The organism is Wolbachia endosymbiont (group B) of Chesias legatella (genome assembly GCF_964026945.1).
GTDB lineage: Bacteria > Pseudomonadota > Alphaproteobacteria > Rickettsiales > Anaplasmataceae > Wolbachia.
On sequence record NZ_OZ034711.1, the window covers coordinates 634,386 to 692,056 of the forward strand.

At 34.0% G+C, this 57,671-nt stretch carries 45 protein-coding genes and 3 pseudogenes (1 of these 48 only partly in view); 36 read left to right on the forward strand and 12 right to left on the reverse strand.

Annotated elements, in window-relative coordinates; genetic code table 11:
* Window positions 1-119 precede the first annotated feature (119 nt).
* Window positions 120-365, reverse strand: a pseudogene (locus AAGD65_RS02895) (PD-(D/E)XK nuclease family transposase); the annotation flags it as partial.
* A gap of 97 nt (window positions 366-462) precedes the next feature.
* On the opposite strand from AAGD65_RS02895, the gene AAGD65_RS02900 reads away from it, so the two are divergent.
* From AAGD65_RS02900 to AAGD65_RS02930, 7 genes are all read left to right on the forward strand, one after another.
* Complete coding sequence (locus AAGD65_RS02900; protein ID WP_264376257.1) at window positions 463-1,362, forward strand: helix-turn-helix domain-containing protein; 900 nt, start codon at window positions 463-465, stop codon at window positions 1,360-1,362.
* Between the two features lie 199 nt (window positions 1,363-1,561).
* A complete protein-coding gene (locus tag AAGD65_RS02905) occupies window positions 1,562-2,224 on the forward strand; it encodes a RadC family protein (RefSeq protein WP_264376256.1) in 663 nt (220 codons plus the stop codon).
* 99 nt (window positions 2,225-2,323) lie between these two features.
* Complete coding sequence (locus AAGD65_RS02910; protein ID WP_264376255.1) at window positions 2,324-3,499, forward strand: hypothetical protein; 1,176 nt, start codon at window positions 2,324-2,326, stop codon at window positions 3,497-3,499.
* A 78-nt stretch (window positions 3,500-3,577) separates the two neighbouring features.
* Window positions 3,578-4,504, forward strand: coding sequence for a helix-turn-helix domain-containing protein (locus AAGD65_RS02915; RefSeq protein WP_264376254.1), 927 nt, complete (start codon window positions 3,578-3,580; stop codon window positions 4,502-4,504).
* 49 nt (window positions 4,505-4,553) lie between these two features.
* Window positions 4,554-5,447, forward strand: a complete 894-nt coding sequence (locus tag AAGD65_RS02920) for a transcriptional regulator (protein WP_262986400.1) — start codon at window positions 4,554-4,556, stop codon at window positions 5,445-5,447.
* A gap of 456 nt (window positions 5,448-5,903) precedes the next feature.
* Window positions 5,904-6,803, forward strand: a complete 900-nt coding sequence (locus tag AAGD65_RS02925) for a DMT family transporter (RefSeq protein WP_264683253.1) — start codon at window positions 5,904-5,906, stop codon at window positions 6,801-6,803.
* A gap of 47 nt (window positions 6,804-6,850) precedes the next feature.
* Complete coding sequence (locus tag AAGD65_RS02930; protein WP_264374470.1) at window positions 6,851-8,158, forward strand: UDP-glucose dehydrogenase family protein; 1,308 nt, start codon at window positions 6,851-6,853, stop codon at window positions 8,156-8,158.
* Between the two features lie 17 nt (window positions 8,159-8,175).
* Here AAGD65_RS02930 and AAGD65_RS02935 read toward each other — a convergent pair whose 3' ends face one another.
* The 10 genes from AAGD65_RS02935 to AAGD65_RS02980 all read right to left on the reverse strand — a co-directional run bounded on the left by AAGD65_RS02935 (window position 8,176) and on the right by AAGD65_RS02980 (window position 22,729).
* A complete protein-coding gene (locus AAGD65_RS02935; RefSeq protein WP_264684991.1) occupies window positions 8,176-9,321 on the reverse strand; it encodes an MFS transporter in 1,146 nt (381 codons plus the stop codon).
* Window positions 9,322-9,461: 140 nt separating this feature from the next.
* Window positions 9,462-10,505, reverse strand: a complete 1,044-nt coding sequence (locus tag AAGD65_RS02940; protein WP_264376874.1) for a threonine aldolase family protein — start codon at window positions 10,503-10,505, stop codon at window positions 9,462-9,464.
* A complete protein-coding gene (locus AAGD65_RS02945) occupies window positions 10,502-11,551 on the reverse strand; it encodes a threonine aldolase family protein (protein ID WP_211908672.1) in 1,050 nt (349 codons plus the stop codon). The genes AAGD65_RS02940 and AAGD65_RS02945 overlap by 4 nt, the downstream gene beginning before the upstream one ends.
* 1 nt (window position 11,552) lies before the next feature.
* Window positions 11,553-13,328 (reverse strand): ABC transporter ATP-binding protein, encoded by a 1,776-nt coding sequence (locus AAGD65_RS02950; RefSeq protein WP_211908065.1) that lies wholly within the window; start codon window positions 13,326-13,328, stop codon window positions 11,553-11,555.
* Window positions 13,329-14,318 (reverse strand): phytanoyl-CoA dioxygenase family protein, encoded by a 990-nt coding sequence (locus tag AAGD65_RS02955; RefSeq protein ID WP_211908674.1) that lies wholly within the window; start codon window positions 14,316-14,318, stop codon window positions 13,329-13,331.
* Window positions 14,319-14,322: 4 nt separating this feature from the next.
* Entirely contained in the window at window positions 14,323-15,999 is a 1,677-nt protein-coding gene (locus AAGD65_RS02960; protein WP_263858704.1) for a WG repeat-containing protein, read from the reverse strand.
* Complete coding sequence (locus AAGD65_RS02965) at window positions 15,960-18,287, reverse strand: glycosyltransferase (RefSeq protein WP_264683256.1); 2,328 nt, start codon at window positions 18,285-18,287, stop codon at window positions 15,960-15,962. The genes AAGD65_RS02960 and AAGD65_RS02965 overlap by 40 nt, the downstream gene beginning before the upstream one ends.
* The gene (locus AAGD65_RS02970) at window positions 18,244-19,197 is read right to left on the reverse strand and encodes an NAD-dependent epimerase/dehydratase family protein (RefSeq protein WP_264376250.1); all 954 of its coding nucleotides are present in this window, start codon (window positions 19,195-19,197) and stop codon (window positions 18,244-18,246) included. Before AAGD65_RS02970 ends, AAGD65_RS02965 begins: the two co-directional genes overlap by 44 nt.
* A gap of 125 nt (window positions 19,198-19,322) precedes the next feature.
* On the reverse strand, window positions 19,323-20,072 hold the full coding sequence (locus AAGD65_RS02975) for an NTP transferase domain-containing protein (RefSeq protein ID WP_262986641.1): 750 nt from the start codon (window positions 20,070-20,072) through the stop codon (window positions 19,323-19,325).
* Window positions 20,073-20,614: 542 nt separating this feature from the next.
* Window positions 20,615-22,729, reverse strand: coding sequence for an AAA family ATPase (locus tag AAGD65_RS02980; RefSeq protein ID WP_264684993.1), 2,115 nt, complete (start codon window positions 22,727-22,729; stop codon window positions 20,615-20,617).
* A 2,536-nt stretch (window positions 22,730-25,265) separates the two neighbouring features.
* On the opposite strand from AAGD65_RS02980, the gene AAGD65_RS02985 reads away from it, so the two are divergent.
* The 27 genes and pseudogenes from AAGD65_RS02985 to AAGD65_RS03115 all read left to right on the forward strand — a co-directional run bounded on the left by AAGD65_RS02985 (window position 25,266) and on the right by AAGD65_RS03115 (window position 46,719).
* Window positions 25,266-25,721: a crossover junction endodeoxyribonuclease RuvC gene (locus tag AAGD65_RS02985; RefSeq protein WP_264376376.1), complete on the forward strand. Its 456-nt coding sequence runs from the start codon at window positions 25,266-25,268 to the stop codon at window positions 25,719-25,721.
* A 102-nt stretch (window positions 25,722-25,823) separates the two neighbouring features.
* Window positions 25,824-27,047 carry a DNA modification methylase gene (locus tag AAGD65_RS02990; protein ID WP_264376377.1) on the forward strand — a complete coding sequence of 408 codons (1,224 nt, stop codon included), beginning with the start codon at window positions 25,824-25,826 and terminating at the stop codon, window positions 27,045-27,047.
* Window positions 27,048-27,060: 13 nt separating this feature from the next.
* Window positions 27,061-27,546 (forward strand): hypothetical protein, encoded by a 486-nt coding sequence (locus AAGD65_RS02995; protein WP_264376378.1) that lies wholly within the window; start codon window positions 27,061-27,063, stop codon window positions 27,544-27,546.
* A gap of 14 nt (window positions 27,547-27,560) precedes the next feature.
* Complete coding sequence (locus AAGD65_RS03000; protein WP_405197572.1) at window positions 27,561-29,036, forward strand: ankyrin repeat domain-containing protein; 1,476 nt, start codon at window positions 27,561-27,563, stop codon at window positions 29,034-29,036.
* The gene (locus tag AAGD65_RS03005; protein WP_264376380.1) at window positions 29,033-30,859 is read left to right on the forward strand and encodes a phage terminase large subunit family protein; all 1,827 of its coding nucleotides are present in this window, start codon (window positions 29,033-29,035) and stop codon (window positions 30,857-30,859) included. The genes AAGD65_RS03000 and AAGD65_RS03005 overlap by 4 nt, the downstream gene beginning before the upstream one ends.
* Window positions 30,860-31,084: a gpW family head-tail joining protein gene (locus AAGD65_RS03010; RefSeq protein WP_114517459.1), complete on the forward strand. Its 225-nt coding sequence runs from the start codon at window positions 30,860-30,862 to the stop codon at window positions 31,082-31,084. It begins immediately after the preceding gene.
* Window positions 31,081-31,785, forward strand: a complete 705-nt coding sequence (locus AAGD65_RS03015; RefSeq protein ID WP_264376381.1) for a glycoside hydrolase family 25 protein — start codon at window positions 31,081-31,083, stop codon at window positions 31,783-31,785. The genes AAGD65_RS03010 and AAGD65_RS03015 overlap by 4 nt, the downstream gene beginning before the upstream one ends.
* Window positions 31,782-33,200: pseudogene (locus AAGD65_RS03020) on the forward strand (phage portal protein). The gene AAGD65_RS03015 and the pseudogene AAGD65_RS03020 overlap by 4 nt, the downstream one beginning before the upstream one ends.
* On the forward strand, window positions 33,200-34,222 hold the full coding sequence (locus AAGD65_RS03025; protein ID WP_264376382.1) for a S49 family peptidase: 1,023 nt from the start codon (window positions 33,200-33,202) through the stop codon (window positions 34,220-34,222). The pseudogene AAGD65_RS03020 and the gene AAGD65_RS03025 overlap by 1 nt, the downstream one beginning before the upstream one ends.
* A 74-nt stretch (window positions 34,223-34,296) precedes the next feature.
* Window positions 34,297-34,671, forward strand: a complete 375-nt coding sequence (locus tag AAGD65_RS03030) for a head decoration protein (protein ID WP_264375771.1) — start codon at window positions 34,297-34,299, stop codon at window positions 34,669-34,671.
* Between the two features lie 37 nt (window positions 34,672-34,708).
* Window positions 34,709-35,713, forward strand: a complete 1,005-nt coding sequence (locus AAGD65_RS03035) for a major capsid protein (protein WP_264376269.1) — start codon at window positions 34,709-34,711, stop codon at window positions 35,711-35,713.
* A gap of 93 nt (window positions 35,714-35,806) precedes the next feature.
* A pseudogene (locus AAGD65_RS03040) lies at window positions 35,807-35,992 on the forward strand (hypothetical protein); the annotation flags it as partial.
* 506 nt (window positions 35,993-36,498) lie between these two features.
* Complete coding sequence (ltrA, locus tag AAGD65_RS03045) at window positions 36,499-37,842, forward strand: group II intron reverse transcriptase/maturase (RefSeq protein WP_264374788.1); 1,344 nt, start codon at window positions 36,499-36,501, stop codon at window positions 37,840-37,842.
* Window positions 37,843-37,920: 78 nt separating this feature from the next.
* Window positions 37,921-38,097 (forward strand): hypothetical protein, encoded by a 177-nt coding sequence (locus AAGD65_RS03050; RefSeq protein ID WP_264376337.1) that lies wholly within the window; start codon window positions 37,921-37,923, stop codon window positions 38,095-38,097.
* A 1-nt stretch (window position 38,098) separates the two neighbouring features.
* The gene (locus AAGD65_RS03055) at window positions 38,099-38,605 is read left to right on the forward strand and encodes a phage tail protein (RefSeq protein ID WP_264376268.1); all 507 of its coding nucleotides are present in this window, start codon (window positions 38,099-38,101) and stop codon (window positions 38,603-38,605) included.
* Window positions 38,602-39,084 (forward strand): hypothetical protein, encoded by a 483-nt coding sequence (locus AAGD65_RS03060; protein ID WP_264376267.1) that lies wholly within the window; start codon window positions 38,602-38,604, stop codon window positions 39,082-39,084. Before AAGD65_RS03055 ends, AAGD65_RS03060 begins: the two co-directional genes overlap by 4 nt.
* A complete protein-coding gene (locus AAGD65_RS03065) occupies window positions 39,071-39,535 on the forward strand; it encodes a phage baseplate assembly protein V (RefSeq protein WP_264375274.1) in 465 nt (154 codons plus the stop codon). Before AAGD65_RS03060 ends, AAGD65_RS03065 begins: the two co-directional genes overlap by 14 nt.
* Complete coding sequence (locus AAGD65_RS03070) at window positions 39,536-39,790, forward strand: PAAR domain-containing protein (protein WP_264375275.1); 255 nt, start codon at window positions 39,536-39,538, stop codon at window positions 39,788-39,790.
* The gene (locus tag AAGD65_RS03075; RefSeq protein ID WP_264375276.1) at window positions 39,774-40,865 is read left to right on the forward strand and encodes a YhcG family protein; all 1,092 of its coding nucleotides are present in this window, start codon (window positions 39,774-39,776) and stop codon (window positions 40,863-40,865) included. The genes AAGD65_RS03070 and AAGD65_RS03075 overlap by 17 nt, the downstream gene beginning before the upstream one ends.
* A gap of 7 nt (window positions 40,866-40,872) precedes the next feature.
* Window positions 40,873-41,208: a GPW/gp25 family protein gene (locus AAGD65_RS03080; RefSeq protein ID WP_213864022.1), complete on the forward strand. Its 336-nt coding sequence runs from the start codon at window positions 40,873-40,875 to the stop codon at window positions 41,206-41,208.
* 2 nt (window positions 41,209-41,210) lie between these two features.
* Window positions 41,211-42,011 carry a baseplate J/gp47 family protein gene (locus tag AAGD65_RS03085; RefSeq protein ID WP_264376383.1) on the forward strand — a complete coding sequence of 267 codons (801 nt, stop codon included), beginning with the start codon at window positions 41,211-41,213 and terminating at the stop codon, window positions 42,009-42,011.
* Complete coding sequence (locus AAGD65_RS03090; RefSeq protein WP_230609232.1) at window positions 42,011-43,171, forward strand: phage tail protein; 1,161 nt, start codon at window positions 42,011-42,013, stop codon at window positions 43,169-43,171. The genes AAGD65_RS03085 and AAGD65_RS03090 overlap by 1 nt, the downstream gene beginning before the upstream one ends.
* A gap of 168 nt (window positions 43,172-43,339) precedes the next feature.
* Window positions 43,340-44,041: an ankyrin repeat domain-containing protein gene (locus AAGD65_RS03095; protein WP_230609234.1), complete on the forward strand. Its 702-nt coding sequence runs from the start codon at window positions 43,340-43,342 to the stop codon at window positions 44,039-44,041.
* 31 nt (window positions 44,042-44,072) lie between these two features.
* A complete protein-coding gene (locus tag AAGD65_RS03100) occupies window positions 44,073-44,537 on the forward strand; it encodes an ankyrin repeat domain-containing protein (protein ID WP_264375263.1) in 465 nt (154 codons plus the stop codon).
* Window positions 44,538-44,541: 4 nt separating this feature from the next.
* On the forward strand, window positions 44,542-44,976 hold the full coding sequence (locus AAGD65_RS03105; RefSeq protein WP_230609237.1) for a DUF2924 domain-containing protein: 435 nt from the start codon (window positions 44,542-44,544) through the stop codon (window positions 44,974-44,976).
* Window positions 44,970-46,460: a recombinase family protein gene (locus AAGD65_RS03110; RefSeq protein WP_264375408.1), complete on the forward strand. Its 1,491-nt coding sequence runs from the start codon at window positions 44,970-44,972 to the stop codon at window positions 46,458-46,460. Before AAGD65_RS03105 ends, AAGD65_RS03110 begins: the two co-directional genes overlap by 7 nt.
* A gap of 133 nt (window positions 46,461-46,593) precedes the next feature.
* On the forward strand, window positions 46,594-46,719 hold the full coding sequence (locus tag AAGD65_RS03115; RefSeq protein WP_264375407.1) for a hypothetical protein: 126 nt from the start codon (window positions 46,594-46,596) through the stop codon (window positions 46,717-46,719).
* A 162-nt stretch (window positions 46,720-46,881) separates the two neighbouring features.
* Here AAGD65_RS03115 and AAGD65_RS03120 read toward each other — a convergent pair whose 3' ends face one another.
* Window positions 46,882-48,894, reverse strand: coding sequence for an ankyrin repeat domain-containing protein (locus tag AAGD65_RS03120; RefSeq protein ID WP_264375406.1), 2,013 nt, complete (start codon window positions 48,892-48,894; stop codon window positions 46,882-46,884).
* A gap of 944 nt (window positions 48,895-49,838) precedes the next feature.
* On the opposite strand from AAGD65_RS03120, the gene AAGD65_RS03125 reads away from it, so the two are divergent.
* The gene (locus AAGD65_RS03125; protein WP_264376384.1) at window positions 49,839-51,086 is read left to right on the forward strand and encodes a hypothetical protein; all 1,248 of its coding nucleotides are present in this window, start codon (window positions 49,839-49,841) and stop codon (window positions 51,084-51,086) included.
* A gap of 204 nt (window positions 51,087-51,290) precedes the next feature.
* Window positions 51,291-57,671, forward strand: partial view of an ankyrin repeat domain-containing protein gene (locus AAGD65_RS03130; protein WP_264376385.1) — the 5' portion only. 2,130 nt of this gene lie beyond the right edge of the window; the window shows 6,381 of its 8,511 coding nt (coding positions 1-6,381); it begins with the start codon at window positions 51,291-51,293; the stop codon falls past the right edge of the window.

Below are 57,671 nucleotides of genomic sequence, written 5' to 3' on the forward strand. Positions count from 1 at the left end.
TGATGCGTAGACTCAGACGGCAAAACATCTGGTTTAATAAGTTTTAGAATCCTTTCAGTTTCTTTCTGAATGAATTCCTCTCCTTTTAAACAATATGACCGAAGACTTTCAGGTCGCACCATCTCTATAATATATCTTGAACCTTGAGAGTCTCTACAAAGAACATCGACAATACTTTGCTTTTTAGCGGCAATCTCAGGATCCAAGATGGTAGCTAAGAATTCAACATCGTGAATAGCAGCTAAGCCAGTAAAGCCTAAAATATCGTTCAAGAAATGAATGAGAATATCTTTATTCTTTTCGGTGCCAAATATTCTTTTGAAGGCATAATCGTTGCGTGCGTCAAGAAACTTCGAAAGAGCCATGAGAAAGTAAGATAAAAAGCATTCATAATTATACACAATTTTGAAGAAATGTTCAACAATCTTGATTTATGTTAACCTGTATAATATTTATTTCTGTATGGCAAAGTATACTACTGTTTCCATAAGGTACCAAATAGCACAAAAAGTAAGGAGCTGGAGGTTAAAGAGAAAATATACTCTGAAAGACTTAGTAGACAAAGCAAGCATAAACTACCACACGCTGCTAAGATATGAACAAGGAACATGTGGCATTCCAATTGAAAAGTTAAAAATATTAGCAGAGTCATTATCAATTCCTATTAGAAATCTCTTTCCTGGGCGAAGAGTACTAAAAGAAAGCAGTTGTTTTGACAAAGCTAAAACCCAGGAAATGTATAATTTCATAGAAAAAGCAGGAGGACACAAAGCAATTTATACATTAACCAAATCTGTCCAAGCTGAGGAAGAAAGTAATATAAAAGCAGCAAGAACAAGAATTGCAAGGAATCTAGTTAAGGCAGGGTTTAATACTGAGGTTATCTATCGAGCAACGGGCTTATCAATTGAAGAATATGCTGATAAAGAGAGATACGAGCCAAACGGAGGACAAGAGATAAAAAAGTGGAGAATAATCAGAGGATATACTCAAGAAGAATTGGCAAAAAAGCTTAATGTGGGACCTTCGCAAATACATCATTATGAACAAGGTAGCGTTACTCTTTTAAGTGAAAGGTTGTGGGAGATAGCAAGAGAATTATCAGTGAATGCTGAAGATCTGATAAAGGAGTACAAAGAAAATGATTGCGAAGGAGAAAGTGAATTATTAAGTTTGGCAAGAGAATATAGAAGAATTGATAATCAAGAATCACGAGATGAACTGAATATATGGGTAGAATTTTTATTGCAAAGAAAGCAAATTTACAAAGAGAAGATTGATAAAATAGAGGAAATGAAAGTTACAAATAATTTACTTCAGTTAGGTTTTTCTACTGATGTTATTTCTGAAATAATTGATTAATAACAATTTTTTTTACATGAAGAATTAATTTTCAATTAGATAAATAAGCATCTATTAATATCTTTACTTTTTGATGAAAAAATAAGTAAAAAAGATTGAAAAATTGATTTGACTTCACTCGGAAGCTATGGCTCTATGCCAATGCTGATAAAGCAGTAAATATTAAAAAAAAGTTTGTTGTTAGTGAAGGGTAAATTATATGAATAATAATAAGAATAAAGAAGAAATCGAATTCAGAATATTAGAAAGCAAAGGCAAAGCACTACTTGATCGTGAAATAATGGAAACATTTTTAAGTGCAGTACATGAAAGGCCACAAGCTCAAGAAATTGCTAAAAATCTGGTGAATACTTATGCAGGAGTAGGAAGGATTTTAGGTCGAGAAATGGATGACCTGAAAGTCATAGAAGGAGTAACTGATTCTGCAGTAGCAATGATTATGTGCGTTAAGGAAACACTAGAAAGGGTACTGAGAGAAAAGCTCAAGGGAGAACCAATCATGGACTTACAAGGGCTAGTAGAATACTTGAACGTAAGTATAGGTCATGCAGAGAGGGAATGTGTAAAAATACTGTACTTGAATAAAAGGCGCCAACTAATCGGAGAAGAATCCTATATTGGTGAAATGGAAAAAGCACCAGTATACATAAAGGAAATTATAAGAAAAGCATTAATAAAGAATGCAACATTAGTAATAATGTCACACAACCATCCTGGGGGAAGTTTAGAACCTTCAGAAGAAGATCAAGCAGTAACAAAGAGCTTAGCAGCAGCATGTAGTACTGTAAGCATAAAATTGTTTGACCATATTATCATCACAAGTGGAGGCTATTTCAGCTTTCGAGAAAACGGATTGTTATAGTAGAAAGTATTTGTAAATCTACTCACTATAATTTATAATGAGTAGTAGAGTGTATAACAACTATACACTTAAAAAGTATATTTAATAGCGGAGGCTAATATGGGTAATAAGATAATTGTACCTTTTAATGATAAAAAGGGAGGTACTTACGAATTAAACATTGATCTTGATAAATTATCAAAAGGTGAGATGTTAAATGCTATTGTAGGAATTGGTCGTACTAGCCAGCAGCCTACTTTTGTAAGCAAAATTAATAAGGCTAAAAAACCTGGAGAAGTGCCCTCCTCTAATAGAGACGTTCAAATCAACTATGGAAAAGGGCTTGATTATATATATGGTACAAAACCTTTAAACGATCAAGCAGAATATTTAAATCCATTTACTTCAGCTTTGAAAAAAATAAAGCCAAATGCAAGCGAAAGTGAAAAGTTAAGCTGGTTTAAGAGTTCTGTAGTAGAGGCAAAAAGCGTAAATGAATTGCATAAAGCCATAGACCAAGTATTAGCATCTGGAGGAAGGCTAAATGCATGTAATGATGGGGAATGGAGCTTTGCTGAGTATGTAATATTGGGCACACATTTTCATAAATTTGATAAGGCTGATCGTAAAAAGCTAATACGTAAATTAATGCTAAACGGTGCAGAGTTTCATGATACTTTATTGGAGAATAAATTGATAGGTGAAATCTATAATGAGCTACAACCAGAAGTTCAGCCACAGATAGATAGGCAGCTAGAAGAACTAGAGAAGGCTGGCGAAAGTGCTGTTCAAGAAGGAGAATTAATAGATATCGAGATAGACAATACAACATCGTATATAGAATTTTCTGATAATAGCAAGGTAGAGGTAGCAAAAATACTGAGAGAGTTAGGAAGTAATATTTTAAAAATTGGTAATAATGCAGTTGAGGTTAAAAGTGAGAAGGGAGGTATAAGAAACTATACCGATATGTCAGATGGAAGCTCTATTGTATTAGAATTTCCTACAAGCGCTGGCAAGCTAAATATCATATTGTACCAAGATGCAAATCAGGTGCAAGTGAGAATAGCAAATAAGGAAATGTGGGCTGAGTTAGAAAAAAGAGGCGAAGAAATAGGAAAAAATTGTCTTTTTGCTGGAATAACGGTTAAAGAAGCAGTAGAAAAAGGTAGTTTCACTAGATGTGGCATATGGAGTGAAAAGTATGCTATAAAAGAGATTAGCAATGATGAAGTATTGTCTTCATGGGTAAATAGGGTATGTGGAGGTAGTAAAGAAACCTTTAGGGAACTTTAATGCGTCTACAGCAAACTTTAAGGTTCCAGAGGTTTTTTCTACCGTTATATCTGAGCTATAGTAGAAAATATTATATATATGGTTTTTTGCGTGGAAAAAAGTCTAGACTGTGAGGTAGGGCAAAAAGTAAAAAATTGGAGGTTAGAGCGAGGGTACACTCAGAAAGATTTAGCAGAGAAAATTGGTGTAAAGTACTGGGTAATACTGCAATATGAAAAAGGGAACCGTAGAATTTCAATCGAAAGGCTGTACGCTATAGCAGATGCATTGTCAGTAAGTATTACCGATCTCATTCCTGCATCAAAGGAGAAAATCGGCTTTAAAAATGAGGAAGGAGAAATATTAAATCTAGTAAGAGAATATAAAAAGATTAACGATCAGGAGTTACGTAAGATGTTTTGTTTGCTAACCAAATTTGTCCAAGTTAGTGAGAAAAGTAGTAGAAAATCGGAAAAAATAAAAATTGCAAAGAGTCTGGTTAAAGCAGGAGTTTCTGTTGATATTGTTGCAAAAACAATTGGTCTGTCTGCTGATGAATGTGTTGAAGAAAAAGTTGGTTCTATCTACTACCAAATAGGCAAAAAGATAAAGGAATGGAGACTAGTGAGAGAGTATACTCAAAAGGATTTAGCGGAGAAAATGAGTACAACACGTGACGAAATAAGCAACTATGAACAAGGACGCGTAGCTACTCCACTGGGAAAATTATATGAGATAGCAGAAACATTATCGATTAGTATTACAGATCTACTAACAGAGGAAGATGAAGGTAGTAAAGTGGAAAATGAGCTACCGAATTTGATTAAAGAATACAAAGAAATTGAGAGCCAAGAACTACGTCATGCACTAATAAAATCTTTGTTTGAAGGGATACGTATTTGTGAGGAGAAAGTGAGAGAGATAGAAAGGATTAAAGTTGCAAAGGATCTAGTAAAAGGGGGAATTTCTATTGATACTATTTTGCAAGCGGTAGGTTTATCTATTGATATGGTTTTAGATGGATAGCTCGTAAAAAAATTATAGCAATAAAGTTTTTTTCTTAAATGGAGGATAAATGTTTGTTTCTGCAAGCAATGTTAGTTACGGAATAGGGCAAAGAATAGAAAATTGTAGGTTAATGCGAGGGCATACTCAAATAGGATTAGTAAGTCAAATAGGTTTAACATACCAAGAAGTAAACAGCTATGAAGATGGGTATATTCCTATTCCAATTGAAGTACTATATATAATAGCAAGAGTATTATCAGTTGACGTTGTAGATTTATTACCTGAACCAGTAATAGTAAGGGAAGACAGCTATGAAGACGAGGAAATACTCTATCTAACGAAAATATACGAGAATCAAAAGTTAGGCAAAATAGTACCTTCATTAGTCAGGTTTGTTCATATTAGCGAAAAAATTAATCAAGAAGAGGCAAGGTTGGAAATAGCAAAAAATCTAGTGAAAGAAGGGGTTTCAGTTGACATAATTTCCCAAGCAACCGGCTTATCTATTTACGAGTATGATAATACAGAGAAAGAAGTCTGCACTGATTCTATATACTACAGAATAGGGCAAAGAATAAGAGAATGGAGATTGATAAAAAGGTATACTCAGAAAGATTTAGCAAACAAAGTTGGTTTAACACTCAAGGAAATACACGAGTATGAAATAGGATACACTGCCATATCATTTGACAAATTATATCAAATAGCAGAAGGATTATCAGTGAATATTAAAGTTCTGCTGCCTAAAACAAATGAAGATAGTGAACTACTTAATTTACTAAGAAAAACTGAAGAGCAAGAATTAGTGAAGAAATTTTTATCTAGGGATATGAAGAATAGCAAAGAGAAAGTTAAAAAAACAGAAAAGATCAAGGTTGCGAAAAATCTAGTGAAGGCGGGTGTTTCTACTGATGTTATTTTGCGAGCAAGTGGCCTAACTGCCGATGAGTGTGAAAATTGAATTGTGTTTAAGATACAAGTAAAAATAGTCAATATATTAACCATTATAAATCCTTGTTTAGCTAACTCAACTGAAGCATTTTCATAAAGTTTTGCTGCTAATTCGTGTTGTTTGATAAACTTCAAATTTAATGCTTTTAAAATTGATGCTGAAAACACATATTGCTAATGCTAGCAGAGGAGCTAGTTGGTAAAATCGCCACAGCCGTCAGTACTCCCGATTACTTTTCCTGATAATGTGAGAGTATTCGCAAGTATTATCATATATTACAAAAAAATCAGTTAGCATTTCTGTTTATTAAAATTATGCAATAAAGCTGCATTTTATATAACACTTCTCAAATTATTTCTACTAAATATTTATGAATATGGTTAAACAGTAGATAAAAGAAACCTTTTCTATTATTGATCTTTTGTACAGTAAAGTTATCTCATAAAATATTAAATTTGGAGTTTTATGGATCACAGACTAAGAGCTTATTTGCTTGGAGTTACCTGGTTTATACTCAGTTTACTTAGTAGTGTAGTTAATGATACTATATCAAAGTGTCTCGGTTTACACCTTCAAAGTTTTAAGATAATCTTTTTCCGTTTTTTATTTAGCACTATTACTCTTATACCTTTTATATTTTACTATGGAATAGGAGTTTGTAAAACAAGTCGAATATCTATTCAAATAACTAGAGGTGCATTGTTGTTTTGTGGAATGACCTTATGGACCTATGGGTTGACTATTTGCCCAATAGTAACTGCAACAATTATAGGTTTCTCAATACCATTATTTGTTATGCTTCTTGCAATTCCTTTTCTGGAAGAAAATATAATTTGGCAAAGATGGGTAGTAGCTGTCATTGGTTTTATTGGTATTGCTATTACTACTAAAGCTTATAGTGAGGATTTTAATCCTAAAATTCTTATTTTTATTGTATCCGCATTAATCTTCGCTATACTAGATGTACTTAATAAGAAGCTTGTAATGAAGGAGACAATAATAAGTATATTATTTTACTCAGCTCTAACAACAACAATTTTTTCCACTCCATCTTTGTTATTTTATTGGCATATGCCTTCCTTGTTGGAGTTAGTATTACTGCTGATTTTAGGAATAAGTTCAAACCTAATTCTGTTCTTCATGTTAAAAGCTTTTGCTCTTACTGATGCTACTGCACTTGCACCGTATAGATACATAGAGCTAATAATTTCTGCAATAGTAACATACGTTATATTTAATGAATTACCTGATAAAAGTGCTTTATATGGTACTTTGATATTAATACCATCAACCTTATTTATAGCTTATTCGGAAGGTAAGGCAATTAAGAAAAATAATGTAACAACAAAAGTTTATAATTGTTAATGGTATTTATTTTAGATGCTAAGCTATATTTTTAAGGTGATAATAAAATGCACATAACTATTATAGGAGTAGGGTATGTAGGATTAGTATCTGGTACAATGTTATCTGAGCAGGGCCATAAAGTTGATTGCATTGACATAAATACTGAGAAGATTGAACTTTTGAAATCAGGGAAAATTCCTCTATATGAACCTGGATTAGCAGATTATTTAGAGAATAATATAAAGTCACAAAGGATAAGATTTTTCGATTCGTATTTTCAAATAAATCCCAATACAGAAGTAGTATTTATAACTGTAGATACTCCATCAGACTCCCTAGGAAATGCAAATTTAAAGAATGTATATAATGCAGTAAGTGAAGTTTCTGAGAGAGTTAATCAAGATTGCTTAATAGTGATAAAGTCAACTGTTCCTCCTGGTACTGCAGAAAATATACATAATTATTTATCTAATAAGGGCTATAACTTTGATTTAGGAGTTAATCCAGAGTTTCTCAAGCAAGGCTCTGCAGTATCAGATTTTTTATACCCAGATAGGATAATAATAGGAGTAAAAACTAAGCTAGCTAGGGCAAAACTAGAAGTTATATATAGATCATTTATAGATAAGAATATTCCGTTAATAGTCACTGATACAGTTACTGCTGAAATGATTAAATATGCTTCTAATGCTTTTCTAGCAACAAAGGTTGCTTTTATCAATGAGATGGCAGGTTTATGTGAGCTATTAGGAGCAGACATTGACCTTTTAGCTAACAGTATGGGAATGGACCATAGAATAGGTAAGGAATTTCTCAAAGCTGGTCCAGGATTTGGAGGATCATGTTTTCCTAAGGATTTGTCAGCTTTATTAAGGCTTGCTGAAGACCACAATGTTAAGCTACAAATTTTAAATTCAGTTAAAGAATCTAACTATAATCATATAACAAACATTGCTAAAAAGGTAGAATATGTATTAAATGGAGTCCAAAATAAAAAAATAGCAATATGGGGGCTAACTTTTAAGTCTGGTACTGATGATGTAAGAAATAGCCCAGCTATAGATATTGCACAATTGTTAGTGAATAACAAGGCTAAAATTACTGCATATGACCCAATGGGGATGGATAATGCTAGGCAAGTTCTAAAGGATATAGAATACGCGGACAATGCTATAGGGGCTGCAAGGGACGCGGAAGCCTTGTTATTGTTAACGGAGTGGAAAGAATTTAAAAATCAAGATTTTGCAAGTTTAAAGAGTATTATGGCTGCACCTAATGTTTTTGATTTCCGTAATTTATTAGATAGCGAGCTATTACTAAGATATGGTTACCATGTTTATTCCTTGGGTAAAAAATCTATCTACAAAGTTTAACTGTTGAGAAATTTTTTTTACACCGCTTTACTTAGTTTTTTTAGATCTTTGCTTGATAGTATGGAAAAGCAAACGAGTGCAACAACAGAGCAAATGGAAAAAAATGAAAACATAATACTGTTACCACAGTGCTTAACAAGTACTCCTAAGAGCACGCATGAAAATATTGAACTTGCAATATACCCAAATAATCCTGTTAAGCTTACAATTGCACATACATTATTTTGTGGAGCAATTTCTACAGCTATAACACCTGTCAGTACTTGCACTCCAAATATAAAGAATCCTGATAAGATTGCACCAAGGTTCATAAGAATTATGTTTTGACCAAAGTTCATTGCAATAAAAGTTAGTGCTATACCCAACATATAAAGTGATGCCAGCAAGCTTCTATTTTGAAAGAAGTACATATCACTAATTCTTCCTGTGATTAAAGTTCCAAGGATTCCACCTAAATCATATACGCCTGTTATTAGTGAGGATTGTACAAGAGAAATTTGTAATTTATCCATTAAAATTATAGGAAACCAAAAAAAGATTCCCATTTTTATAATATAAGCACAAAAAGTAGCACAACATAGAAACCATATGGAACTTGTTACCTTGATACCTATTTGAGATTTCTGCACCTTATAATAGGTAGTAAAGTTGGCACTTTCTTTGTAATATGCTTTTAATATTGTATAAATTCCAAAAAGTAAGCATAAGAGACCAGAGTACAAAAATGCACTTTTTGCATCATATATTTTAATTATACTTGGTAATACAATTAAAGTAATACAAGAACCAAGTTGCTGAGATGCGCTCATAACTCCCCATGATGATGCAATTGAAGAGATGCTAGAGTTTGTAACCATAAACTTGGTAATAGCTGGCCAACCTAACCCTTGTGTCCAAGCTAATAATATTAATGTTAACAGTAATAAAGTTAGATTATTATATGATGAAGTTATACCAATGGTTAATAATCCAGTTGCAATATTGCATAGCCCAAACATAAATAATGGATTATTTTTGGAGTCCATGATTATTCCATTAACAAATTTTGATACTCCATAAAAAAAAGAAAAGCAGGCAAAAAAATAGCTTAATTTTACATGGTCAGTATCTATTAACAGTGGTAGAGCAATTGGTATACTTTGTCTTGATAAATAAAGCAGCATATATCCACAGAAGAATAGTAAATATTGAAAGAAGACAAAGTTCACACCTATTCCCAAATAGCTCTATGCAGATGCTAGCATAATACTATATTGGTATAATATTGTTTGACAAGAAGTTTGCAAACAATTAGTGCAGAAAATTACTTACTTAGTATCTTTCTTATAGCAGATACAGTAGTATTAATATCTTCATAGCTTATATCTCTATGTGTTATAGCTCTGATTTTACCTTTGATGTTAGCCATTCTAATTCCATAATTTGTCATTAGTACGTTTATTAATTCTTGAGTAGATATACAATTAGTACGTAATGAAAAATACGCTATATTAGTTTTATACAGGTCGATATCAATTATAACTTGATCTATAGAGCCTAGGCCTTCTATAAGGTGCTGCATTTTTTTATGATCTTCTTCTAAAGAATTTACATTATTATGTAGAGCATATAAACATGCAGCTGAAATAATGCCAGCTTGGTGCATACCTCCGCCAATTTGAAACTTATAGTACCAAGCTTTTTCAATAAAATCTTCACTTCCAAGCAATATTGCGCCCATTGGAGCACCTAATCCTTTACTAAAATCAATAAATATCGAATCAAAATAACTTGCATACTCTTTTGGAGATATTTTAGTATGAGCACAAGCGTTGAACAGTCTTGCTCCATCTAAATGAGTGAATACGTCATTCTCTTTGCAGAGACTTGAGATCTCTTGAATATATTCTAAAGGCCACACAGCTCCACCACCAAAATTTGTCGTTTGTTCGATAGAAACAAGCCCAACTCTCGGAATATTTCTTAAACTAGGACGAGTAATAAACTCAACAATTTGTTCTCCAGTAAATATTCCTCTCGTACCTTTGATGGGCAAAGGAGTGGCATGTGCCTGGGCTGCGATCAAGCCAGATTGTACTATGAGTGGATGTGAAGTTTCATCAAGCAGCAAGTAATCACCAGGTCTTTGAATGTGTACTTTATAAGCAATTACATTGGACATCGTTCCTGAAATCAAAAAGATTCCTGCAGGTTTACCTAATATTTTACATGCGGTTGCCACTAATTCGTTTACAGTTGGATCTTCACATGCAGCTTCGTTTCCAACTTTTGCTTTAGCCATCGCTTCCCTCATTTTAGCTGAAGGGTCAGTGTTTGAATCGCTAAAGAAATCTATTTTTATTCTCATATTAAATTTAACACAACCTCCTTTATAATTTCAGCAGCTTTCATGATTTCTGTTTCCTTTGTGCCAAGATGGGTAACTGCTCTTATATGAGACTCGAGCCAAGGAAAAAGCAATAAACCATAAGCTTGGCACTTACTCAAGAAAACCTCATTAGTTACATTTAGTGCTTTTATACTGAAGCTTACTATATTAGTTTCTGGATAAGGTAGTACCAGTTTTATGTGTGGAATTTCTTTAATCTTATCTGCAAACAATTTAGCGAGCTTATTATCTTCTTTAAGCCTAGAGATATTATTCTGTAGTACGTATTTTGCTGCATTAGCACAATACCCTATCTGATGATAACCACTACCTAGCCAAACCTGTAGCTTTTTAGCCCTTTCAATTATCTCTCTTTTACCCATAAGCATTGAACCAAAAGGAGCGCCAAGTCCTTTAGTAAAAGAAAAGCTCATTGTATCCACATATTTAGCATAATCTGCTAAAGCAATATTTGTTTCGATATGAGCATTAAATATTCTTGCACCGTCTAAATGAAGATTTACATTGTGAGCTTTTAAAAAGTGATATAACTCGACTTGTTTTTCAAAAGGATAAATTTTACCATTAAACCCATTTATACTATTTTCTATAGAAACAAGACTCACCTGAGCAAAAATTTTATACCTCGGCTTAGAATTAATAGCATATTCTACTTCATCAACATCTAAGATTCCGCTATTATTTCTAATACAATTAAATACGATATTATTTACTTTTGCATTGCCTGCGCTATCGAAAAAATTAACGTGGTAATTATAATGAGTTATTAGTTCATCACCAGGACTTGTTTGACTGGCAATGGCTAATCTATTTGCAAGCATACCGCTGGTTACAAATAATGCTTCTTCTACTTTGAATAATTGTTTGCAATATTCTGATAAGTCATTACAGCTTTTGTCTTCACCATAAGCAAAATCTCCAACAGTTGCATTACTTATTGCATGTATAACGTTGGAGCCCTGCAGAGTTGTAGTGTCACTTCTCAGATCAATAATTTTTTCCATCTTATTTTTTGCCATTCAAACAACCAATTTGAGCATTCCAAAGTTCCTTGTAAAGACCTTGCTTAGAAACTAATTCAGCATGTTTACCATCTTGGACAATTTTTCCTTTGTTAAATACTAGAATTCGGTCCATGTGTAAAAGTGTAGAAATACGGTGTGCTATAGTAATCGTAGTTTTATTTTTCATCAATTTGAATAAACTCATTTGAATTGTTTTTTCTGTTATAGAATCTAACTGACTAGTTGGTTCATCGAGAAATAATATTGGAGCGTTTTTTAAAAATGCCCTGGCTATTATTATTCTTTGTCTTTCTCCTCCAGATAGCTTGATGCCTTTTTCTCCGACTGTAGTTCCATATTGATCTGGTAGAGTCATAATGAAATCGTGAATACCAGCCAGCTTTGCAGCTCTCATTATTTCTTCGATAGTAGATTGAAGTCTACCATATATGATGTTTGCTAAAATAGTATCATGAAATAACAATGGGTCTTGAGGTATTACAGATATTTGTTGCCTCAAAGAACTCTGTGTAACTTCTGATACTATTTGATTATCAATCTGTATATTACCTTTTTTAACATCAAATAGCCTTAGAATTAAGTTTATAAAAGTAGATTTACCACCTCCAGAATAACCAACTAGACCTACCTTTTCGCAAGGATTAATGGTAACTGAGAAATCTTGAAATAATGGCTCCTGACCTTCATAAGAAAAAGAAACATTGTTAAACGTTATTCTTCCACTTAATAAATTTAATTCTTTAGCATTTTCCTTATCTTGAATTTCTGGTACAGTAGTCAAGATTGGCAATGCATCTGAAACTTTGCCGAAATGAGTAGAAAATTGGGTAAGATTCCTAGTTAGATGGTTAAGAAACTCTATAATCGATATATTAATTCCAAGTACAAGAGCAATATCTCCTATTGCAATTTTGTTCAATTGATAGTCATAAATTAAAAAGTACAAGTTTACTGCTTGGAGTATATCAAATGAATAGCCATATATAAACCAAAGACAAAAGTATGCCCATTGTAATTTTCTCTCTGCAATAGTTCTTTTCTTGCATATTTGAAAAAATTTGTGTCTCTCATGTGCTTGCTGAGAAAATAGCCTTACTGATATAACATTTAAAATACTATCTGCTATACTAGCTATTACTTGTGAATTTTGTTTAGAGTAATTATCAGCTAGTTCAGTAAGTACACGAAAGCTGAAAATCGATACTAAAATAAAAATGCTTACCCAAGTGAATGTGGCGATTGCAAATTTTATGTTTACTAATGATAAGGTATAAATAGCTAAGACTAATGCTATGCTGTAACCGAAAAAACAATCTATAAGCAATCTTATTAACTCTATCACACTATCCATTAAGTTACTGGCCTTATGTACTAAACTTCCGGATAAATTGTTCTGATAATAGGAATGGTCTTGTTGGAGTAGCCTACAAAAAGACATATCAGCTATTTTTTGACGCATTAAGGTAAACATTCGAATGTCAACAAAATAGCCATAGAATCTAAAAGCAGTAGTGATAAGTAATGCCATACCAAGATAAGCGCTTACAGGTAATAAAAGATTTTCAATTACATTACCTTCCTGATATTTTACAGCTGTATCTAGAATATTTTTTACTAAATACTTTCTAAAAGACAAATCAACAGCTACCACCAGAGCAACTAAAGACATTATAAGTACATTAAGCTTGAATTTAGATACTATATTCAAGATGAACATCAATACACATTTGAAGCTATCAACTCTACTTCTGTTCATTTACAATGCTAGCTCCACTACGTTGACTTTTTTATTGAGAAATACAAGTAGTGAAAACCATAAATTTTTGTATATTTTTCCTGAGATGTCTCCAGCATCATGTAGTGCTGATGCTTGATTTAGAATAAGCAGCTTATATAAATCTCGCTTAGCCTCAGTAGTGTCGATCTCAGAAATATTTGTAGTTGTATCTGTAATAAAGGCTAACCAGCTCTTGATAAGTTCTTCCATGTTTTTTGCTTTTATACTTTCCTGGTAGCCAAACAATGACAAGCATTCTCTCAGTATAGATTCTGTTAACTCACCACAATTGAGTATACCAAAAACTGAAGGCTGAGGTTTTGGCACATAGGGAAGGTCTTGATCTTTTATAATCCACCTTGTTACATAAGCAAATCTATCTTTAGCATCTGTATTCTTATCACTACCATGCCATAACCGTGAATCAAAAACTATCGCATCTCCTGCTGAAATAGGTAGTGACTTAATTTTGTAATTTTCTCGGTTGTTTGAGTACTGATCAAAAAAATATGGGTACCAAAAATCAACTAAAGGCTGTATTTCCCATTTATGACTGTTTTCTATAATTTGTAGTGCACCTGAAGTTTCACTTACATTATTCAAAGCTAACCAAACGGAAAAGTGGTAAGGATCATTGAAACTATAGGAGATGTCTTGGTGAAAGGGAACTGCATCTATTAAATCAGCAGTTTTACATATAACATTTGATTTTTTCTGCAGTATCTGACACTGAAGTGACTTTTCAAGGTAATTTTTAATAATTTTATCTAATGCTTGAGATATAATTCTAGTTACTTGAGATAACATGCCCCATCTGCCGGTACAGTTTAAGTAGTCAGAAGTTGAAACACTTATTTCTTGGGATAGCTTTGATATCTTATTTGTTATATCACTTAAAGACTGAATTATTAGCTCTAAAGGAACCAGATTTTTGATAATAAAAAAACCATTTTTTTGTAATGTTTCCATGTGATTAACATCTGACATCAATAACTGATAAGTAATCTGTTAAAGGTAAAACAGCAAAAATTTTGAATCCTTTTACTTGTTTGAGTATTTTTTCCCAATCGTTTAATGTTCTTAGTTTACCTCCTGTTTCAACCATGACATTAATATCTACAGAGCCTCCAGTTGGAGAGCGGTAATCTAAAATAGTTTCTATCAATAAAATACGAGATATTCCTTTGACCAATTTTAAATAAGACAATACTTTATCATCATCATAGTGCTGTAGAAAGCGGCAAAAGACACCTAATTCATAATTTGTAACTGATAGTTCTTCCTGAGTTATAAGTTTGACTTTTAAATTTTCTACTAACTGTCTTGGTACTTTATGTTCGTTATATAGGCCTATAGAACCTTTATTGTGTATATCAGAATAAGCAAGAAATAAAGAGTGTACACCAAATAGCAATATATTCTTAGCATCATCTATATTAATTCTAGAATTAAACTCTTTAGTATCAAACCTAGAATATCCTAGTAATGCTTGGTAAAATGCTATTTTCTTATCTTCTGATGCTTCTCTTTCCTTAAAAGATTCAAATGAAGAGATAGACTTCTGTTTTAGTATATCGGCCATCTTTAACCAATTCTTTTCAGCGGCAACTCTTGCCCACATTGTTGCTGCTTTTGGCAAAAATGGTATTTCCTTAAAACACTTACCTTTTGATGATAGTTTCCATAAGTCCTCGTCCTTATCGTAATCAATAAACCCTATTTCCCACAACGCCCTTAACAGCCTTTCTAGATTTGGTACGATAATGTTTAACTTTTTAGATAAAAACGGCACAGTTGCAGGTAAAATATTTAACAAATCAAGTTCAATAGCAACGCTTGTTAGGTAAGTTTTCCAAAAGGCTGAAAGTTCTGCAGAAATCCTATGCACTTGAGATTCTTTACCTAAATCAAAAATACTAAACTTTACATTTCCGGTAATATCGATTTGTCCTAACACACCTTCAAAAGTTTCAACTTTTGCCATCCCATTATAAAATGCTTCTACCATTTTAAATCTCTGCTGGTAAACAGGATCACCATTAATATCTATATGAAACCAACCATGTTGATCTTCTGCAATAGAATACCCTTTATGAAAAACATTAAGTTTTTTATACCATTTATTATGTACTAACTTTCCATGATGATTAATATGTGTAGCTTTACCATCCTTATAGACTACAGCGATACCATCCTTAAAATCTCCAACATAATCATATTCCTCCTGATAAATCCTGTTGCCATTTAAATTAATATGAAAACATTTATCATGTCTTCTAACTACACAAATATCTTCCTGATAATTTCCAATCCATTGATACGACTGTTTGTATACTCTACATCCAGATGAATCAATATGGTAACACCCTGTATCATCTTCTACGGCCGCTCTATTAAAGTAGAATCCAAAAGTTTTTAGAAATCTATGATGATAAACTGCTTCTCCTCTTACATTGATATGATAAGCACCTGTCTGATCATAAACCGGTGCAAGACCGGGCTCATGAAATTTACCAACCTTTATAAACCTATCTTCATACAAAGGATTTCCTAGTAATTCGTGAAAACTCTCACACGGTGAAATTTTAATAGATTTAAGATTATCTTTGATTAATTGATCAAAGGTTTTCTCATGTTGCATGTTTTGCATAATTTGTAATTTAAATAATTCTTTTGTAAGCTTAGGTACTCACTACTCTGCCATATTTCCTCGAGTTTAACCTCATTAACATTACCAAAATTTCCTAATGTCTTACGGAGTTCATCTGGAGCACAGCAAGGACTAAACTTTCCTTCATTGTTTATCCATGCTTCTTTACCTAAAAATGGGCATTGACCACCTGGAGCCAAATCCTTAATACCTTCTTGAGAAAGAATTGTAAAATTTTCTAATTTTATCTTTTTACCATTTGGTAATAGCATATTATCTCTAAGCTCATATAACCTTCTCACCTCTGTATTCCATCTACTAATTGCTAACTCATCTCTTCTCATAGATAGATCCTTAATTTCCTCAAAATGTGCCCAAAGATGATGTCCTTTAACTCTATCTATGCCGTTTTTTATGGCCATCTTAACTATGTCATAGAGTTCATGTAAATTACTTTCCAAAAATGTTAATTGTAAAGTAACGGTACACCTTTCACCTGTATCGCTAAAGTATTTATCTCTAACTTCAAGGAAAGTTTTTAAATTTTCTGTCACTACTTCCCATTTTGAACCTTTCATGATTCTTTCATGAGTTTCTTTAGTTGCCCCATTCCAGGAAATCTTAACATCAGATAAAATTGGTACCAATAGTTCAGCCCATTTTCTAGCTCTTTTAATGGGAAAAGAACCATTGGTTGTGAGGTTAAGCTTAAGGCCGAACTCATGGCACAAATTGATTATTTCATCAAAGCTTTTATACATTAAAGGCTCACCCATAGTAGAAGGAATGATTTCCCTTAAAGGTGTGTCAGCTGCTTCCTTAATTACTTTTCTGATAGTTTCTATCGACAGTATCTTAGGTTTTATTCCTTTAGCTTTCTTTTCTTCTTTAACTTTGCTGTATGGTGAAAAACATTCGCACATTATACAAGCAAAATTACAGTAATCTGGATTAGTATCAAAAGTAATTCTCCAAGGACCGGGTTTAACAGCTACTGATTTGCCTTTCTTTTCAATAGCATTACGGTAAATCTTGTTAAGTTTCTCAATATGCTCACTCATAGAAGGTATATTTCCATTTTTAGTATAAGGATAGCCTTTTTGGGTAAGTTTATTGTATAACTCCTGATTTGTAGATAGGACTTGCATTTTTTCTGACAAACTACTTGCATCTCTGTGCTTAAATAATAGTCCATCTCTTACATATTCTGCCATACCACCATAATCGGCTGTTATAACTGGTATTCTAAGTTGCTGTGCTTCATGTATTACTAACGGTGAATTTTCACCCCAAATTGAAGGAACGACTATTGCATCAACTTTATTAAATACGTCAGTAACTATATTCTTATTATCATAACTTCCCATCCACTCTATTCTTTCTTTAACAACAGGTGAAAACTGATCGGCAATCGCTTTTAAAGCTTTAGTTTCTTCTCTTGCTGCTCCCCAAATTCTAAGTTTTGCTTTAGATGATAAGTGAGAAAAAGCTTTCAATAATAGATCAACACCTTTTTCGGGAGTATGAGTACCAATATAACCGAAAATAAACTCTTTTTCTTGTACTCTATTTCTATTCTTAAGACGATTGAGATCAAAACCATAATCAAGATAAGAAATTTTGTTTATCGGAACATAAAAATCCTGAGTAAATTTATCCATCAAGAATTTCGATGGGGAAATAAAGTAATCTATATAGTCTATTATTTTCCTTGTGTGCTTCATTCTAGTTGCAACCCATTGTTCCCAATAATTTAGGTCTGAATTCAGGAATTCTTCATCTCCTGTAAAATATCCCTTGTAACATTGGGTTGCACATTTTTGATCCTTTTGTCCATCACAAAGCTGTAATAAATCTTCAGAATTGCGTTGAATAAACCTTCCTCTTGGACACATTAACCAAAAGTCATGTAGCGTAAAAATTGTAGGTATATTTTCTTTAAAAGCAATTTCTGGTAAAGTAATTGATAGATGATTAAGATGACCAAAATGTATAAGATCTGGCTGAAAGTTATCTATTACTCTTTTAAATTTTATATCTACTTCTTCATTAATAAATTTATAACGATATTTAGCTATGGGTATATTAATTAAATGCAGTAAGATTCGAGAATCACTACGATCTAGGACTGTAGTGTAATAAAAATCAGGTAAAAAGCTATTTTCATACCTAGTAAATACTTGTACCTCATTGTTATTTGCTAGTTCATGAGCAAGAGTTTGGCTGTAAACCTCTGAACCAGCGCTATAATAAGGAGGGTAACCATGAATAACTTTTAATATTTTCATATATTACCATATCTATATTGTTAGGATACTCTTGTATATTGTTTTGTAGACTTTTTATAAAATTGCTTAATCCTACTTCTAATGAATGCTTTGGAGACCAACCAAGTAGCTCTTTAGCTCTAGTAAAATCACCATGGAACTTAGTTACGTCAAAATTTCTTGGAGGATAAAAATCAATTCTAGAATCACTTTTCGTGACTTTTAATATTGTTTTTGCTAAGTTTTCTAAAGTACATGGGCTATTAGTAGTAAGATGAATAGCAGGAAGAGAAGATTTTTCACTTTGTAAATATTTAACAGTTAAGCATATACCCTCTATAACATCATCCAAGTAGGTAAAATCAAAAACACATTCTTTACCTTCTATTTTAATTGGATCACCTCTTAATGCATTAATACAGAGTGCGGGAATTACTCTACTGTTATGATCTAGTAAACCACCGTATACATTTGAAAAGCGTAATATTGCTACATTAAAATCTTTTAAACTTGTTATTTGCTTCTCAATAAATGCTTTACCTTTGGCATAATTATTTATTGGATCGATACTAGCAGATTCTGTAACCGGCAGTTCCTTCTGCTCTCCATAGACTTCCCTACTACTTGCATATATAAACCATGGTTTATTTGGAAGTGACTTACATAACCCTAAAAACTGCATTGTACCATCAACATTAATTTTTTTACACAGTTCAGGATAAAGTTCACCATGTATAACTCGAGAAATTGCAGCCAGATGAATAATTCCTGTACACTTAGCAAGTAGTGGTACTATATCTTCTGAAAAAAAACTGAGTGGATTGTTGCGAAACCTAATATCACAGCTTATTACTTCATGGCCCTGGTTTTCTAACTTTTTCACCAAGGTTGACCCTATCAAACCTGCAGCACCTGTTATTAATATCCCCATGTATACCCTCTCACTACAAATAGGAAAATTTGTCGTACCAATTATCTTACAAGTAAGAATCAAAAGGTATTATAAAACCAGTATAAAACAAATGTCAACTTAAATTAATGAATAAAAAAATGTAGTTATGAAAGAAAAGTTGGCTGCCTTCTTTCTTGAAAATAGTGTTCGGCTTTAATCAAATCCTCTTTATTATTTACTCCCATTGCTTCTCTTTCATCAGAAACTACATAACCTACACTCAAGTTATTGTTTGCTGCAATGGGCACTATATCATTAAGACAATATTCATTGGTCGAATTATTGAATTTTATTTCTTTTACTAAGGTAAAGAGATCTTTAGCATATAAAGCCATTATTCCAGAGTTTGCAAGAAGCATTTTATCTCCATTTTTTAGGATTTTTTGAACATTTCCGTAATTATCAATTACTAATCTTCCATATTGTTCATCTTGACTATTGAATCCAAGAAGAACTAAATTATTATACTTTAAACAATCAGTCATTTTCATAACTGTATCGCTAGATATAAAAGGAGTGTCTCCATACTGTATTAAAACTATGTCTTGATCAGATAACTCCTCCAGATTTTCTAGAGCAATTTTAACTGCAGTGCCAGTGCCTGTAATATCTTCTTGAATTATTAGTTTTATATTGTATTGATCGATTATACTTTTTAGAGTATCAAAGTTTTCTAAATCTTTTAGAAGGGAGTTGTTAACAACAATTGATAAGCTTTTTAGACTCAGCGATTTTGCATTAGAAATTATATGTTCTAAAAGAGTAAGATTTCCCACTTGGTGCAACGCTTTTGGATATTCAGAATTCATTCTACTGCTCTTTCCTGCTGCTAATATTATCAAAATTTTACTCATACATAATTCAGGAATTGATTAGGTAGTAAGTTAATTTATAATTAGTAAGATGTAAAGTCCACTTTGATTTTCTAGAGGAAAATAACTACCATCGAACAGACAAAATTCGTTAAATTAGCATCTGTAGTAATTCTTAAGTAAAATTTTAGAAAGAGACGCCCCATAGTTATAATTGAGTGTGTGCTACTTTCAAGTATGGTTTTTATTGATGAAACCTCTTAGACCACTCTGTTTGAAATAAGGTAACTACTGCTTAATTCACCAAAAAGCCTGTAATTAAGTTCTAAAGCGAGTGTGTCCAACCCAATCGATTGTATCTCTTTAGCGTCTGTAATGCCCTTTAAAATTTGAATAAAATGTACTTATACTAATTCTATTAGTATAAAATAAACTTGCACATGATTTTATCGTCATTTTTATTCATTGTAAAGAAAATTTTGTATGAAGGTTTTTTAGAAAACTCACTTGCCCCTCTTAAATGCTCTCAACATCCTGAAAATTTGAATAAAAGTAATTGCTATTTTCAGAAACTTTTTGAAAAATTACCACAAAACATCTAAATCTTTAATAGGCAAGACCGCACCATTTGCTTGTAGATAGTAATGTGTTGGCTTTATTAACTTGTGCTCTACTTTATCTCCTACTGAAACTTTAAATTCCATATCCTGCACACAAAGAAATCCATATTTAGAATTGGTCCCATATCCTGCAGCATTACGAAAGAATTTAATCTGTCCAAGAGTTGCAAGATTATTTATTCTTTCTCTAATATTGCGCTCACTGCCAAGCCCCTCTTCTCCTTCAAAACGCTTTGCAAATTGTCCAGCAGTATAAATATTACCTTGATATGCGCTACTGCGAATTAAATTCAAGATAACCTCATGTTTTCTCATCCGTTCTAAATCCAACTTTTTACTATATTGATCTCTGATTATTGGTTCTGAATTTAAAACTGAATTGTCATGTACAAATGCCCCATTTTTCCAGTAAAGTGTCATTTGCCCGTTATTGCACTGCGAATAGTTAGATTTTTTGCGCGATAAAATTCTCTCATCAGGAGAAGCATTAGCTTTATCTGGTCTAGTCAAATACCAACGAGACCTTACTGTATTATTCCATGCTGTTGAACCGCCTGTGCCAGTTTTACGTATTATTCCCGCATCAGAAGGGTGGGCAAGTAATAAAACAGCTCCTTTTATTGCTTGAGCTATTCGACCACAACAACCTTGAATAAATTGTCTCACATGAGAACGGTCGTTTTCATTTCCTCCAAATAGGTCTGCTGCTGTATCTAATATCACAAGCTTCGGCTGAAACGATTCAATATCCTCAAGTAACTCTTGAAAGTACGTAGTTAATTGACCAGTATCTTTGTTATTAAAAACCATAAGTTGATTATTGTGCCCTGCTCGTGACCATAAGCCAACATTATCCTGAAAATCAGAAGATTCCATACCTGATTGATAAAATTCATTTATTGCGCATTGCCGACGCCAAAGTTCTTCTTCATCATCTTCACAGAACACACCATATGTCTTTATTTTTTCCAGATCTATTCCAAGCCAAGGTTTACCAAAAGCAGCGGCTGTCATTAATTGTTGAGCAAGGAGAGATTTTCCAACACCACCATCACCATAAAGAGCTGTAACACTTCCTACAGGGAGCCAATCCTTAATAACCCACTTTCTTTCTGGAGGGATATTGGTCCAAACTGTAGTATCAATTCTTTTTGACTTTCTTGAAGAATAAGGGCTTTTGTTGTTAAGGATAAATTCTTCAACGTTCATTCCTTCTAGCACACTATCTGCAGCATCCCAAGATTTTGGCTTATCTTGAGGAATCTTGAGAATAGAAAGTGATGCAACTCCAAAACCAGAAAGCTTTTTTGCGGCTTCTTGAGCATAATCTTTTCCAGGATCATCGTTATCTGGCCATATAATAATGTGTTTACCTTTAAGTGGAGTCCAATCAGTTTTCTCAATAGGTGCTTTTGCTCCAAACATTGCTGTTGTTGCAGTGATCCCTTGTTCTATGAGTAGCTCAGCACATTTTTCCCCTTCTACCAATATCACTCTATCAGATTTAGTGATGCCTGGAATGTTATACAGAGGCCTGATCTCAGGTGCAGTAAAGGTAGATTTTTTAGCATCAAATGGTTGATAACTTTTTCCTGAAGCAGTATCATAACGATATTTGCTGGCAATCAACTGATTATCCTGATCGAGATAGTCCCATTGAGTTATTCTCTTTTGCTCTTTAGTAGGTCGCTTGTTACATCCTATCCATTCACTTATCGAAGAAATTACTTCAACAAATTCTATTTTAGCGTTTTTCCCATGTGCAGCTGCCCAAAGATCAATAATGTCACCACCGTCCCCAGTTGCAAAATCAATCCATAATCCGACCTTGCCATACGCTAATTCAACTTTGAGGCTTTTGCCTTTATTACCTTGTACATCACCTATCTGAAATTTGTCACCATGAAAAGTTCCTCTTGGAAATAAATAAGAAAGGCATGATCTGATGTTTAATAATAGTTGTCTTTTTATTTCTTCTACATCAAATTGCTCTAATGGTTCTAAATGTGAGACAGCGTTGTTAAAATCATAATTTAAAGTATTTTTTTCTTTGACATCAGTTAAAAAATCTTGTACCATAGGTTGAAGCTCCTTTTAAAGTTAAGTGTTTGAAAGGTTTTTGAGCAAGGCTGTATTGGTTGCGGTCTTGTTCTCTTATCATGAAGTAAAAAATGCAGTAGGTGGTTCTCTTGGCAAAGCTTGAAAAATATATTAATAAGTGAAGGAAGTTAGTTCAGGTTTATAGTAAAGGTAAGATTGAAGGCTCTTAGGGTTTTCTTTCTTTTAAGACAAAATACTCTAATATAATTCTACAATATTTTCCTCACTATGTCAACTTCCTATTAAATAATCATAATGCTTCTATTTTGTCACATTGATATATTACATATTTATAGTATGTAATATATATTATATATAAGGAAATTTGCCATTTAACATTTTGGTTAAACCTCCACATATACGCAGCTTTGGAGCCGATTGGCAATTTTGCCAAATGAAATTTTATTTGCCATTTGAAATTCTCTTAAGGTATTGATTTTCTTGTATTTCTCTTTGTAAGTTCATCTGGTTATTTGGTAGGTTTGCCAAATGATTTGCATTTTGAAGCTTACTTTAATAAGTAAATATACCTATATGCTAGAAAATTTATAACAGTTGCTTACTGCATAAACTAAGTTCACTTATTAACATAACTCAAGAGATGCTTATATTTCTGTACCATTGACTATAGTATACCGGATCCCTTATCGATCTTTCCGGAAGTGAGGGAAATTTTTCCAAAACACTTTTACTCCTTATTATAAAAACATCTAACTTTAAACTTACACTGTTCCCTTACTATATATGTTCACCAAAATTATAAAAACTGTTCACTTTTTTAAAAAATTTTGCACAATTCCGCTTTCTATTAGCTTTCATACCCCACTAAATGACCTCTTTTCTAAACAATATATACTAGAAATGCAGTCCGAAATATGAATTGCTCTAAAATTTTTTTTATTACGATTTTTCTATTAAACTTTAATAGAGCTTAACGTGTTTACAATATACCCAGGGGAGAGATTTTCCGTCTATAAGAAGTAGCCACAAAATGCATATTAGTAAAGTTATTCATAATAATTATTTGTGAATTAAGCACTTTAGATTCGAGATTACATAGATTTTTGGCAGTTTTAGCCATTTTAGATTGGAAAATGAAATCTCCTAAAAGGAAAAAATCCGGCTATATTAAAGGGTTAAGAGTAATTTAAGTTTGAAATTCAAAAAAACTTCTTAATTGCTTTAAAAGCTAGGATTATAGAGGGTTTTTGAGTGTAGCCCAGTTTTTGGTAAAACCTTATATATTATATATATAATAAATAATAATATATAATAATAGAACATATAGGATATGTACCTTTCATAATACCTACCTAAATATTATTAACGTGCTTAAATGTTTACTTTTTTAACTTTCAAATAACAAGTTAAGCAAAAAAACATGAACTGTAATAAGTTTTAACCTGGTGCTCAACTGAAATGGTTTTCAAAAAGGCTAATATACCGTCCATTTTAATTTTTAACCGAAATATAAAAGTCGTTTTAACCGCGTTTTTAAAGCTACTCATGACTTAGATGAAGGAGAAATTACCCCTTAGTCAAAGAACGCTTGTAACATAGCTTAAAATTGAAATAAATGGCATTACTAAGTATCTCCTACCACAATAAATCTCTTCTTAGCAAAAATACACGTTTAACTCTATCATATCTTTTATTTATTGCAAAGATTTTTTTCACGTGGTAGGAGTGCTGTTGGTGTTCATAGAAATTAAGAGCTACTTAAAAAGATACAAAAAAAGGGAGGGGACAAAAAAGCACTACCCTTAAAATGAGTTTAAATGCTATCTATAGAGTTGTTTGTAGTTAAAGCAATAGGAGGCTACCTGTCCTTGTAAAGATATTCTAGCAGGTTTCTTCTCCTTCCTTTCTCAATTCTTTTGCTTATCTCTATTTAAAGTTAAAATATAAAGAACTCTTATTATTATAACAACTATTTTAATGAATTTAATTAACTAATTTTGACAATTTTGAAATTTATTTAAACTTTTTTGAAAAATTTCCGGAAAAAGTAGTAAGAAATCCGGTATATATAATAGAAGGGCATTGTTTCAACGAGGTAGATGCGCTTTAAGTACGAGAGCTTCAAGAAAATGTCAATCCTACCACTAACAAACATTTAGTAGAAAGGAAATTTGGTAAGCTTGAGAATTTATATTTTTTTAGATGAGATAAAAACTTCGTTTTAAAGCTAGATGTGATTTTATAGATTAACAATAGAAATTCACCAAAGAACGCACGTGGTACCCTTTAAAACTTAATTAAATGGCATTATCAGTAACCTTACTACTATAGAACAAACCTGTATATAAGTCTAATACGATTTTTGTACTTTGCAAATAAAAAAAATTGAACAGTTTTCGTAATTTTGGTGAATATATATAATAAGAAAACAACTTTCTGCAGTAGCACATAATTCTCGTTGTTGGCCTACAAAAACCTATGAATTTCTAGTGTGTTTTGTAGAAACCAGACGATATTTTGGAGTAAGTGCTACTTGTAATTTTAATAATAGCAAATGTCAACCCTAACACTAGATCTAGGCAAACAAACGGGCTGGGCAATTCTTACAGATGGAGTAATTGAAAGTGGAAGCAAAAGCTTTCATGGTAGCCGGTTTAGTGGAGGTGGAATGTGTTTCTTAAACTTTCGTAATTGGCTTAATTCTTTGAAAGACATTTCTGCAGTGTATTTTGAGGAAGTAAGAAGACACTTAGGAACTGATGCAGCGCATTGCTACGGCGGTTTTCTTGCCGTTCTCTCTGCCTGGTGTGAGGAGAACAGTATTCCCTACCAAGGTGTTAATGTTAAAACTATAAAACGCTTTATAGCAGGCAAAGGTAATGCAAGTAAGAGTGAAGTTATTGAAGCGATACGTGAAAAAAGTTTTTCACCTAGAGATGATAATGAGGCCGATGCTTTGGCATTAATGTTCTATGTTAGTAAAGATTTTAACATATTAAAAATACCATAAAAGTGGGTCCTTTCGGCCATACTGGCTGGTTTGGTGGGTTGGACCTCAGGCCTTTTCTAGTGTTAGACATATTTTGAATATTAACTTTTTAATTATTAAGATATGAATTTAGCAATCCACTACTATCCTGTTGAAAACCTCGTCGAATATAAGCGTAATCCTCGTAAAAATGATGACGTAGTAAACAGAATGTGTGCTTCAATCAGGGAATTTGGCTTTCGTATTCCAATAGTTGCAAAAAGCGATGGTACTGTGGTTGATGGTCATTTAAGACTCAAAGCAGCAAGAAAACTTGGTATGGAGAGTATTCCAGTAGTCCTCAGTGATAATTTAAATGAATCACAAACCAAAGCTTTTCGGTTACTGGCCAATCAATCAGCTAATTGGGCAAAGTGGGACGATGATCTTTTGAGAGTGGAAATTCAAGAATTAGAAGATTTGCAGTTTGACCTTAAAATGACTGGATTTGAATTGGAAAAAGTTCAACATTTCCTTGATGATTTAGATAGTGAAAAAGAAGATTTTTCTGACTTGGTTGGTGATGAAAAAAGGGTAGAAATAACAAAACCAGGTGATCTTTGGATTTTAGGTGATCATCGAATCTATTGTGGTGATAGCTCTGTAGTTGAATCATATAAAGCGCTGTTAGATGATAAAATGGCAGACATTACTGTTTGTGATCCTCCATATAACGTTGATTATGGTAGCAGTCAAGAAAGAGAGGATAAAAAGATACTAAACGATAATCAAGGTGAAAAGTATGAGCTTTTTCTCTATGATATTTGTACTCATATTTTAGCATACACTAAAGGTGCAATTTACATCTGTGCATCATCATCAGAGTTTTCAACGTTGCAAAAAGCATTTGAGGAAGCGGGAGGAAAATGGTCAACTTTTATCATTTGGGCGAAGAATCACTTTACGCTAGGAAGATCAGATTATCAAAGACAATACGAAGCAATGCTCTATGGATGGAAAAGCGGCAATAAACGTGAGTGGCATGGAGGTAGAAATCAAAGTGATCTGTGGTTTTATGATAAGCCAACGCACAATACACTACATCCAACGATGAAGCCAGTAGAGCTAATGGAGAGAGCAATAGTAAACAGCAGCAGACCAGGAGACATAGTACTTGATCCATTTAGTGGTTCTGGTAGCACACTAATTGCATGTGAAAGAACAGGAAGAATTTGCAGAACAATAGAGCTAGATTCAAAATTTGTAGATGTAACCATAAAACGTTGGCAAATATACACAGGTAGGAAGGCAATTCTTTCTGGTACTGACAAAACTTTTGCACAAATTCAAGAAGAAAAACAGCAATAAAGGGGCAAAAAAAGTGGAAAAGATTACACAAACGGAATGGGCAAAAGAACTAGGAGTTTCAAAGCAATATGTCTGTTATTTAGTAAAAAAAGGAATAGTTGAGTTGGAGGATGGTTTGATCAATAGAGAACAAGCAAATGAAGCAGTAGCGGCAATAAGAGATCCAAGTCAGCCACTGAGGAGGAAAAATCCAGAAAACGAAAATACAAGTAACCTTTCCACGATGTTGCTAAAAACTAGAATAAAAAATGAAATGGAACGAGGTAAACTTCTTGAGGCAAAAGCTAAGGCTGAGATAGGAGAACTTGTCTCAGTAGAAGAAGTAGAAACTGAAGCATTTAATGTAGCAAGAGTTGTCCGTAATAATTTGCTTAATATTCCAAATAGGGTTTCAGCGCTACTTGCATCACTGAGTGATACTGAAAAGATTCATATGGCGCTAACTGAAGAGATTACAAACTCATTACAAGAATTATCTAATACTAAATTTCAAATATAAAAAAGATTTTGAATATAAAATGGCTAAGTTTAGAGTTAATAAAGTGTCTAATCAATCAACCAGGATTAGATGTTAATGTTAGAGGATTAAATGGAAAAACCCCACTACATTGCGCTATAGAATTTGACGAATTAAGTATGGTAGATCTGTTACTCACGAAAAAGAACATTAATCCTTTTATAGAAGATAATGATGGTAAAACATCTCTTGATTACGCCAAAGAAGGGAAAAAAGCAGAAATATTACAAGCGCTAATCAACAATAAATACGGATCAGAGCAAGATAGTTTACTTCATTTAGCTGCAATGATAGGTGAAGTTAATGCAGTTAGATATTTGATAGGAAAAGGTGTTGACGTTAATGTACGAAATGCTCTGCATCATACGCCATTACATCTAGCAGCAGGCATAGGACATGCAGAAGTTGTAAAGATTTTGATAAGAGAAGGAAATGCTGAAATTGATGTCTTTGATGCACGGAATCAGACACCAATGCACTATGCAGTTAATAACAAAAAATTGGAGATAGTAAAGTTACTGCTAAAGCTTGGAGCAGATGTAAATAGCACGCGCATGGGACAAAACTCAATGAAATTGTTACCTATTCATATAGCTGTAAGTAATACTAATTACGATGAAAGAGATCTGTGTTTGGATATCCTCAAATGCTTAATAAGGGAGCCTAATGCTCAAGTCAATTTGCAAGACTACGAAAATAAAACACCACTACATTACGCTGAAAGACTTAAAACAATAGAGGTCTTACTAACGCGAGAAGATATAGATCCATTGGTAAAAGACGATAGTGGCAAAACACCATTTGATTACGCTAAACCTGAGATAAAGAAGGCTTTGGTGAGTAATAAATACGGTTCTGAGAAGAATAGTCTACTCCATTTAGCTGCACAAATGGGAGAAGTTGAGCTTGTAGAGTCTATTTTAAAAGAAGAAATTGATATTGATATTTCAAATAATAAAGGTCTATCACCGATTTATCTTGCTGCGGAAAAAGGGCATTTACATGTAGTAAAGTTATTGCTGAAAAAAGGAGCAAATTATACACCTGTTCTGCACTTAGCAATCAAGTCAAATAATTTAGAATTGCTAAAAACTTTATTTAAAGAAAAGAGCATCAAATTACCAGATGAGATAGGCAAGTCTGTACCAGTTTATTATAGGTGTATAGAACATAGAGATGCAAAAGTAAGAAAATACAACAATGTGATCTGTGTTTTTACATCAGTAAGTGCAGTAGCAATAGCGGTATGTATAGGGTTAACAGCAACAACAATAAGCAGTGCAATCATTTTTGCAACAGTAACAGGAGTATTTGCGCTTGTTATAGCAATAATGATAAGTGAGATGAGTAAAAGATATATAGAAAACGAATTTCAGAAAAAGATGTTTATGGAATTGGAGGAGTGTGGAGGAATAAACTCTACTGTTAACAATATTGAGATAGAACCAATTATGAGTAGATGCAGACAATGATATACGCTAGAGCTTTTTCTGAAGGTTTAAGACCAGATCCCCAGCTTAAAGTATCAGAGTGGGCGAATGAGTATCGAGTTTTAGCAGCAACTGCAGCATCAGAGCCAGGTAAATGGAGAACAGAGAGAACTCCTTATTTAAAAGAAATCATGGATTCACTATCTCCGTCCTCACCAGCAGAAAAAGTAGTATTCATGAAAGGAGCACAGATTGGAGGAACAGAAGCAGGAAATAATTGGATTGGCTATATCATCGATCAAACGCCAGGGCCAATGCTAGTAGTACAGCCGACAGTTGAAATGGGAAAGCGTTGGTCAAAAGGAAGATTTGCACCACTGATTGAAAGTACACCATGTTTAAAAAGTAAAGTAAAAGACCCAAGGTCAAGAGACTCAGGCAATACTGTACAAAGTAAGGAATTTCCAGGTGGAATAGTAGTAATAACCGGAGCAAATAGCAGTGTAGCACTGAGATCTATGCCAGTAAAATATCTCTTTCTTGATGAAATAGATGCCTATCCAGGAGATTCAGGAGGAGAAGGAGATCCAGTACTGCTTAGTATTGCTCGAACTAATACATTTGCACGGAGAAAGATTTTTTTAGTATCAACACCAACGATTCATGGAATAAGCAGAATTGAGAAAGAATTTGAAGCAACAGATAAGAGATATTTTTTTGTACCATGTCCACATTGTAATTACTATCAAGTTCTGAAATGGTCACAAATTAAATGGGAAAACAACGACTCAAGAACAGCACATTATGTCTGCACTGAATGTAGCAGTAAAATAGAAAATCATCAAAAGACAGAGATGCTTGAGCGTGGAGAATGGAGGCCTACTAATAGAGTAAAAGGTGAGAAAAAAGGATTTCATCTTTCAAGTCTTTATAGTCCAGTTGGCTGGTATAGTTGGCAACAAGCAGTAGAGGACTTTCTCCATGCAAAGGAAAGCGAACAATTACTGAAAGTTTGGATAAATACAACGCTTGGAGAAACTTGGGTAGATAAAGGAGAAGTACCAGACTGGAAGCAATTATTTAATAGAAGAGAATTTTTTCCCGTAGGCACAGTACCTAGGAGAGAAGTGGTACTTACTGCAGGAGTAGATGTACAAAAAGATCGTCTAGAGGTGGAAGTTGTAGCATGGGGAAAAAGTCGTGAAAATTGGTCAATAGACTATCGAGTATTTGAAGGAGATACAGGAGGTGGAGAAGTATGGAAAAAACTTTCGGAGTTACTCAATCATCATTTTATTGGTGAAAATGGGTTTGAATATATGATAAGTATGATGGCAGTGGATGCAGGGTATGCAACGCAAGAAGTATACAACTGGGTAAGAGGTCATCAAGGATCTGGAAGAGTAATGGCAGTCAAAGGTGTAAATAAAGCCCTAGTGCCACTTAGCAGCCCAAGTAGAGTTGATATAACAGTTGGTGGTCAAAAGCTAAAAAGGGGAATAAAGCTCTGGCCAGTAGGAGTATCGATATTAAAGTCAGAGCTTTTTCAGCTACTTAATATTTTAAAAGAAGAAGAGAAAGTGCCAGCAGGATATTGTCATTTTCCTGAGTATGCACCTGAATATTTTAAGCAGTTAACGGCAGAGCAATTAGTCAGTAAGGTAGTAAAAGGATACACCAAACAGGAGTGGCAAAAGGTAAGAGAAAGAAATGAAGTACTAGATTGCCGAATTTATGCAAGAGCTGCATCGATAGCACTGGGAATAGACAGATGGCCAGAGAGTAAATGGAATAGTTTAAGTGAAAAACCGGAAAATAAAAAATCAAAGAAAATAGTCAAAAGCAAATGGATCAGCAAGCAATAAATGTATAACGAAGATTATTTAATTCAAGTTGAACAAGCAATAAAGAAGCTTCAGAGTGGCGAAAGAGTGGTATCAATTGCATATGGTGACCATGTTGTGAGATATGCTGAAGTTCAGATAAATGATTTGCTCAGCCTCAGACAACGCATCAAAGGTGAACTAAAGATTGCTGGAATGAAGCCTAAACGAAAGATTATTTTTGCAACAAATAAAGGAGTTATATGAGGGAAAATTTTCTGAGAAAAGTTGTAAAAGAGGAATATTCTGAATTTTTAGAGCAATTAAAAACTTTCATAAAACTATGGGAGAATAGAGAGAGTTCAGTAAATGGAATAATAGATTTGTCACATTGGCAAGAAAATGTGGATTTTGAGTTAGCTAAAGAGAGTGGTATAGTTGGAGTAATTCATAAGGCAACGCAAGGAACAGAGTACATAGATTCAAAATACAAAGAAAGAAGAAAAGAAGCTGAAGACTTGGGTCTATTATGGGGTTCATATCATTTCGGTGTAGGGGAAGATGGAAAGGATCAAGCAAATCACTTTTTGAATACAGTGGGTGAAACTAAAAATACAATTGTTGTGCTTGATATTGAAGAGAACGAAAGTGGAAAAAATATAGAACCAAAACAAGCAGAAGATTTTGTTAAAAAAATTCAAGAAGAAACAGGGCGTTTACCTTTAGTGTATGGAGGTGCTAATTTTTTGAAAGATTTTGCCACACCAATTTTGACAAAATGTCCATTATGGATAGCAAGCTGGAGAAAAGAACTCACATTACCAAAAGGCTGGAATGATTGGATTTTATGGCAATATACTGACGGTAAAATAGGTCCAGAGCCAGATGAAGTAAGTGGAATTGGAAAATGTGACAGAAATAAATTTAACGGAACTTTGAAAGAATTAAGAGAATTTTGGTTAGTATGATGCTGAAAAAATTCAAACAACTATTTAGCAAGCCAAAAATCAAAAGTTCAGCCTGGGATGCAGCAGGGTCAGGAAGAAGGGTAATGTATTGGCAAGGAGAAGCAGGAAGCATAAATAATTTACTCTCTCAAAGCCTTGAGCACCTGCGTAGTCGCTCTCGAGATATGGTAAGGAAAAATCCATATGCGGCAAATATCATTGATACAATAGTAAGTAACTCTATTGGAACAGGAATAAAACCGCAATCAAAAGCAAGAGATGGAGAATTTCGAAAGAAGGTGCAAGAATTATGGCTAAGATGGACAGATGAAGCAGACAGTAGCGGGGTAAGTGATTTTTATGGATTACAAGCTCTAGTATGCAGAAGTATGATAGAGGGAGGAGAATGTTTTGTACGTTTAAGAACGAGAAAGCTGGAAGATAGATTTTCTGTGCCATTACAACTGCAAGTACTTGAGTCTGAACATCTAGATAATAAAACAAATCAAACTTTAGGAAATGGTAATGTAATAAGAAACGGGATTGAGTTCAATAGACTTGGGCAAAGAGAAGCATATTACCTATTTAAAGAACACCCAGGTGAAGGTTCATTTGGAGAATCAGTTAGAGTACCGGCAAATGATGTTTTACATATCTACAAACCTTTAAGACCTGGCCAGATAAGAGGAGAGCCGTGGCTTTCTAGTATACTTCTGAAACTTTATGAGCTTGATCAATATGATGATGCAGAATTAGTGAGAAAAAAGACAGCAGCAATGTTTGCAGGGTTTATTACAAGACTTGATCCTGAAGCAAATATTTTAGGAGAAAGTGAAAGTAATGAGCAAGGAGTAGCATTATCAGGTTTAGAGCCAGGAACAATGCAGCTTTTAGACCCAGGAGAAGATATAAAATTTTCAGAGCCGTCAGATGTAGGAGGAAGTTATGAAGCGTTTATGAGACAGCAACTCAGGGCAATAGCAATAGGTACAGGGATAACATATGAACAGCTAACAGGAGATTTAACAGGCGTTAATTATTCATCCATTCGAGCAGGGCTGATAGAGTTTCGCAGAAGGTGTGCAATGTTGCAGCATAACGTGATAGTGTTCCAGTTTTGTAGACCTATTTGGAATAGATGGCTAGAGTTAGCAGTACTTTGTGGAGAACTGAGTATAGATGAAAAAGTAGTAAAAGCAGCGAAAGAAGAAGTAAAATGGATACCACAGGGATTTGATTGGGTAGATCCACTGAAAGATCAGCAAGCACAGTAAATGGCAGTAAGAAATGGCTTCAAGAGCCGCTCAGAAGTAGTATCAGAAATGGGTTACGATGTAGAAGAAATTGACCAAGAAATAGCAGAAGATCAAAAGCGTGCTAATTCTTTTGGACTTTGTTTCGATTCTGACGTTAATCATAAAAGGGAAGGAAGGTGATGTGGATAAATAAGCCAATAATGGTAGAGAGAAGAAGCTTTGAACTACTATCATTATATAACAGCAAACAACCTATCTTTAAGAACTTAAAGCATTTTCATATAAACCCAAAAGGAATAGCAATAATACGTATTTATGGAGTTTTGACAAAAAAAACAGAAGCTTTTGATCATATTTTAGATATGACTTCGTATGAAAATATTCATGAAGAGATAGAGAGTGCTTTAGAAGATAAAAGCATAGAGACGATTCTACTTGACATAGACAGTCCAGGAGGGGAAGTAAACGGTGTATTTGACCTGGCTGATTTTATTTACGAATCAAGAGCAAAAAAAAGGATTATTGCGATGGCCAATGATGATGCATACTCTGCTGCATATGCTATAGCCTCTAGCGCTGAGAAGGTATTTGTGAGCAGAACTTCTGGTGTTGGCAGTATTGGAGTAATAGCAAGCCACATAGATCAAAGTGGGTTTGATGAAAAGCAAGGTATTAAGTACACCACAATCTTTGCTGGTAGTCGAAAGAATGATTTAAACCCGCATGAGCCAATGACGTCTGAAAGTTTAGAAAGCTTACAAAAAGAAGTAGGACGACTATATGAAATGTTTTTGCAGCTAATAGCAAGGAACAGAGGTCTTTCAATTGAAAAGATTCGATCAACAGAAGCAGGTCTATATTTTGGCGAGAAAGCAGTAGAAATAGGTCTTGCAGATGGAGTTACAACATTTTTTGAATTTATCAATAATCATAAAAGTAGGAGTGTTAGTATGACAACTATTGAGGAGAACTGTCGTAGAGAAATTTTAGAGATAATAAGATTATGTAATATATCAAAGATGCCAGAAAAGATAGGAGAATTTATTGAGCAAGGCGTAAGTATTGAGCAAGCCAGGGAAGTTTTAATGGAGTTACTTGCAGAGCAAACGAAGAAGACAGAAATACTAAGTGCAATACCACAGAATTCAGGAGAAGAGTTGATGATGCAGGTAGCGAAAAGTCGTGCGCAATCAAACATTTAAAGTATGTGTATAACCGCCGTGTATAACAACCACAAATATGGCGGTAAAAAAATAAAAAAAGGAGAAAAGGAAATATGACATGTATAACCGAACAAAATAATCTAGGTGACTTATTAAAGTATGAGGCATCAAGTCTATATTCAAGAGATCAGATAACAGTAGCCAAGGGGCAAAATCTGAAGCTAGGAACAGTTATTAGTCGTGATAAAGACAACATGATTAGGATAATCAATCCAACTGCCACAGATGGGACACAAACGGCGATAGGAGTGATAGCAAGCGATGTAAACGCAAAGGAAAATAGTAATAGTAAAGGAGTAATTATTGCTCGCGGTGCAATGCTAGCAGATCATGCAGTTGTATGGCCAGCAAATATCACTGAAGAGCAGAAAGCTGCAGCAATAAAGCAACTTGAAGCACAAGGGATCATTATCCGCAAGGGAGTTTAAAAAACTATTAAAACATATATAAGGGGGAAAAGAAAGAATGCAAAATCCATTTACAAATACAGCATTTAGCATGACAGCACTAACAAATGCAATGAATATATTGCCGATAAATTATGGACGAGTTGAAAATTTAAATTTGTTTCCAAGTAGGTCAGTAAGATTTAGACATATTACCATAGAAGAACACAACGGAGTTTTAAGTCTATTGCCAACACAAGTTCCAGGAGCACCAGCAACAATAGGAAAACGTGGCAAAAGAAAGGTAAGAACATTTACGGTTCCACATATTCCACATGATGATGTAGTCCTGCCAGAAGAAGTGCAAGGAATAAGGGCATTTGGATCAGAGAGTGAACTGAAAGCGCTGGCAGATGTAATAACTGACCATTTGCAGCTAATGAGAAATAAACATGCAATAACGTTGGAGCATTTGCGAATGGGAGCGCTGAAAGGAATAATTTTAGATGCTGATGGGTCAGAATTACTAAATCTGTACAACGAATTTGAAATAACACCAAAAGTAGTAAATTTTGCACTAGGAACAGCAACAACAGATGTAAAGCGTAAGTGTCTGGAAGTACTCCGGCATATAGAAGATAATCTAAGTGGTGAATATATGACCGGAATTCATGCCTTGGTAAGCCCTGAGTTTTTTGATGCATTAACTTCGCATAGTAAAGTGAAAGAAGCATATGAAAGATGGCAAGAAGGAGCAGCGCTAAGGAATGATATGAGGTCAGGATTTACATTCTGTGGAATAACATTTGAGGAATATAGAGGGCAAGCAACTGATCCTGAAGGAACGGTGAGAAGATTTATAGAAAGAGATACAGGGCACTGTTTTCCAGTAGGAACAGCAAGTACATTTACAACATATTTTGCACCAGCAGACTTTAATGAAACAGTAAATACTCTTGGACAGCCACTCTATGCAAAACAAGAGCCAAGGAGATTTGATAGAGGAACAGATTTACATACACAGTCAAATCCTCTGCCAATGTGCCATAGACCTGGCGTATTAGTAAAAGTCGCTATAGCATAACATACTGGTAGAGTAACAAGTTGGTGAGGCACAGAACGACTCTACCGGTATGCGCTTTCTTAGCATGTAAAGGTTAGTATATCAAAAAGAAATATGCAAGAGAATATTAAGCGATTATTAGAAGATTGTTTTGCCCATTTAGGAGAAGTAGCTTTGTATGAGTCGAAAAATAAGGCGTACATGGTACAAGTATTAAAGCAAGAGCCAGATAAATTATACGAGATTGGTGAAGGACAATTTGTGGAAGAAACTTTAGCGTTAGAAGTAAGTGCGTTTGATGGTGCGTCCAGAGAAGGTAAGTATGTTCAGTAGGAGTCAAACCTACCAGGATAAGAGTCGGAGTCCTGTAGCTTGGGTAGCAGTATGGAGGGAAACCAAGATACTGAAGCCTACCGACAACGTTATCGTAAGGATAAAGGCGAGTTATCGGGCCATAACGGAAGTGAACACATAGGTGGCCTCGAAAACACAGTACTGAAGGCCGAACCAGCCGTCAAATGGTGAAGGCAGTACAGAAGGTTGAAAAACGACTGATACAACTGTTCTACTTCAGCGGGGTGATAGTGATGGCACGATAACAAGGACATACAAAACAACTGGAGAAGCCCTCCTCATCCCAAGGAGAAATATCTTGGAGAGGTAGGTTCTATAACTGGAAACAGGAAATGAACCGAAGATGAAAGGGTGGCGGATGGGTGCGTAGTAGCGAAGAAGTGAGGTAATGCTCATGGAGCAAAGGTACCCTACTAGTAGAAATCTTTTAACAAAAGGGAGGTAAAGGTAAAATGATAAAAATGCCAATAAAATTACAAGACCTGAGAAGAAAGATATATACCAAAGCGAAGGCAGAACCGGAATGGCGATTCTGGGGAATCTATGTTCATGTTTGCAAAATGGAAACACTGAAAGAAGCCTACAAGCTAACAAAGAGGAGTAATGGGGCACCAGGAATTGACAGAGTGACATTCGAATTGATAGAAGCAGAAGGCTTAGAAAAGTATCTCCAACAAATAAGATATGAACTAATAACCAAGACCTATAGCCCAAATAGGAACCGGAGAAAGGAAATACCAAAAGCTGGGGGAAAACTCAGAGCATTGAACATACCCTGCATCCGTGATAGAATAGTGCAAAGTGCACTAAAGCTAATAATTGAACCAATATTCGAATCTGACTTTCAGGACGGATCATATGGATATAGACCTAAGAGAAAAGCGCATGAAGCAATAAAAAGGGTAGAGAAAGCAGCAATCAAAGACAATACAAAAGCTATTGACATAGATCTGAAATCCTACTTTGATAATGTGCGACATCATATTCTTATGGAAAAGATTGCCAAGAGAATAAATGATAAAGAAATCATGCACTTGATCAAGCTAATCCTCAAGATGGGAGGAAAACGAGGAATAGCGCAAGGATCAACGATTTCGCCGTTATTGAGCAATATATACCTCAATGAGGTAGATAAAATGCTAGAGAAAGCAAAAGAGGTGACCAAAGAAGGAAAATATCAACATATAGAATACGCAAGATGGGCAGACGATTTAGTAATACTGATAGATAGACACCCAAAATGGGAATGGCTGGAAAAGTCAGTATACAAAAGGTTACAAGAGGAATTAGCAAAAATAGAAGTAGAAGTAAATGAAGAAAAGACAAAAGTTGTTAACCTAAAAGAAGGGGAAAAGTTCAGCTTTCTAGGATTCAATTTTCGAGAGAAAATTACAAAACAAGGAAAATGGACGGTAGAAACAACACCACAGATGAAAGCACGAACAAACCTACTTCACAAGTTGAAGGAAGTATTTCGTTGGCATAAATCGCAACCAATAGAGAGAGTGATTCATATCATTAATCCGATATTGAGAGGGTGGATAAACTATTTTAGGATTGGAAACTCAAGTCGAAGCTTTCACTACGTGAAGCATTGGGTAGAGAAGAAAATAAGACGCAATTTAATGAAAGCCAGAAAAGCAAGAAAAGGATTTGGCTGGAAGAGGTGGAGTAGAGAATGGATATATAAAACCCTGGGTCTATATTCGGACTACAGAATAAGATATTACATTCCGAAAGCATCACCAGCACAATATGTTATAAATTTTGGTAAAGAATCTACTAGGAAAGCGTAGTGCGGGAAAACTGCATGCTGCGTTTGATGAGGCGGGAGCTGGAAACGTGAATATGGGAATTTTGGATTGAGGCCCAACATGAAAATAATGGATCAGCCACCAAACCCTAAAGAGGCGCGCCAGTTCTCGACCCTACTGTTAAAGCCAATTGTAGGAGATGTTTTTGTTATAGGTGATCGAAGATATAAAGTACACTCACCGCCACTTAGAGACAAGTCTGGAATAACGTGGAAAATAAAAGCGTCTGGGGTGTAAAATGTCTATTCATATAGAAGTTGAGGTAATAGAAAGTGTAAATGCTAAAAGAAAAAAAATAGAATTAGCAATAGTGAGAGCGTTAAACAGAACAGCACTATGGCTAAAATTGAAGACAGCAAAAGAAATTAGTGAGGAAAAGAAGATAAAATTAAGTTTTATAAGAAAGAGATTAAGAATTTTTAAAGCAAAAACAAGCAGATTAGAAGTGTTAATTAGAGCAAATCTCTACGACATTAGAGCATCGACAATTGGTAAAATACAAAAAACAAGAAGAGGATCGAAAGTAGGAAAGCATGAGTTTATAGGAGGATTTGCAGCAGTTATGCCAAAAGGAAATAGCGGTATGTTTAAACGTGAAGGAAGAGCAGCATTGCCAATACAAGAAGTAAAGCTACCACTGGAACCTGAAGGCTCAAGAATAATAAAAGATCTTGTTGATTATGAGAGTGAGAGAGTGTTTGAGAAATACTTTAAGCATGAGCTAAACTATATGTTAAAGATATGACAAAGTTCTGGAAAGATTTACATCAAGCAATTTGTACTAAGTTAAAGGAAGAAATACCGGCTATACAGACATGTGAAATTTATCCATCGATAAGAAAAGAATTATTAGCGCCAGCGTTATTTGTAGAGCTTGTGAGTTTAGAATCGGGAAAAGATCCTGGAACAGAGGAATTAGCGCTGAAAGCAAGATTTGAAGCACGAATTGTGATTGATAGCACAATAGAAAATGCCCCTATTATTGTCAGAACATTAGCTGCTGAGGTTGCGAAAGTAGTAAATAAAAATACTTGGAACGTGAAAAATGTTTCACCAGGAGAATTTATATCAGGAGGAGGAGATGACTTTAGACCAGAGCTCGATGCATATTTAGTGTGGATGGTTGAATGGGTGCATACAATACACGTAGGGCGATCTATTTGGAAAGAAGGAAAATTTATGCCACACAAAATAGAAATCGGTGAAATAAATGTTAGAAAATAATTTTGCAATTTCGGAACTACAGAGGAAAATGGCCAACATTGTTCGTATAGGAGTTGTAAAAGAAATAGATTATGAAAAAGCAAAAGTAAGAGTTAAAATAGGAGAATTTTTAACAGATTATTTACCATGGATAACGAGCAAAGCAGGAAAAGATAGAGATTGGTCTCCACCAGATATCGGTGAACAGGTTATGATATTTTCTCCTTTTGGTGAACTATCATTAGGAGTGGTATTAGGAGGAATATATCAGGAAAAATACTCTGCACCAGAGAATAAAAAAGAAATAAATAGTATAAAATTTCAAGATGGGACGAAGTTTACATATGATAAAGGAAAGCATCATTTAGAGATTGAAGTAGTAGACAAAATAACACTGAAAGCTGGGGAATCGAGCATAGAGATGACGAAGAGCGAAATAAAACTGAAAGCAGATAGAATAAACCTTAATTAAATGAATAAATCGGTTGTACGAGTAGGAGATTATTGTGTAGAAGTAACACCGCATTTTTGCATTAGTGGGAGTAACAATGTTTTTGTAAATGGTAAGCCAGTTTGCCGAAAAGGAGATAATTTTACAGAAGGAAGAGCATTAACTAAAGGGTCAAAAACAGTGTTTACAAATGGCTATAGTATAGGAAGAGTTGGAGATTCAATATCTTGTGGTTCTAAAGTAATAAGTGGTAGTAGTAATGTTTTTTCAGGATAAAAATAAACCATCTGCTATACTTACCAAAAATAAAGTTATGAACATGGATATAACTATTAGCCTATTAGGAGACATTAGTAATTTAATAGATAGAGCAAAGAATCATCTTTCTGTTCAATTCAACTCTACTCTAGTATTGTTAAACTGGGAAATTGGCTCCAGAATTGATCAAGATATTCTAAAGCACAAACGCGCAGATTATGGGAAGCAAATCATCTCCCAACTTGCAAAAGAACTTCAGATTAAATATGGACGTGGGTTTGATAGAGCGTCATTATTTCGTATGGTGCAATTTTCTAAATTCTTTCCTGATCAAGAGATTGTCGCGACACTGTCACAACAATTGAGTTGGTCACATTTTGTAGAAATTATTGCAATTTCTGATGAGCTGAAGCGTAATTATTATATAGAAATGTGTCGTATTGAAAGGTGGAGTGTTAGGGCACTACGTAGTAAAATCGATACTATGTTGTATGAACGTACAGCACTAGCAAAAAAACCTGAAGATTTCATAAGAAGGAGTATAAAAAATTTACGTGAAGAAAATATGTTAGCACCAGAATTCATTTTTCATGACCCATACTTCCTTAGCTTCATGGAATTGCCATCAAGTTATAGTGAGACTGATCTAGAAAATATAATCTTGGATGAATTGACAAAGTTTTTACAAGAGTTTGGGAATGATTTTTGTTTTGTAACACGTCAAAAAAGGATGAGTACTAAAACAACTGACAGGTATTTGGACCTGCTATTTTTTCACAGAGGATTAAAACGCCTTATAGCAATAGAACTAAAAATAGGTCGCTTTGAACCAGCTTATAAAGGACAGATGGAATGGTATTTAAATTGGTTAGATAAAAATGAACGAAAAGCAGGTGAAGAAAAACCGTTAGGGATTATTTTATGTGCTGATAAGGATCAAGAGGATATAGAATATCTTGAACTCGAAGGCTCTAATATTCATGTTGCACAGTATTTAACACAGCTTCCTTCTAAAGAAATTCTTGAAAAGAAGTTAAGAAAGGCTATTTCTATAGCACGTGAAAAACATGCAAGTATTCAGTCAGAGCCATGAAAAATATATGCGAGGAATGGATGCTAAAACGGGAAAAGCTCTTGAAGGAATAGAGCACTTAAAGCAGTCGATAATTGATATACTGACCACTCCTATTAACAGTAGAATAATGAAGAGAGATTATGGGTCAAGACTATTTGAATTAGTAGATAAGCCAATAAATAGAGATTTAACTTTGGAAATCTATTCAGCAGTAGCAGAAGCTCTACAAAGGTGGGAGGAAAGATTTAAGCTAGAAAAAGTAAAAATGACAGAGGTGAAAGAAGGAAAAGTAACGCTTGATCTAGAAGGATTATACTTACCAAGCGGGAAAAACATTCATTTTGATGAAATTGTAGTTTAAAGATGCAGCAGCTAAATATTGTAGAAAAGCCAAATTTCGAGGAAATCTTTTCGAGAATGAAAGAAGAGTTAGTCCGTAGAGATGAAACCTTTTCAGGATTAGTAGAATCGGATCCAGCAATGAAGGTATTAGAAGTAGCAGCATGGAGAGAGTTGTTACTCAGACAAAGGATAAACGAAGCTGTAAAGGGTAATTTACTAAAATTTGCAACGGGAGAAGATCTTGATAATTTAGCTGAGTTTTATGGAGTGGAGAGGCAAAAAGAAGAAGATGATGAACGATTTAGAAAAAGAATTAAAGCAAAAATAGTGGGCTCAAGCACGTGTGGAAGCAAAGAACACTATCGATATCATGCACTGTCAGCAGATAGTAGAGTAAAAGATGCACTAGTGGAATCAACTATACCAGGGAAAGTACAAATTTCAATCTTATCAACACAATTATCCACAACTGGCATAGTGTCAGAAGAGCTACTTGAAATTGTAAGAAAGCAAGTTACTAGAGATGATATAAGAGTTTTAACAGATACAGTAACAGTGATAGGTTGCAATATTACGGAAATAGATATTCACAGCAGAATGAGTATAAGTCCTATAATATCAAAGGAGGAAATCAAGAAGCAGTTTATTGAGAAGTTTGAAGCAAGTAGAAGGTTGGGATGGAATGTTACAAAATCATGGATAATAGCAAACCTATTTGTAGAGGGTGTAGAGAATGTAGAATTAATCGAGCCAAAAGAAGATGTTGTGGTGCTAGGTAATGAGTGTGCTGCTTTAAGAAACTTAGAGATTGAGTTGAATTAATGTTATTGCCACCAAATGCAACAAAACAGGAAAAAGCGCTAGTAGATGCAACGGATTATAAAGTTGATCCAAGTTGCATCAGAGGGTTTAAGTTTAGTCTTAAAGAAGAAACATTGCCGTGGTTGATTGAGGAATATGAATTGGGGGAGATACTACGCTGGGTAAAAGATAAAAGAAGAGCGATAGTAGAAGGAGTAAAGTTTCAAAGACTGAGAGGAACCCCAGAATCACTCAAAATAGCACTAAAATGGGCAAATATAGAAGATATTACAATTATCGAAGAACCACCTGGAAAACATTTTTTTGAGCTGCAAATTGGAATAAAGGATGTGCCAAATGACTTTTTTGTAGATGCAGTTGTAGAATTGGCAAAGCTGTCATTACCAGCAAGATCAAGGCTAATGAGGATTTTCAATGACCACTACAACATTGATAGGTTTATTTTAGATGAAAGCTTTTTTGGAAGTTTGTTATCGGATTACTCGGGGATAAAAATTGAAAAAGATGGACCAGTACTGTCATTCGGTAGAAAGAACACATTTGAGCTAAAAAGCTTAAATCCAAATTTTAAGTTTAGCACTTTTCGGATTCATTATGAGCAAGCATTTAGTAATGACATATATCGGTTGAATGTAGCAGTGCTTGGGGAAACAGAGCCTCACACAAAGGATTACAAAGGCATTTATGAAAGAAGTCATCAGTGGTATAACTTAAAAGCCCTGTATCCTCTAACTCAAAGCTTATTACCGTCGATTAAATTTGCAAAAGCGCAGATTGTACTGTCAGATAGCTGGAAATTAGGAGAAATAAATAGCTGTTTTCCGGTTGGTAGAATAGAAGAAGAAGGAAATAAATTTGTATTGGGAAACGATAAACTTTCAGGGCAACGTTGGAATTTAAAACACAAGCCAATTTTAGAAAGGTTTAGCGTTACTCACCACTACAAAATAGAAAATTATACAGATCAGAAGGTCAGAAAATATGTTTTAGCAGAACACAACATTTACTATAAAAACGACTTATATTCAGAGCAAAAAGACTCAATACACGAATTAGAAAAGCACATTTTAGTGTTTTACCCGGGAGTACTGAAATGGCACGAACATCGACATTTGCACAGAAGTTGGAAAAATAGTCAAGCAATATGTGTAATAAGTTAAATACTTATATTTAGATCCTCATATATTATATTAATAATAGTTTAAAGTGTATGAAATAAAAAGAAAAGGACTTGCTTTCTCATGCTAAAACGGACATGACTTGAATAGCAGCAGGTAAATATAAGAAATTTATCTAACGCTAGAAAAGCTAATTTTGTGAGGTATGAAATGAGTTTTAGCAAGAGTAAGTTTTTTAAAGAAGTATCAAGTAACGATATTAATAAAAGAAATGAAGAAGGAGAGACGATATTACACCAAGCAGTAGAAATCTCTGATTACAAAACAGTGAGGTTATTAATAAAAAAAGGGGCAGAGGTAAATGCAAGAGATAAGAATGGTTATACACCACTACACTGTGCAGTATTCGCAAAAAGTTTAGAAAATGTAAAAGTGCTGCTAAGAGAAGGAGCAGAAGTAAATGCTACTCAATATGTTACTGGATGTACGCCACTGCACTCTGCGTGCAAAATAGGAGGAGCAGGAGTTGAAATAATAAAAGAGCTGGTAAAGGCTGGAGCTGAAGTTAATCAACTGAATAAGTACGGTGCAACACCAATGTATTACATCTGGGAAAGTGAAAAGTATCGTCTATGTGATAGCAAAGAGAGTGAAAAGGCAAGTAAATTTTTGAGAGAAAAAGGAGGAGTAACAAAAAGTAGAGAACTGACGTGCTATGGAATAGAGGGGCTAGTGGGAGAAATAGCAGACATGTTGAATGGAAGCTACATGCCGGAGCTAAAAATAATAGAGATAGAAGAAATAAGAAAGAGAGACAAATCACTAATAAAGGAAGAATGTGAAAATTTAGCAAGCAAAATAATAAGCCAGATAAATGAAATGATAGATGAGGTGGTGAGAAGGAAAGCTTAAAAAAAAGGTCAAAGAAAAGGTGAGGTAAATTATGTTAAAGTTTGGCAAATTTAATAAGTCAGCAGAAGAATTATTAGAGAACTCACATGAAAATATTTATGCAAGAGACGAGAAGGAACTGCATTATGCGGTAGACGCAAAAACAGTGAAGTTATTAGTCGAAAAAGGAGCGAATGTGAATGCTAAAGATATAGAAGGACACACAGCACTGCACCTAGCGGTAACGGAGAAACGTCTAGAAATCGTGAGGGAATTGATAAAATCAGGAGCAGACGTAAATGCTGAGGAATATGGAAATAAATGCATACCTCTACACCTTGCGTGCATGGTAGGTGAAAAAGAAATAGTGGAGGAGCTAGTGAAAGCTGGAGGAGAAATAGAGCAAGCGGATAAATTTGGAATGACAGCGATGGATTATGCGAAAAATAGCAAAAAGATAACCGAGGTATTAAAGAAAGAAACAGACAGAATTGAGAAGCTATTTATGAAGGGCTAAAAATATGGAGAAAGAAATAGAAAAGAAAGTAATGAATTTAGAGAAAAAACCTTTGAATGAGCTGAGAAAAATATGGAAGAAGGTATTTGTGGAAGAAGCACCTAGATACTCAAAGAAATATCTGATACCAAGATTAGCTTATAGAATGCAGGAAAAAGCGTATGGAGAAATGTCAAGAAAGGGGACAAAAAGACTAGAGTATCTGGCAGATCGGCTAGAGAAGGGAAAAAGAATAAGTAGCGATAAATTACCAGTAGAAGGAACAGAATTAATACTAGAGAGAGGAGAAGAGACGCATGCGGTAATGGTGACAGATAAGGGTTTAATCTACCGAGAAGAATTTTTCACGTCATTGTCAGCAGTAGCAGGAAAAATAATGGGAATGAGCTACAATGGGCCGCTTCTATTTGGAATGAGAGATAAGGAGAAAGAATGCTGAAAGAGGTAAGATGTGCGATATATACAAGAAAATCAAATGAGGATGGTCTCGAGCAGAAGTTTAATAGCCTTGATGCCCAGCGAGTAGCATGTGAAAAGTATATAAAGAGCAAAGAAGGCTGGGTAGCATTGGCAAAAAAGTACGATGATGGAGGATATTCAGGAAAAAATTTAGAAAGACCAGCGATAAAGGAATTATTTGAAGATGTCAGAGGAGGAGAGATAGACTGTGTAGTAGTATATACACTAGATAGGTTATCAAGAGAAACAAAAGACAGCATAGAAGTAACGTCATTTTTTAGAAGGCACCGAGTAAATTTTGTAGCAGTAACACAGATATTTGACAATAATACGCCAATGGGAAAATTCGTACAGACAGTATTATCAGGAGCAGCACAACTAGAAAGAGAGATGATAGTAGAGAGAGTAAAAAATAAAATAGCAACATCAAAAGAACAAGGTTTATGGATGGGAGGAACTTTACCGCTTGGGTATGATGTAAAAGATAAGGAATTAATAATAAATGAAAAAGAAGCAAAAACAGTGCAGCATATATTTGAAAGATATTTGGAGCTGAAGTCAATGGCAGAGTTGGCAAGAGAGTTAAACAGGGAAGGATACCGAACAAAAGCAAAAACGGATATCTTTAAAAAAGCAACGGTGAGAAGAATAATAACAAATCCAATATATGTGGGAAAGATAAGACATTATGACAAACAGTATGAGGGAAAGCACGATGCGATAATAGAAGAGGAAAAGTGGAAAAAAGCACAAGAATTGATAAGTAATCAACCGTATCGAGGAGTAAAATATGAGGAAGCGCTACTAAAGGGAATAATTAAATGTAAGAGCTGTGATGTAAATATGACGCTGACATACTCAAAAAAAGAGAATAAGAGATATCGATATTACGTATGCAACAATCATTTAAGGGGAAAGGGTTGTGAATCAGGAAGCCGAAATGTAATAGCAGGAGAAGTAGAAAAAGAAGTAATGAAGAGAGCAGAAGATTTATATGAAAAATGGGGAGAAAAAGCAGAAGAATGGAAAAATTTAAGTTTTGGAAAGCAGAAAGAAGTAGTGAAAAAGTTAATAAAAGGAGTAATGATAAAAGAAGATGGAATAGAGGTGAGTTTAGAGGATAAGGTGGAATTTATACCAATAAAAAAGAAAGGAAAGAAATGCACAGTAACTGAGCCAGAAGGCAAAACAAACAATGCACTACTGAAAGCAGTGGTAAGAGCCCATCTGTGGAAACGGCAACTAGAAGAGGGAAAATACGAAAGTGTGAAGGAGCTGAGTGCCAAAATTAATATAGGTACAAGACGTATACAGCAAATTTTAAGGTTAAATTATTTAGCTCCGAAGATTAAGGAAGACATAGTAAATGGGAGACAGCCAAGGGGTTTGAAGTTAGTTGATTTGAGAGAAATACCGATGCTGTGGAGTGAACAATTAGAGAAGTTTTACGGCTCAGCATCGTAACGTTTATAAAAACAACAATATGAAAAAACATCGAAAAAAGTATGTGCCAGAAAATTAAAAAAGGTTATTGCAAAAGGAGCTACTACAAAGAGCCACACAAAAGATGCTGAAATTGATATAGAAAAGTAAGTCAATGTTACAGAATCAATTATGTGAAAATATCAATATAAATAATGAAGATCTTAGTATGTTAGATGCAATAATGGTAGAAAATGATCCAATTTTAGCTGCATATTTTAATAGTAGACCTGGAGTGTAAAAGGCAGCCCAGCCAATTGTATGTTCCATATCCTCATTTTGTAGCCAGCTTAAAAACAACATAAAAGAGTATTCTTAGAAGACATTGGTACGAACTCCTTAACCTATAAATTATAGTAGTTTATATTTAAATAATAATCTTCAACTTTTTTAGCAAATCAATCTACCTAGAAACTTCTCTCCTAGGATCAGAAGTCCTTCTTAACTCTTCACGTTCTGTCCATTTGTTTTTAGACTCGCTTATTACTTCAGGATGCATTAATTTTCCAGACCTTTCAAAATATCCCTGTTCAATAGCATAGTAGACATCATAATCACCAAGTGCACAATCCTCGCCTAATTCTTCTTCATGACCTTTGAATTTTTCCAATACTTCCTCTCTATTACTCACTTCTACTATAATTTTGCTTTTATCTTGTACGTCAGGATACAGTCTAACGTCTATATTTCCCAAACTGGTATAGAAAGTTAATACTATATCGCTGCCTTCTGTAAGATCTGTGTAATTCCTTATGCCATCTTGGGTTATAATTTCTACCTCACTTTTGCCAATTTTTATTACACTCCTTCCATATCCTTTTTCTCCTTGAGGTATTCCTAAATTCCTTGTTCTATCTGTGATTTTTGCAACATCTATTATACTATCCTCTGAGTATTCTAAGTAAGATACACTGTTATCGATTTTTCCATCACACAGTTGACCACTGGTAGCATCCCTTGCAACTCTAAAAAATTCTTCAGCATAATTAATGTACTCTACATGAGCCTTGATTACATTAGCTTTATGATCTTTAAACTCTCGTTCTATTGTATCAATGACTTTTAAACTATCTGAGTTTTTTAACTTTGCTCCTCTCGATATTAATGCACATACTATATCACTGGCAATTCCATAGCTTCCTTCTAACTTAGCAATTTTTTCTAGTACGTGATCTGCAAAGTAATAATCTTTGTCTTTAGCAAAATTTAATCTCATTCCAGAAGCTATAATCTCATTTACAACTTCCTGTAGTTCAATCATGCTTTTAGCTTTTACTACCTTACTCAAAAACTTATTTAGCTTAGCAAGTTGATTTGTTTGATACATCTCTGACAAGAGACTATCACATTTTTCACAATTATCTTGCTTATTACCTACAAAGTCAGTTGCTCCTGCTTTTAAGAGTAAAGCTTTTACATCAGGAAATTGACAAAACGGCCAAATTGAACTATCACCCTTAACATTTAAAACTATCTTTACATCTTGGTTATTTTTATGTTTATCTAAAAATTTTTTCAGATCTTCAACACCTGGACCATAAGGATTATCCCAATCTTCATCAGAATCTGTAGCTTTAACCATTTTACGTAGTTGGTCTCTTAACTTTTTTTGGTTGTCAGTTAAAAAACACTCCATAATATTGTTGCTATCAATTGCAATTTGCAGTGGGGTTTTTCCATTGTTATTTTTTATGTTTAAATCAGCTCCTTTGCTTATGAGTAAATCCATAACCTTTCTGCTATAATCATTACAATTAGCAGCATAATAGTGTAAAGGTGTATTACCTTTTTTATCTTGTATATTTGGATCAGTTTTTGCATCTAAGAGATACTTTAGACCTTCATACTCACTGGAATAAATAGCAGTATCATGCAAAAGTGTTTTACCTTTATTATCCTGCATATTTAAATCAGCACCAGCTTTGAGAAGAGGATGAATGGCTTCATCGTGTGCGACAAACACATTCAATACTGTTGTTCCTAGATGTCCTCTTTTTAGATTAAGAACGTACTTCAGGTCTTTATTTTTCTCGTTACTTTCTAAAAACTGCTTAAGATTTGAAAATGAGTCATAATTCCCCATATTAAAATCTTTTATAATACTATTGAGTAATTTTTGATTTAACTTTTTTTGACTCTCTTCCAGTTTTAAGTTAGGTGCATGAATAAGCCACTCATCTATTAAATCCTCTAAGTATTTTTTATCATCTATCAAACTTCTATCAGCCCAAAATAAATCTCGCTTAATGAATTCATAATAACTATCTACTGGTAATTCAGTTGCTTCTGTTTTTGGGCTACCTATTTCTGAACACTCTTGTCCAGCACTTAGGTCACACTTCAGTTTTTGCTCATCAGTGTGTTTGCTTTGTTCACTGATAGGTTCTGCAATATATTTTACTGGCCCTGTACCCATATTACCTGCTAGCTCTAGATATAGGATATATTATATAGAATGTGTAGTATGTGTCAAGCTAATTTCAACATAATCTTTTTACTACTCATATTTTTGTTAAGTTTTTATGGTGAGTACTGCTAGGTTAAAAGTTGTTTATTACTGGAAGTTTTAGCCAATTTTACTATAGATCAACAAAATTGAGAACACCAGCTATATTGAATATATAGGAATATGATGCTTTAAAGGAGTACGGAAATTGCTGAAGTTTTTACAGCAAACCTGTATAGAGCAACTTCAGCAGAATAAACAAATACATGCCAATATTAGTAGAGAACTATTTACAGGTCAACTAACTTTTTCAAAACATATTTTAGTGAAAGTACCATGCTAGTTAGTGTTATAAAAAATTCAATTGTTTACTCCTTCAAAAAAGGGCGTATCTTTGTGAGAACAAGCAGCTTAAAAATAAGGTTATAAAAATAGAAGTTTGAAATCTTTGCAATAAAGTTAGGCAAAATAGTTCGTATGTAGATGTGGGTGAAATGGGCTAATGTGGTTAGTTTTAGCGTATAATAAAATTACCGTATAAAAAAGTTCGTACGGTACACATGGTAGACCATCCCATCCCAAAACAAACTCTTCTCTCATTAGCTGGTTTTGAGTTCTGGAAATGGTTATCTTACTTAAGATCTTAATAATACATTCTGCTAAATTAATACTAGTTTATTTTAGAATAATAACTAAGGTAGACTTATAAAAAACAGAATTTAAAATAAACAAAACGTCATGTATCTCTCATATTAAGAGGCTTTTGTTGAGAGTTATTCAAGTCTAAAAAATTTTTCAAATTGAGGATTGACAAAACTTAGAAAAGGGATATCTTACTCGAAATGGTATCAAGTTACTATAGTGTATGTTAGACGTAACAGTTTCCATGTTTTTCCATTCATAGAGGGGTAATTATGCTGCGTTCAGATATTCCAAAAGTTTTGTTTTCGTCTATTAAAGAGGATGATCCCTATAGAGCATCTAAGCTTTTTCAAATTGAGCGCTGGTGTTATGCAAATTGGGACTTGCACAAAAGGGGTGGTAAAAAGAGGCACAATTTTCTTTCACAAGTGCTATCTAATGAGGATTGTTGGAAGAAAGTAGACAATTTACATAAAGTTAAACTTGATAGGCAGGTGATAGGTAAAAAGCTGATAATGCCAGGCAGTCCCTTTAGTAACCCTAGCTATGAAATTGCCTGTAGGTGCTGCTTAGAGGAAGATATTATTGCTTTATTTGAGGAAAGAAAAAAAAGATTATCAGCTCAAGGTAAAAGTAGTCTGTTGGAGTATGGTCACTTAGTTAAATCTTTAACAAGCGACCTTTTAACAGGTTTTTGGTCACATTTTGTTAGCGGTTACATCTCTAAACTAAATCTAGATGGTCGTCATCCATATGAATATGGACTTAAATGTGCTATAGATTTGAAACAAGCGGAAGCAGTAGAATTCTTCTGGAATAAAATAAAGTCATTACCTGAAGATGAAATGGGCTCACAGAAAAAGGATGAGATCTTCATGAAGACAGCAGTGTATGCAGCAGGTAGTCGTTGTAATAGTTATCCTGAAATATTCGAATTTTGTTTTAGTCAAATAAATCCTGATAAATATACAGAACTTCTAAAAAGAGATTTAGCTGAAAATGGTTATTATGGTAGTCTAAACACGCTACAGGGTGCACTTCGCTTTGATCAATTTCAAGCATTGTTTGACTATTTGAAACCAAGTAATGTTTCAGAAGATAAATATCTTGTCTGGCTACACTATATAAAAACAGAGAACAGCTCATATTATGCTGGTGAAGGTGCAAAGCTTTTTATGCATATGTGGAGAAAGGAGGGATTTGATAGCCATCGTACTTATGTGCTGAAGGAAGAAGTTTCTAATAGATCTTGCTTTCTTGTTACAAGTTTATTAGTACCTTGGGTAAATCAAAGTTACATGGAACCGGTATGGGCAATATTAGATAAGGCTAATCCTGATCAAATCAAAGAATTTATGGATTCTAGACAAGCGGAGTATATACGATCTGTATTAGAGAAAAGAGATGTTGATTCACTAAATAAATTTTTATCATACGGTAAGTCTACAGTTGAAGAGTGTACTAGCTTAACTGAGGTTAAATTAAGTAAAGCATGTGAGCAATTAGAGTTGGGTAATTAAGAGGTGTTATAAGGCAATTCTATAAAGCAGGTTGTGGTTTCTTATTACTATTTTAGCTTCTATCAAAAAGAGGTTGCATTATAATACAAATGTTATATACATAAGCCAGCATATGGGTAAAAATAGCTTTTATTATTGATATCTCTGATTGTTATATAATAAGCTTGATATAGTGGGTTTAGTATAATATAATGAAGGGGGTTTATGTTCAAGATACAATATCCAACAGATCATCTAAAAAAAGAAGATGTTAATTCAAAGATTACTGAATTATCGGATGAAATGCAGTATATAGAGCAAGCTAAAGAATTTCCTCAGTTCAAGCGTTATCGGAGGTCTGACTCTGATTCTGAAAGTGAAAGTAGATTTAAAAGAATTGACGTTCCAGGGGACAATAGTTGCTTATTTTGGTCTGTTACTATGGCTTACTTAATACCTGTTAGAAATAACGACGCTTTATTTCGGCAAAGGTATGAAGCTTTATTTGGAAATGAAGGAGATGTAACCCAAAATTTAGATCATATTAGAGGTTTGGTCAGGAATTTAAATACTTCCAATTATGATGATACATTTGCAAATTTAGTAAGAAGTGTATTTCGCAACCGAGTAGTTGATTATATACGTGATCATGAAAATGAGTTCAGAGATTTTGTTGAAGGTGATTTTGAGCGTTACTTAGAAAATATGAGGAATCCTAATACTTGGGGAGGCGAGCATGAAATAAAAGCAATGAGTGAAATGCTCAGAGCAAGGATTAGTGTTTCTGGTGCAACTGAAAGTCGATATGAAAATGGAAATACTCAAATACAGTTATTTCATGTTGGCGCACCAGGTAAACGAAATCATTATAACTTTGGTCTTGAGAGAGGTACTGTTGATAATGATGTAGAGCTTGCGAAAGGTTTAAAAAAAGTCATGGGTAAAGGAAGACCACAAGATTTTGAATTAATACAGTTATTAATAGAGGAAGCAGGTAAAGGAGTTGGTATAAGCCGGCAAGATGAGGACTTTAAATCTTTTGAACCGAGATTTCAGTCATTTGTGGATCAGGTTCCATCTTATTTACACTCTGTAGAAAAAGCAGGATTTTTTACGCACTTCTTCTTAGGGAGCTTTTCTACTTTGCTGGATACAGGGATTGCAGAAAAGTTAAATATTAAAAAGATTTATTTTAGTTTTGATACCTCGAAAACTTTAAAAGTAGCTATTGTCAAAAATGGTCAAATTGGAAATGCTGAAGACGCTATTAATAATATAGATTTATTTTCCATTTCAGAAGGTAAGCGTGGCCATCAGTTTACTGTTAATGAGTTGGAGAGCATATTAAGAAATAATATAGATAGGAGTAAGATTAGAGATCGGAACGTTGAGCAAAATATTAAGAATGAAATTCAAGATAGAATAAAATCCAGATTAGTACAGATCTACAAAGGAAAGGATGGAATTTTTGTTAATATGGAAGTTAAAGAGATACTTGATTCCCCTGCTGGTAAAGAATTTCATGAAGTAGAGAAAGGAATATGGAATAATCCCGAAGGTGATATAGCGAAGCTATCTGATTCTGATGCGCAAACAGTTAGCAGGTCTTTAAAAAAAGTTCTTGAAAAAATTAATAACGTTCATTCTGAATATGTAGAATCAGTAGTCTATGATAATAGTGCACGTGAAGCAGCACATCATGGATTTATGGTAGGCGTTTTCATGAATTTCCACTATAGGTATAATCTTAGAGTTTATCCAGAGCAATTTGCAGGAAGGGGTTATGCAGATATTATCCTGCTAGCTCGTGGTCCTGATCGTGCATTAAACTCTATTCCCATTATTATTGAATTAAAAGCAGGGGCAGGTCCTAATGCCACTCCAGATAAGGCTTTGCAACAAGCAGAGAGGTATGCACAAGGCTTCCAACCAAATGTTATGCGGGTTTTAACCACTGCGGACGAAATTTTATGTGTTGGTGTCAATCTTGATAGTTCATCTCCTATTTCTAATATCGGAGGGTCGAGCCGTGAGGGGAGAGTAATTCCTCTTTTTCAAGATATATTAAAGTCTGCTGATGATTGGGATACGCAAGAAATCTACACAAATGCGCTAAAAAAACGAATAAAAAATAATATGGAACGTATCTATCACACGTTTCCTGGTACACCGGAAAAGGGAGATAATCATTATTTTAGTAGGTTTTTACTAGGGCAATTGTTATTATTAAGTGAAGATTCAGGAACAAGTTTAAAAAAATACATTTTTATCTATGGAGGCAATATACCTACTGAAGTGCATCCTAATCTTCGTAGGCTTAGACGTCCAGCAGCTGAAAGAGCCAGAGAAAGACTATCGGCTAATCTTGATGCAAGCCATGCAGTTGTAACAATGGTGCTTATTCCAGAAAATACAGAGAAATTGGTTTATGTGATAAATATTATTGAAGCTAACAGAAAAGATGTTCTGAACATGCTAAATGAAGTACTCCCTCTTGATAGATTAAATAGAGAAATAGGGAATAGGGAAATAGTCGAATTAAATCTTAATTTTGATACTAGATACAAGTCAGATTTTAGAAGATATCTTACTATTTGGACTGAAAAATATAATTCTTTACAAGAGTACAACAACGGAGATAATAGATTTCAAGGTACTTTTAAAGAAGTTACTTATCCTAATGAGTTAAAAGAAACATTTGATAAAGCACTAGATATCCAATCCTTATCAATAAGAGGATATAGTAGATTATTAGAAAAAATTGGAGAAGGAATCTTTCCTTTTAAGAGTCTCGTTAATAAAGAAGCTCATTTCCAGGGAATATTGAATGGAGTATTTAGTTATTATAGCGACCTAAAATTACAAGAATCACCAGAAACTAGAGCATTAGTTTTAACTGAGTTTCAAACTGGTAGAGGGGAACGCATTGATATGCTAGTTCATGGTATTAAGTTTGTAGCTCAAGGTGGAAATGCTGAGGAGTACACTCCAATAGGATTAGAACTTAAGACATCAAGGCAGGGCAAAGGAGCTAAAGCTTTATTGAGGGAAGCAAATGATCAAATAAATGAAGAGTATAAAGAGGGCGTTACCTATAAAACACTCACAGATGGTGATGAGGTGAAATTTATCGGTGTTGTTTTCGATAAAGGATCTAATAATCCAAATAAACTTATTTTAACAAGTAGGACAGCTAAGGAAGGATTTATTCCTGTTAGTGTAGTTCATAGTTCAGTTCATATGTTACCTACTGTAGGGCAGTGTTCTAAAGGAGAAAAAAGAGAACCTTCATCACCAGAGTATCCACCAAGTAAAAAACCAAGAAGAGAAAGAAGTGTAAATATGGCCTGCAAGGATTCGTTTGATGAAGAAGAGATTACAGAAGAGGAAAAAGAACAACGTATCAAAGAGTTGTTTAATGCTGACAAGGTAGCAGAAAGAGTAAAGAATATTGAGTTTTATGATCAGCTTTTCAAGGTTTCTGAGCGAATATCTAGAGGTGAAACTATAGACCAAAATGTTGAAGAAGCATTTATCGCAAAAGTTAAAAATATAGATCTAAGTTCAATAGATCCAGAGATTAGGGATATTGTGAAGGAGATGAAGGACAACATAGAAAATAAAGAAGAAATGAAAAATATCCTGAGAAGGTCTGGAGTAGCAGAAAAAATAGGGAAAGTAGCAGAAGGTGCAGGTCTTGCCTTTACGGTATTTTTAGTTGGTAAACATATAGCAAATGGAGATGTAGAAGGGCTAGGTTATGATGCATTAAATCTCTGGGTAATGCCAAAGATTGGTGAAAAAATCTCTGGAAAAATGTTAGAGTTAGGAACAAAGCTTGATTCTCAGATGCTAAAGGGATTTGCTCCAGTTATGGGACGTGCTATAGGTAACTTTGCAGCATTTTTAGGGTTAGCGGAGTCGATAAAAGCAAGGGAAAATGCAACAGATCCTGTAGATGTAAAGATTGCTGACCTAAACATCGCAACTAATTCCATCTTTATAGCTGCAGATGTACCTGCAGTTGTTACTGAAACAATGTCGGCTATAGGTATGGAAGCTGGAATAATAGGAGAATTTGCAGGTCCAGTTGGTGCTGCTGTTTCAGTTGCTGTTATTGTCATATCACAGTTTGTAGAAGCAGGGCTTGAGGTAGAAAAATTAGCAGAACATATAAAACTTACAGATCAAGAGAAGCATGATTTGTATTGGGATTTCTTTCTTGGTAAAAAAATACTAGATTATATAGAAAATGATCTACAGGCAAAAGAGATATATAAACAGTATATATCAAAGGTCTTAGATAATTTTGATAAGGATAACTATACTCAGGTAGTTATGTCGTTACCTTCTATACTGATTAAGAAAGAAGAATACGCTACTAATTCTTATTCTCGTAGTAAAAGGCAATGGGAAGGAATTGGTATTGGTATGCTTAAGGCAAGGAGTTTGTGTAATCGTGTGATGAGAATAATTAGTACTGAGTTTGATTTTGAGCAAGAGGTAAGAGCTAAATATCCATTCTACAATATAGAAATTGCTCGGAACTTTAACAGAGTAGTTCCAAGTACAATAGGAAGTTATAATCTTGTTTGTGGACCTCAAGGAGATGACGTTGCTAAACAAATTGTCAGTACGCAAGAGCTAGCAAAACTATCGGTAAATTGTGACCCTTATGATAGCGAATCCAAGGGGAATCAGGGCACCATACTAAAGAAGATAGTAGAAAGGTGGTTTTTACAGGAACATATGACTGATTGCTATAATGCAGTTTCATATAACAGAAGTGATCCTTCTGGACCTGTAAAGATGTTATTTTATATGTCTAATAACAATGCTTTTATAAATGTGACTTCTAATTATACCATTGATGTTATTTTTAATGGTAAGAATATACTACTTAATAGTTATGGAATCAATAATCAAGGGTCTGGTATACAGAACAGGTATTATTTTACAAATCAGCTAAGTAATTGTGATATTCATAAACAAGGAACGAATTTCTTCTACATAGCAAAGGATAATTTTGTATGCAATTTAGGTGGATCTTCTATTGGGCAAAATAATATAGTTGTAACACGAGGTAATTTTGCAGATTCAGAGAATATACACTCTGTCATTGGAAGTATCAAAGCTAATCATATAGAAGTTTCTCATGCAAGTTACGTTGATGGTAAAGGTGGCAATGATGTAATAACGGCAAAAAACTTTACTACAATAAAAGGTTATTTTGGTGATTCTATTCATGGAAAAGGTTTAGTATTATTACCAATAAATCTTAGTGATATAGGTAATATAACTCATGCTAATAATATAACAAACATCTACAATAAAAGTGGGGCTTTTATAAGTGTAGATAAACAAACATCGGTAAAAACAGCAGATGGTTTATCTGTAACTCCAACAAAAGTAGACATTAATACTGATAGAGTAACAAATGTGCACATAACAAAATTAGATAATAAGTTGGATAATCTGCAAAAAATGGACAATTCAAACTTTAATATTACAAAGCAATTATTAAACACTAATTATCATGGTGTTGTAGGTAGTTCTAGTAATCATATTTTTTACCCTGATGAGGATCACCATAATTTTTACTGGGAAGCTCCAAGTAATATAAGTCATCTTTATCTTTTCGATAACAGAAACGCTAATATTACAATTGCTCAAGCAAATGGCATATTAGATTTTAGCCAGTTAAATTGTACATTAGATGATATGCCATTTACAGAGAATAATGCAGGGGAAATAAAGATTAATAAAAATGGCCTAAACGTAACGCTGTTGTCAGATTATAAAGATGTTACAGTTACATTTGACGGGGAAGAATATTACAAGCTTCAGAGTGGGGAACTAGAGCGAGATTATTGTTCTCATAGCTTAAAAATAGATGGAAGGTTTAGTGTTAATGGTACTGACCTTTTAAATCATCATAATTGCTTCACGTTTGATTCAGATAAAGTACTCTTTTTGAAGTTAAATAATGACTTGCTATTGTTATCAGATAGAGGAGCATTATCAATATCACATTACTACTCTTCTGTTCACAAAAATTGGGATTTATCTGTAGAACTGAACAATAGAATTATGGAACCAGAAGAATTTGGAGAAAGAGCTGAGGACTTTAGTTCTTTCAGGTATTATAAACCAGATGAGCAAGGGTTACAGATTTATCATAATCAGCCTATTAATAAGAATGATATTGGTTTGGTTGATTTGAAAGGTAAGTCTATATTAGATTTCGATATGAAAGTTATGAATGATACTTTATTGTTATCACATAAAAATAACACTCTTGTAAAAGTAGAGAACTGGAATACTTATCAACCAGCAAGAGAGATGATATTTGCTTTTAATGATGCAACAGTTTCTAACTCAAAGTGTATAGTTTCTACTTGTAAATCAGAAGATATTGTAGTAGAGTTTAACAGAGAAAAAGAGCAAACGCAATTAGATAAAGAACTGTCAGATGCAGTACAAAGTAATAGTTTTAGTAAAGTTAAAAGTCTTGTAAGTCGAGGTGCTAATATTAATGCTAAAGATAATGATGGTAACACTCTTCTACATAATGCTGCTAGGGAAGATCGCTTAGATGCAGTAAAG

What these genes read in the sequence shown, in the direction of transcription:
- AAGD65_RS03100 (WP_264375263.1), top strand. Translation starts at nt 44,073, where the DNA reads ATGTTAAAGTTTGGCAAATTTAATAAGTCAGCAGAAGAATTATTAGAG.
- AAGD65_RS03015 (WP_264376381.1), top strand. Translation starts at nt 31,081, where the DNA reads ATGAGGGAAAATTTTCTGAGAAAAGTTGTAAAAGAGGAATATTCTGAA.
- AAGD65_RS02905 (WP_264376256.1), top strand. Translation starts at nt 1,562, where the DNA reads ATGAATAATAATAAGAATAAAGAAGAAATCGAATTCAGAATATTAGAA.
- AAGD65_RS02955 (WP_211908674.1), bottom strand. Translation starts at nt 14,318, where the DNA reads ATGGAAACATTACAAAAAAATGGTTTTTTTATTATCAAAAATCTGGTT.
- AAGD65_RS03050 (WP_264376337.1), top strand. Translation starts at nt 37,921, where the DNA reads ATGAAAATAATGGATCAGCCACCAAACCCTAAAGAGGCGCGCCAGTTC.
- AAGD65_RS02960 (WP_263858704.1), bottom strand. Translation starts at nt 15,999, where the DNA reads ATGCAAAACATGCAACATGAGAAAACCTTTGATCAATTAATCAAAGAT.
- AAGD65_RS02950 (WP_211908065.1), bottom strand. Translation starts at nt 13,328, where the DNA reads ATGAACAGAAGTAGAGTTGATAGCTTCAAATGTGTATTGATGTTCATC.
- AAGD65_RS02970 (WP_264376250.1), bottom strand. Translation starts at nt 19,197, where the DNA reads ATGGGGATATTAATAACAGGTGCTGCAGGTTTGATAGGGTCAACCTTG.
- AAGD65_RS03030 (WP_264375771.1), top strand. Translation starts at nt 34,297, where the DNA reads ATGACATGTATAACCGAACAAAATAATCTAGGTGACTTATTAAAGTAT.
- AAGD65_RS03095 (WP_230609234.1), top strand. Translation starts at nt 43,340, where the DNA reads ATGAGTTTTAGCAAGAGTAAGTTTTTTAAAGAAGTATCAAGTAACGAT.
- AAGD65_RS03005 (WP_264376380.1), top strand. Translation starts at nt 29,033, where the DNA reads ATGATATACGCTAGAGCTTTTTCTGAAGGTTTAAGACCAGATCCCCAG.
- AAGD65_RS03060 (WP_264376267.1), top strand. Translation starts at nt 38,602, where the DNA reads ATGACAAAGTTCTGGAAAGATTTACATCAAGCAATTTGTACTAAGTTA.
- AAGD65_RS02900 (WP_264376257.1), top strand. Translation starts at nt 463, where the DNA reads ATGGCAAAGTATACTACTGTTTCCATAAGGTACCAAATAGCACAAAAA.
- AAGD65_RS03110 (WP_264375408.1), top strand. Translation starts at nt 44,970, where the DNA reads ATGCTGAAAGAGGTAAGATGTGCGATATATACAAGAAAATCAAATGAG.
- AAGD65_RS02985 (WP_264376376.1), top strand. Translation starts at nt 25,266, where the DNA reads ATGTCAACCCTAACACTAGATCTAGGCAAACAAACGGGCTGGGCAATT.
- AAGD65_RS02990 (WP_264376377.1), top strand. Translation starts at nt 25,824, where the DNA reads ATGAATTTAGCAATCCACTACTATCCTGTTGAAAACCTCGTCGAATAT.
- AAGD65_RS02975 (WP_262986641.1), bottom strand. Translation starts at nt 20,072, where the DNA reads ATGAGTAAAATTTTGATAATATTAGCAGCAGGAAAGAGCAGTAGAATG.
- AAGD65_RS02910 (WP_264376255.1), top strand. Translation starts at nt 2,324, where the DNA reads ATGGGTAATAAGATAATTGTACCTTTTAATGATAAAAAGGGAGGTACT.
- AAGD65_RS03065 (WP_264375274.1), top strand. Translation starts at nt 39,071, where the DNA reads ATGTTAGAAAATAATTTTGCAATTTCGGAACTACAGAGGAAAATGGCC.
- AAGD65_RS03125 (WP_264376384.1), top strand. Translation starts at nt 49,839, where the DNA reads ATGCTGCGTTCAGATATTCCAAAAGTTTTGTTTTCGTCTATTAAAGAG.
- AAGD65_RS03105 (WP_230609237.1), top strand. Translation starts at nt 44,542, where the DNA reads ATGGAGAAAGAAATAGAAAAGAAAGTAATGAATTTAGAGAAAAAACCT.
- AAGD65_RS03080 (WP_213864022.1), top strand. Translation starts at nt 40,873, where the DNA reads ATGCGAGGAATGGATGCTAAAACGGGAAAAGCTCTTGAAGGAATAGAG.
- AAGD65_RS02965 (WP_264683256.1), bottom strand. Translation starts at nt 18,287, where the DNA reads ATGAAAATATTAAAAGTTATTCATGGTTACCCTCCTTATTATAGCGCT.
- AAGD65_RS02930 (WP_264374470.1), top strand. Translation starts at nt 6,851, where the DNA reads ATGCACATAACTATTATAGGAGTAGGGTATGTAGGATTAGTATCTGGT.
- AAGD65_RS02940 (WP_264376874.1), bottom strand. Translation starts at nt 10,505, where the DNA reads ATGAGAATAAAAATAGATTTCTTTAGCGATTCAAACACTGACCCTTCA.
- AAGD65_RS03025 (WP_264376382.1), top strand. Translation starts at nt 33,200, where the DNA reads ATGTGGATAAATAAGCCAATAATGGTAGAGAGAAGAAGCTTTGAACTA.
- AAGD65_RS02920 (WP_262986400.1), top strand. Translation starts at nt 4,554, where the DNA reads ATGTTTGTTTCTGCAAGCAATGTTAGTTACGGAATAGGGCAAAGAATA.
- AAGD65_RS03085 (WP_264376383.1), top strand. Translation starts at nt 41,211, where the DNA reads ATGCAGCAGCTAAATATTGTAGAAAAGCCAAATTTCGAGGAAATCTTT.
- AAGD65_RS03070 (WP_264375275.1), top strand. Translation starts at nt 39,536, where the DNA reads ATGAATAAATCGGTTGTACGAGTAGGAGATTATTGTGTAGAAGTAACA.
- AAGD65_RS03090 (WP_230609232.1), top strand. Translation starts at nt 42,011, where the DNA reads ATGTTATTGCCACCAAATGCAACAAAACAGGAAAAAGCGCTAGTAGAT.
- AAGD65_RS03120 (WP_264375406.1), bottom strand. Translation starts at nt 48,894, where the DNA reads ATGGGTACAGGGCCAGTAAAATATATTGCAGAACCTATCAGTGAACAA.
- AAGD65_RS03055 (WP_264376268.1), top strand. Translation starts at nt 38,099, where the DNA reads ATGTCTATTCATATAGAAGTTGAGGTAATAGAAAGTGTAAATGCTAAA.
- AAGD65_RS03075 (WP_264375276.1), top strand. Translation starts at nt 39,774, where the DNA reads ATGTTTTTTCAGGATAAAAATAAACCATCTGCTATACTTACCAAAAAT.
- AAGD65_RS02945 (WP_211908672.1), bottom strand. Translation starts at nt 11,551, where the DNA reads ATGGAAAAAATTATTGATCTGAGAAGTGACACTACAACTCTGCAGGGC.
- AAGD65_RS02980 (WP_264684993.1), bottom strand. Translation starts at nt 22,729, where the DNA reads ATGGTACAAGATTTTTTAACTGATGTCAAAGAAAAAAATACTTTAAAT.
- AAGD65_RS02925 (WP_264683253.1), top strand. Translation starts at nt 5,904, where the DNA reads ATGGATCACAGACTAAGAGCTTATTTGCTTGGAGTTACCTGGTTTATA.
- AAGD65_RS02915 (WP_264376254.1), top strand. Translation starts at nt 3,578, where the DNA reads ATGGTTTTTTGCGTGGAAAAAAGTCTAGACTGTGAGGTAGGGCAAAAA.
- AAGD65_RS02935 (WP_264684991.1), bottom strand. Translation starts at nt 9,321, where the DNA reads ATGCTGCTTTATTTATCAAGACAAAGTATACCAATTGCTCTACCACTG.
- AAGD65_RS03035 (WP_264376269.1), top strand. Translation starts at nt 34,709, where the DNA reads ATGCAAAATCCATTTACAAATACAGCATTTAGCATGACAGCACTAACA.
- AAGD65_RS03115 (WP_264375407.1), top strand. Translation starts at nt 46,594, where the DNA reads ATGTTACAGAATCAATTATGTGAAAATATCAATATAAATAATGAAGAT.
- ltrA (WP_264374788.1), top strand. Translation starts at nt 36,499, where the DNA reads ATGATAAAAATGCCAATAAAATTACAAGACCTGAGAAGAAAGATATAT.
- AAGD65_RS03010 (WP_114517459.1), top strand. Translation starts at nt 30,860, where the DNA reads ATGTATAACGAAGATTATTTAATTCAAGTTGAACAAGCAATAAAGAAG.